This is a genomic window from Streptomyces sp. NPDC001156, assembly GCF_053598275.1.
Genome location: NZ_JBSFJX010000005.1, coordinates 64,113 through 121,783, shown reverse-complemented (window position 1 = coordinate 121,783; position 57,671 = coordinate 64,113). Strand labels below are relative to the sequence as shown.

The following is a 57,671-nucleotide window of genomic DNA, read 5'->3' as shown; positions in this document are numbered from 1 at the left end:
GGCGGCTACCCGGTCGTCGTCCGTCCCTCCTTCACCATGGGCGGCGCCGGCTCCGGCTTCGCGCACGACGAGGAGGAGCTGCGCCGCATCGCCGGCCAGGGCCTGACCCTCTCGCCGACCACCGAGGTGCTCCTGGAGGAGTCCATCCTCGGCTGGAAGGAGTACGAGCTGGAGCTGATGCGAGACAAGCGGGACAACGTCGTGGTCGTCTGCTCCATCGAGAACTTCGATCCGATGGGCGTGCACACCGGCGACTCGATCACGGTCGCCCCGTCGATGACCCTGACGGACCGCGAGTACCAGGTCCTGCGCGACATCGGCATCGCCGTCATCCGCGAGGTCGGCGTCGACACCGGCGGCTGCAACATCCAGTTCGCGGTGAACCCCGAGGACGGTCGCGTGATCGTCATCGAGATGAACCCGCGCGTCTCGCGCTCCTCGGCCCTCGCCTCCAAGGCGACCGGCTTCCCGATCGCCAAGATCGCGGCCAAGCTCGCCGTCGGCTACACCCTCGACGAGATCCCGAACGACATCACCCAGGAGACCCCGGCCTCCTTCGAGCCGACCCTGGACTACGTCGTCGTCAAGGCACCGCGGTTCGCCTTCGAGAAGTTCCCGAGCGCGGACAGCACGCTGACCACGACGATGAAGTCGGTGGGCGAGGCCATGGCGATCGGCCGCAACTTCACCGAGGCCTTCCAGAAGGCGCTGCGCTCGCTGGAGAGGAAGGGCAGCCAGTTCACGTTCGTGGGCGATGTAGGGGACAAGGCCGAGCTCCTCCAGGTGGCGGGGCGTCCCACCGACGGCCGGATCAACGTGGTCATGCAGGCCATCCGCGCCGGCGCCACGCAGGAAGAGGTCTTCGAGGCGACGAGGATCGACCCCTGGTTCGTCGACCAGCTGTTCCTGATCAAGGAGATCGCGGACGAGCTCGCCGCCGCCGACAAGCTCGGCCCCGAGCTGCTCGCCGAGGCCAAGCGGCACGGCTTCTCCGACCAGCAGATCGGTGAGATCCGCGGGCTGCGCGAGGACGTCGTGCGTGAGGTGCGGCACGCGCTGGGCATCCGCCCGGTGTACAAGACGGTCGACACCTGCGCCGCCGAGTTCGCGGCGAGGACGCCGTACTTCTACTCGTCCTACGACGAGGAGACCGAGGTCGCCCGGCGCGACAAGCCCGCGGTGATCATCCTCGGCTCCGGCCCCAACCGCATCGGCCAGGGCATCGAGTTCGACTACTCCTGCGTCCACGCCTCCTTCGCGCTGAGCGACGCCGGGTACGAGACCGTGATGGTCAACTGCAACCCGGAGACCGTCTCCACGGACTACGACACCTCCGACCGCCTCTACTTCGAGCCGCTGACGCTCGAGGACGTGCTGGAGATCGTCCACGCCGAGCAGCAGGCCGGCCCCGTCGCGGGTGTCGTGGTCCAGCTGGGCGGCCAGACCCCGCTGGGCCTGTCCCAGGCGCTCAAGGACAACGGCGTGCCGATCGTGGGCACCTCTCCGGAGGCGATCCACGCCGCCGAGGACCGCGGGGTGTTCGGGCGCGTGCTCGCGGAGGCCGGCCTCCCGGCGCCCAAGCACGGCACGGCCACCACGTTCGACGAGGCCAAGGCGATCGCGGACGAGATCGGCTACCCGGTCCTCGTCCGGCCCTCGTACGTCCTCGGCGGACGCGGCATGGAGATCGTCTACGACGAGACCCGGCTCGCCTCGTACATCGCCGAGTCGACCGAGATCAGCCCCTCCCGGCCGGTGCTGGTCGACCGCTTCCTCGACGACGCGATCGAGATCGACGTCGACGCCCTCTACGACGGCGAGGAGCTCTACCTCGGCGGCGTCATGGAGCACATCGAGGAGGCCGGCATCCACTCCGGCGACTCGGCGTGCGCGCTGCCCCCGATCACGCTGGGCGGCTTCGACATCAAGCGGCTGCGCGCCTCGACGGAGGCCATCGCCCGCGGCGTCGGGGTCCGAGGACTGATCAACATCCAGTTCGCGATGGCCGGGGACATCCTCTACGTCCTGGAGGCCAACCCCCGCGCGTCCCGCACCGTGCCCTTCACCTCGAAGGCGACGGCGGTGCCGCTCGCGAAGGCCGCGGCCCGGATCTCGCTGGGCGCGACGATCGCCGGGCTGCGGTCCGAAGGGCTGCTGCCCGCGCACGGCGACGGCGGCGAACTGCCGCTCGACGCGCCGATCTCCGTGAAGGAGGCCGTCATGCCGTGGTCGCGGTTCCGCGACATCCACGGACGGGGCGTCGACACCATCCTCGGCCCGGAGATGCGCTCCACCGGCGAGGTCATGGGCATCGACTCCGTCTTCGGCACGGCCTACGCCAAGTCGCAGGCGGGGGCGTACGGCCCGCTGCCCACCAAGGGCCGCGCCTTCATCTCGGTCGCCAACCGGGACAAGCGGTCGATGATCTTCCCGGCGCGTGAGCTGGTCGCCCACGGCTTCGAGCTGCTCGCCACGTCCGGGACGGCCGAGGTCCTCAAGCGCAACGGCATCAACGCCACCGTCGTGCGCAAGCAGTCCGAGGGCACGGGCCCGGACGGCGAGAAGACCATCGTCCAGCTGATCCACGACGGCGAGGTCGACCTCATCGTCAACACCCCGTACGGCACCGGCGGCCGCCTCGACGGCTACGACATCCGTACCGCGGCGGTGGCCCGCTCCGTGCCGTGCCTGACGACGGTCCAGGCGCTCGCCGCCGCGGTCCAGGGCATCGACGCCCTCAACCACGGAGACGTGGGCGTCCGCTCACTCCAGGAGCACGCGGAACACCTGATCGCGGCCCGCGACTAGCAGCCGAGGAGGGGGGCACCGGGCGGGAAACGGTGTCCCCCTCCTCATGAGGACCCCGGACCCTGAGGACTCCCGAGACATGTACAAGCTGTTCTTCCGTCTGGTCTTCACACGGATGGACCCCGAGCAGGCCCACCACCTGGCCTTCCGCTGGATCCGCCTGGCCGTGCGCATCCCTGTGCTTCGCACCTTCGTCGCGGCGGCCCTCGCGCCCCGCCACCAGGAACTGCGCACCGAGGCGTTCGGTCTGCGGATGCACGGCCCCTTTGGGCTCGCCGCCGGTTTCGACAAGAACGCCGTCGCGATCGACGGGATGTCGATGCTCGGCTTCGACCACGTCGAGATCGGCACGGTGACGGGGGAGCCCCAGCCGGGCAACCCCAAGAAGCGGCTGTTCCGCCTGGTCGCGGACCGGGCGCTGATCAACCGGATGGGCTTCAACAACGAGGGCTCGCTGACCGTCGCCGCGCGTCTGGCGTCGCGCACCCCCGTCTTCCGGACGGTCGTCGGCGTCAACATCGGCAAGACCAAGGTCGTCCCCGAGACCGAGGCCGTCCAGGACTACGTGAAGTCGACCGAGCGGCTCGCGCCGTACGCCGACTACCTGGTGGTCAACGTCTCCTCGCCGAACACCCCCGGGCTGCGCGATCTGCAGGCGACCGAGGCACTGCGTCCGCTGCTGACCGCCGTCCGCGAGGCCGCCGACCGCACGGTCACCAGCCGGCGGGTGCCGCTCCTGGTCAAGATCGCCCCGGACCTCGCGGACGAGGACGTCGACGCCGTGGCCGATCTCGCCGTGGAACTCGGGCTGGACGGCATCATCGCCACGAACACCACCATCGCGCGCGAGGGCCTCGGCCTGAGCTCCGAACCCTCCCTGGTCAAGGAGACGGGCGGACTGTCGGGCGCGCCGCTCAAAACGCGCTCTCTGGACGTGCTGCGCCGCCTCTACGCGCGCGTGGGCGACCGCATCACCCTGGTGGGCGTGGGCGGCATCGAGAGCGCCGAGGACGCCTGGCAGCGCATTCTGGCCGGTGCCACGCTGGTGCAGGGCTACAGCGCGTTCATCTACGAAGGGCCCTTCTGGAGCCGCGCCATCCACAAGGGGCTCCTCGCCCGACTCCGTACGAGCCCCTACGCCACCCTCGCCGACGCGGTCGGCGCCGACGTGAGGAAGACCGCATGACCGCCCACCCGACACCGGGCCACCACTCTCCGGCGGAGGCCGCCGGGCCGCAGCGGCTTTCCGGGGAACCCTTCGGCGCGCGCCTGCGCCGTGCCATGGACGAGCGCGGTCCGCTGTGCGTCGGCATCGACCCGCACGCCTCGCTGCTCGCCGAGTGGGGCCTGAACGACGACGTCGCGGGCCTGGAGTGGTTCAGCCGCACGGTAGTGGAGGCGACGGCCGGGCGGGTCGCCGTCCTCAAGCCGCAGAGCGCCTTCTTCGAGCGCTTCGGCTCGCGTGGCGTGGCGGTCCTGGAGAAGACGGTCGAGGAGGCGCGGGCCGCCGGGGCACTGGTGGTCATGGACGCCAAGCGCGGCGACATCGGCTCGACGATGGCCGCCTACGCGGAGTCCTTCCTGAGGAAGGACTCCCCGCTGTTCTCCGACGCGCTCACGGTCTCGCCGTACCTCGGCTACGGGTCGCTCAAGCCGGCCGTGGACCTGGCGAGGGAGAGCGGGGCGGGTCTCTTCGTGCTGGCCCTGACCTCCAATCCCGAGGGCGGCGAGGTGCAGCACGCCGCGCGACCCGACGGCCGGAACGTGGGGGCGACGATGCTCGCGCACCTCGCCGCCGAGAACGCCGGGGAGAAGCCCCTCGGCTCGTTCGGCGCCGTCGTGGGTGCCACGCTCGGCGACCTGTCGTCGTACGACCTGGACATCAACGGACCCCTGCTCGCCCCGGGCATCGGGGCCCAGGGGGCCACCGCGGCCGATCTGCCGCGCGCCTTCGGGGCGGCGGTGCACAACGTGGTGCCGAACGTGAGCCGGGGGGTGCTGCGCCACGGCCCCGACGTCGTCGCTCTGCGTGACGCTGCGGAACGTTTCGCGGACGAGATCAGGGCCGCTGTGGCGGCCCGCTAATCGCCTTCTGGCTTCACGAGCGGCCCTCCGACGAGTGTCTCCGGGAGGGCTTGAGTCTGAATACATCCTCAAATTCGGGGCAATATGTCCGAAAAGTCCGGCTCGATGGAGGCTGACCAGGACTTTTCCGCTGTTCTCGCTGACTCCGGCGCGCTCGCCCGCTAGTCTCCGACGAGAGGACGGGCAAGCGTGTTGCTCGTGGCTCCCCAGGTGTGGGCCGACTAGGTTCCTCACCGGTCCGTATCCGACAGTTCGACATCCGAGGTGACGTAGGCGTGGCTCTTCCGCCCCTTACCCCTGAACAGCGCGCAGCCGCGCTCGAAAAGGCCGCCGCGGCTCGCCGGGAGCGGGCCGAGGTGAAGAATCGACTCAAGCACTCCGGCGCCTCTCTGCACGAGGTCATCAAGCAGGGTCAGGAGAACGACGTCATCGGCAAGATGAAGGTCTCCGCCCTGCTCGAGTCCCTGCCCGGCGTGGGCAAGGTCCGCGCCAAGCAGATCATGGAGCGACTGGGCATCTCCGAGAGCCGCCGCGTGCGCGGTCTCGGGTCCAACCAGATCGCCTCGCTGGAGCGTGAGTTCGGCGGCGCCACCAGCTGAGTCCGGTGCACTCCGGGATTGCTGGAATAATCGCTGCATGAGTGAACGTCCGCGGCTGACCGTGCTCTCCGGCCCCTCCGGGGTCGGCAAGAGCACGGTCGTCGCCCATATGCGCAAGGAATACCCCGAGGTGTGGCTCTCGGTGTCGGCGACGACCCGCAAACCACGCCCCGGCGAGCGGCACGGAGTCCACTACTTCTTCGTCACCGACGACGAGATGGACAAGCTGATCGCCAATGGGGAGCTGCTGGAGTGGGCCGAGTTCGCCGGCAACCGCTACGGCACGCCCCGGGCCGCCGTGCTCCAGCACCTGGAGGCCGGAGTGCCGGTCCTGCTGGAGATCGACCTCCAGGGCGCCCGGCAGGTCCGCGAGTCCATGTCCGAGGCCCAGCTGGTGTTCCTGGCTCCTCCCACCTGGGAGGAGCTCGTGCGCAGACTCACCGGACGGGGCACCGAGCCGCCGGAGGTGATCGAGCGCCGTCTGGAGGCGGCCAAGATCGAGCTGGCGGCCGAGCCCGAGTTCCATGTCACCCTGGTCAACACCTCGGTCGAGGGCGTGGCGCGCGAGCTGCTAGCCTTGATGAACGTTGTGTGATCAGGGTTGTGTGATCAGGTCTGATCTTTCCCATCTTCGGAAGGTAGAGCGTGTCCTCTTCCATCACCGCGCCCGAGGGCATCATCAACCCGCCGATCGACGAGCTCCTCGAGGCCACCGACTCGAAGTACAGCCTCGTGATCTACGCGGCCAAGCGGGCCCGTCAGATCAACGCGTACTACTCGCAGCTCGGTGAGGGCCTCCTCGAGTACGTCGGTCCCCTCGTCGACACCCACGTCCACGAGAAGCCGCTGTCGATCGCCCTGCGCGAGATCAACGCGGGTCTGCTGACCTCCGAGGCCATCGAAGGCCCGGCGCAGTAGCAGCAGCACGCATCAGGACCGCGTTCGCAGGTAGTCGAATCTGCGGATCGCGATAGGTTTTTCCACAGGCCCGGCAGCTCGGCTGTCGGGCCTGTGGTGTGTCATAGACCCGTACGCCGGTGAACCTCGGCGTACGGGTGTCGAGTGCGGGAGGCCCGGTGGGCAAGCCGAATGTCGTTCTGGGGGTCAGCGGTGGCATCGCCGCGTACAAGGCGTGTGAGCTGCTGCGCAGACTGACCGAGTCCGGCCATGACGTCCGTGTCGTGCCGACCGAGTCCGCGCTGCACTTCGTGGGTGCCGCGACCTGGTCCGCCCTCTCCGGTCACCCTGTCTCCACGGAGGTCTGGGACGGCGTCCACGAGGTCCCGCACGTCCGCATCGGCCAGCACGCCGACCTGGTGGTCGTGGCCCCGGCGACGGCCGACATGCTCGCCAAGGCCGCCCACGGCCTGGCCGATGACCTGCTGACCAACACGCTCCTGACCGCACGCTGCCCCGTCGTCTTCGCCCCGGCCATGCACACCGAGATGTGGGAGCACCCGGCCACCCAGGAGAACGTGGCGACGCTGCGGCGCCGCGGTGCCGTGGTGATCGAGCCCGCCGTGGGCCGGCTGACCGGTGTGGACACGGGCAAGGGCCGGCTGCCCGACCCCGCCGAGATCTTCGAGGTCTGCCGTCGGGTGCTGGCCCGGGGCGTGACCGAGCCGGATCTCGCAGGCCGCCATGTGGTGGTCAGCGCGGGCGGCACCCGGGAGCCTCTCGACCCCGTCCGCTTCCTCGGCAACCGCTCCTCCGGCAAGCAGGGCTACGCCCTGGCCCGTACGGCCGCGGCACGAGGCGCCCGCGTCACCCTGATCGCCGCGAACACGGACCTGCCCGACCCGGCCGGAGTGGATGTCGTCCGGGTGGGCACCGCGGTCCAGCTGCGCGAGGCGGTGATGAAGGCGGCCGCGGAGGCGGACGCCGTGGTGATGGCGGCGGCGGTGGCGGACTTCCGCCCGGCGACCTATGCGGCGGGGAAGATCAAGAAGCAGGACGGCCGGGACCCGGAGCCCGTCGTCCTGGTCAGGAACCCGGACGTCCTCGCGGAGATCTCCGCCGAGCGCGCCCGTCCCGGCCAGGTGGTCGTGGGCTTCGCCGCGGAGACGGACGATGTGCTGGCCAACGGCCGCGCGAAGCTGGAGCGCAAGGGCTGCGACCTGCTCGTGGTGAACGAGGTGGGGGAGCGCAAGACCTTCGGTTCGGAGGAGAACGAGGCCGTCGTGCTGGGCGCCGACGGCAGTGAGACCCCGGTGCCGTACGGCCCGAAGGAAGCACTGGCCGACACGGTGTGGGACCTGGTCGCCCGCCGTCTGACCTGAGGATCTCACCCGTCCTCGGACACCGGCCGGCTCGGAACATTCAGGCGTGGCGACCCTGGAAAAGATCCTGCGGCATAGGCAGAATGCCCGTGCCGCAGGTCACAGCGTTCCCGAGAGACGAGACACATGGGCGGGTGGCCGAGCGCGACCGATAAACTGTTCTCGGACGACGCCGGGCGCAGCCCCCGTCCCGTCCACCAATGATCAGCCAGCAGCCGCTGCAACCCCAGGGAGCGTTGTGTCCCGTCGCCTGTTCACCTCGGAGTCCGTGACCGAGGGCCACCCCGACAAGATCGCTGACCAGATCAGCGACACCATTCTCGACGCGCTTCTGCGTGAGGACCCGACTTCCCGGGTCGCCGTGGAGACGCTGATCACCACCGGCCTGGTGCACGTGGCCGGTGAGGTCACCACCAAGGCCTACGCGGACATCGCGACGCTGGTGCGCAGCAAGATCCTCGAGATCGGCTACGACTCGTCGAAGAAGGGCTTCGACGGCGCCTCCTGCGGCGTCTCGGTGTCGATCGGCGCGCAGTCCCCGGACATCGCGCAGGGTGTGGACGCGGCCTACGAGGCCCGTGTCGAGGGTGACGAGGACGAGCTGGACCGCCAGGGCGCAGGCGACCAGGGGCTGATGTTCGGCTACGCGTCGGACGAGACGCCCACGCTGATGCCGCTGCCGATCTTCCTGGCCCACCGCCTGTCCAAGCGGCTGTCCGACGTCCGCAAGAACGGCACGATCCCCTACCTGCGCCCGGACGGTAAGACCCAGGTCACCATCGAGTACGAGGGCGACAAGGCGGTCCGGCTGGACACGGTGGTCATCTCCTCGCAGCACGCCAGCGACATCGACCTGGAGTCCCTGCTGTCGCCCGACATCCGCGAGTTCGTGGTGGAGCCGGAGCTGAAGGCTCTGCTGGAGGAGGGCATCAAGCTGGACACGGACGGCTACCGTCTGCTGGTCAACCCCACCGGCCGGTTCGAGATCGGTGGCCCGATGGGTGACGCGGGCCTGACGGGCCGCAAGATCATCATCGACACGTACGGCGGCATGGCCCGCCACGGCGGTGGCGCGTTCTCGGGCAAGGACCCGTCGAAGGTGGACCGCTCGGCGGCGTACGCGATGCGCTGGGTCGCCAAGAACGTGGTCGCGGCGGGTCTCGCCTCGCGCTGCGAGGTCCAGGTCGCGTACGCGATCGGCAAGGCCGAGCCGGTCGGTCTGTTCGTGGAGACCTTCGGGACGGCCAAGGTCGACGCCGAGAAGATCGAGCACGCGATCACCGAGGTCTTCGACCTTCGTCCGGCCGCGATCATCCGTGATCTCGACCTGCTCCGCCCGATCTACTCCCAGACGGCGGCGTACGGTCACTTCGGCCGTGAGCTGCCCGACTTCACCTGGGAGCGCACGGACCGCATCGAGGCCCTGCGGACGGCCGCGGGGCTGTAACCCCCCCCCGACGCGTAGCACAAGGCCCGGCGCCCGTCTTTCGGACGTCGGGCCTTGTCGTGCCGGAAACGGCCGTGTGAGGCCCTTCGCGGTACGGAGCCTGCGGTGTGCCCCGGGGGAGTGCGAGTGTCGCGTGTGTGCTGCTGTGAGGCCCGGGATCGCCGTCGCCGCAAAGGGTCGGGACAGTCGCCGACGCATGCCCGGCGCGCGTGCGGGCACTGGTGGCCACTGTCCTCCCAGGCTCGAATCCTGCTCCGGGCTCGGCGCCCGTATCGGCCGAGCGGACCATGCCCGAAGGGCCCTCGGAGTGTGCGTGAGCTGTGGCGGAGTGAGCTCGGGCCGGCGCCGGTGTCAGTGACGTTTGGTAAGAATGCAAGCGTGAGCAGCGCGAACGGGGAGCAGCGGGCGGGCGGGGAAGAAGCCGCGCCGCCCGAGCAGCTTGCGCTGATGCGTGAGGCCGTGCGGAAGGCCCAGGAGCCCAGGGCCAAGCCGCGGACCTGGCGGGGAGCCGCGCTGGCCAAGGAGCGCCCCGTGGCGCGCGTGCTCGTCGACAAGGGCGTGCTGCATCTGGACCGGTACTTCGACTACGCGGTCCCCGAGGAGCTCGACGCGGTGGCCCAGCCAGGGGTCAGGGTCAGGGTGCGCTTCGGAGCCGGTGGGCGCACCGTGCGGGAAGGGCGCCGCGAGGGCGGTGGGCTCATCGACGGGTTTTTGGTCGAGCGGGCGGCCGAGTCCGACTACTCCGGGCCGCTCGCCGCGCTGGCGCAGGTCGTGTCTCCCGAGCCGGTTCTCTCGCCCGAGCTGCTCGGACTCACCCGGGCCGTCGCCGACCGGTACGCGGGAAGTCTCGCCGATGTGCTCCAGCTCGCCGTGCCACCCCGGCACGCCCGGGCCGAGGCCACCGAGATGGGGGCGCCGCCCTCGCCGCCTCCCGCACCCGACCCCGGGTCCTGGCGGCGCTACGGGCGGGGGACGCAGTTCCTGGAGTCGCTGGCCGGCGGCGGGGCACCCCGGGCCGTGTGGACCGCGCTGCCCGGGCCTGAGTGGGCGCAGGAGATCGCCCGGGCCGTGCAGGCCACGCTGGCCTCGGGCCGAGGAGCGCTGGTTGTCGTGCCCGCCGGACGTGCCGCCGCGCGGGTCGATGCCGCCCTCAAGGGGCTGATGGGAGAAGGACAGCACGCGGTCCTGACCGCCGATGCCGGTCAGGAGCGCCGCTACCGGGAGTGGCTGGCCGTACGGCGCGGGGCCGTGCGGGCGGTCGTCGGGACGCGGGCCGCCATGTTCGCGCCAGTACGGGATCTCGGGCTCGTGGTGGTCTGGGACGACGGGGACGCCAGTCACAGCGACGACAACGCTCCCTTCCCTCATGTCCGCGAAGTGCTGGAGCTGCGCGCCTCACGGGACAAGTGCGCCTTTCTGCTGGGGAGTTGGAGCTGCACCGTCGAGGCCGCCCAGCTTGTCGAGAGCGGTTGGGCCGTACCGCTCGTCGCCGACCGCGAGCGGGTGCGGGCAGCCGCGCCGCTCGTGCGGACCGTGGGGGACGGCGACCTCGCGCGGGACGAGGCCGCGAGGGTGGCACGCCTTCCCACGCTCGCCTGGGAGGTCGTACGGGACGGGCTGAGGACGGGCCCCGTGCTGGTGCAGGTGCCACGGCGCGGTTATGTGCCCCGTATGGCCTGTGCCCAGTGCCGCGCGCCCGCCCGGTGCCGGCACTGCGCCGGACCGCTGGCCGCCCAGGACGCGGGGGAGCTGCGCTGCGGCTGGTGCGGACGGGAGGAGACGTCCTGGCACTGTCCGGAGTGCGGCGGTTTCCGGCTGCGGGCCCAGGTCGTCGGGGCCCGGCGGACCGCCGAGGAACTGGGGCGCGCGTTCCCGGCCGTCCCGGTGCGGACCTCGGGGCGTGAGCAGGTGCTCGACACGGTGCCGGGGACGCCCGCGCTGGTCGTGAGCACACCCGGGGCCGAGCCGGTCGCCGACGGCGGATACGCGGCGGCGCTGCTGCTCGACGGATGGGCCATGCTCGGGCGACCGGATCTGCGGGCCGGCGAGGACGCGCTGCGGAGGTGGATCGGCGCGGGCGCGCTCGTCAGACCGCAGCCGGCCGGCGGGACCGTCGTGGTGGTCGCCGAGCCGACGCTGCGGCCGGTGCAGGCGCTCGTGCGGTGGGATCCCGTCGGGCACGCGGTGCGGGAGCTCGCCGAGCGGGCCGAGCTGGGCTTTCCGCCGGTCTCGCGGATGGCGGCCGTCTCGGGTCCGGCCGAGACGGTGACCGGGTTCCTCGGCGAGGTACGACTTCCCGCGGACGCGGAGGTGCTGGGACCGGTGCCTATGCCGGTGACCGAGGCCGGGCGGCCGCGGCGGACCGGTGCACCGCCGCCGGGGCAGCGGTGGGAACGGGCGCTCGTCCGGGTACCTCCGGGGAGTGGGGCCGCGCTGGCGGCGGCGCTGAAGACCGCGCTGGCGGCCCGGACGGTACGTGGGGGGAGCGGCGGCGCCGAGCCGGTCCGGATCCGGATCGACCCACCGGACATCGGGTGACCGAGCGGATCGCGCGAGCGGGTCAAGGTCGCACGGTGCGGTGCCGATTCGGCCGTGCCGGGCGTCCGGTGACGGCACGTCAGGAGATGCCTCGGTATCCGCGAGGCCCGGAGGCGGCGGCCGGTGTGCCGTCCGCCGGGCATCCCGCGGTCCGCAGGCCCGCCCTGCGACCGTGCGGCTGCCTCCCGGAGGTTCCGGGAGGCAGGCGGGGAGCGGTTCAGCCGTTGCGCGGGCCGGGGAAGGCCGTCGGCCTGACCTCGTCGCGCAGGGTGGGGGCGCTCGCCGTCGGCTGCGTCGGCATCGAGCGGGCCGCGGGGACCGCGGGGATACCGGCGCCCATATTGATCGTGCGGCTGCCGGACGAGTCCGCGGAGAGCTCGGTGTCGCCGGTCGGCTGGGTGCCCGCCGCGCGGCGGGCACCGTAACGGCGGTGCACCGCCTGCTTGGTGACGCCCAGCGCGGAGCCCACGGCGTCCCACGAGAAGCCGAGCGAACGGTCGAAGTCCACGGCCGCCGTCACCAGGGTCTCCACACTGTCCCGCAACTCCTGGGCGAGCCGGACGGTAGGAGCGGGGGCGCGTCCGTAGACGACGAAGCCCGTGGAGGGGCCGGAGCGGCGCGGACGGTACACATTGCCCAACTGGGCGGTGAGGGTGCGCAGTGCGTCCACCTGCCGGCGGACCCGCTCGATGTCCCGCACCAGCAAGTGCAGGCTGGCCCGGGCCTGGGCGTCGTGGGTTGCGTGGTCGGCCATGAACAAGCCTCTCGAACCGGCGTTGAAAAGGGCCGGGCCGCGATCGCGGCCCGTTGCGGTCAACTCTTACTTGACCAACGCGCCTTCAGGCCTGTGGTCACGGTGCGGGGGCGCGAGGACATATGCGTACGCCCCCATGAGTGGTGTGCGCTGCCATGGGGCGTTCGTCGTGGCATGAGGCCGCCGCAGCGCCTCGTACGCCCCCGGCCCCATAGACTGGTGCGCTGCCCGTCCCCCTCGGCGCAGCCGGGGGCGCACGGGCCCGTCAGTACTCCCGCCCGAGAGGCCGTCACCCACCCATGAGGCTTGTCTTCGCAGGTACCCCCGAGGTCGCCGTTCCCGCGCTGGACGCCCTGATCGCGTCCGAGCGGCACGAGGTGGCCGCCGTCGTCACACGGCCCGACGCACCGGCGGGGCGCGGGCGCAGACTCGTCGCCAGCCCCGTCGCCGAGCGGGCGGAAGAGGCGGGGATCGAAATCCTCAAGCCGAACAGGCCCCGGGACGAGGACTTCCTCGCCCGGCTGCGGGAGATCGCACCCGACTGCGCTCCGGTCGTCGCCTACGGCGCGCTCCTGCCGCGCGTCGCCCTCGACATCCCCGCCCACGGCTGGGTGAACCTCCACTTCTCCCTGCTCCCCGCCTGGCGCGGCGCCGCCCCCGTGCAGCACAGCGTGCTGGCGGGCGACGAGATCACCGGGGCCTCCACCTTCCTGATCGAGGAAGGGCTCGACTCCGGGCCCGTCTACGGCACCATCACGGAGCAGGTCCGTTCCACCGACACCAGCGGCGACCTCCTCACCCGTCTCGCCTTCGCCGGTGCCGGACTGCTCGCGGCCACCATGGACGGCATCGAGGACGGCAGCCTGAAGGCTGTCCCGCAGCCCGCCGAGGGCGTGACGCTCGCGCCCAAGATCACCGTGGAGGACGCGCACGTCGACTGGTCCGCGCCCGCCCTTAGGGTGGACCGCATGGTGCGCGCCTGCACCCCCGCGCCGGGCGCCTGGACCGCCTTCCGTGGCGAACGGCTGAAGCTCATCCAGGTCACGCCGGTGCCCGAGCGCACGGACCTCGCCCCGGGACACCTGGCTGTCGGCAAGAACAACGTGCAGGTCGGCACCGGTTCGTACGCCGTGGAGCTGGTGTGGGTGCAGGCCCAGGGCAAGAAGCCCATGCGGGCCGCGGACTGGGCGCGCGGGGTGCGGATCGGCACCGCGGAGACCCTCGGGAGCTGACCGGGGGCCGCCCTCCGCGATCGGCCCGGCACGCGTGGACGTAGGCTGGGAAGCGCACGTCATCCCACATCCGGAGCACCTTTTTCGTGAGCGACCAGTCACGTCGTCCCCGCAAGCCGGGCAAGCCGTACCGCCGTCCCCAGAAGGACCCCGTCCGCATACTCGCCTTCGACGCGCTGCGAGCCGTCGACGAGCGGGACGCGTACGCGAACCTCGTGCTGCCGCCGCTGCTGCGCAAGGCACGGGACACGGACGACTTCGACGGGCGGGACGCGGCGCTCGCCACCGAGCTGGTGTACGGGACGCTGCGCAGGCAGGGGACGTACGACGCGATCCTCTCGGCCTGCGTCGACCGGCCGCTGCGCGAGGTCGATCCGCCCGTGCTCGACGTACTGAGCCTCGGCGTCCATCAGCTGCTCGGGACGCGGATCCCGAGCCACGCGGCCGTGTCCGCCACCGTCGAGCTCGCCCGGGTCGTGCTCGGCGACGGGCGGGCCAAGTTCGTCAACGCCGTGCTACGCAAGGTCGCCCAGGACGATCTCGACGGCTGGCTGGAGCGGGTGGCCCCGCCGTACGACGAGGACCCGGAGGACCACCTCGCCGTGGTCCACTCGCACCCGCGCTGGGTCGTCTACGCCCTGTGGGACTCTCTCGGCGGCCCTCGCGCCGGGATCGAGGACCTGCTGGAGGCCGACAACGAGCGTCCCGAGGTCACGCTCGTCGCCCGCCCCGGCCGCGCCACCACGGAGGAGCTGCTGCGCGAGGAGGCCGCGGTGCCCGGCCGCTGGTCGCCGTACGCCGTCCGGCTCACCGAGGGCGGCGAGCCCGGTGCCGTGAAGGCCGTGGCGGAAGGCCGCGCGGGCGTTCAGGACGAGGGCAGTCAGCTCGTCGCCCTCGCCCTGGCGAACGCGCCCCTGGAGGGTCCCGACGAGAAGTGGCTCGACGGGTGCGCGGGTCCCGGTGGCAAGGCGGCGCTGCTCGCGGCGCTCGCCGCCGAGCGCGGAGCCGTACTGCTGGCATCCGAGAAGCAGCCCCACCGGGCCGGCCTGGTGGCCAAGGCGCTCGCCGGAAACCCCGGCCCCTACCAGGTCATCGCCGCCGACGGCACCCGGCCTCCGTGGGGCCCCGGCAGTTTCGACCGGGTGCTGATGGACGTTCCCTGCACCGGGCTCGGGGCGCTGCGCCGCCGTCCCGAGGCCAGGTGGCGGCGCCGTCCCGAGGACCTGGACGGCTTCGCCCCGCTCCAGCGCGCCCTGCTGCGCACGGCACTCGAGTCCGTACGCGTCGGCGGCGTGGTCGGCTACGCCACCTGCTCGCCCCACCTCGCCGAGACCCGCGCGGTGGTCGCCGACGTGCTCAAGCAGTTCCCCGGGGCCGAGCTCATCGACGCGCGCCCACTGCTCCCGGACGTCCCGGCCCTCGGAGAGGGTCCGGACGTACAACTGTGGCCGCATCTGCACGGCACGGACGCTATGTACCTGGCGCTGATTCGCCGGACCGGCTGAACCGGCGTGCCGGCGGTGTAGGTTCTCGGGACACCTGAAGGCGCAACTGGCACCGGAACCCGGCGACTTCACCGGCCAACACAGGGACCGGTCACAGCACTTCCAGATGCCCTTCCACGCACCGGAGCCGAACCCGGCCGAGGGTTCCGGTCGTTCCTCGAGCCGCACCGAGGAGTCCGGCCGCTTTCCGAGCGGCACCGGGCCGACTTCGCCGTCGCCGAACCACCCACCTCACCCGTGCGATTGAGCGGAACCTGAGAAAGTTTCAGGACTGGCCCCAGACTGCCTGCCCAACCGCCCGCCCGACCACGACGACGGCGTCATCAGCGCACCGGACTCCTTGAGCTCAGCCTGAGCAGTGCACCGCATTGCGGGCCGCAGGCCGTCCAGGCGTTGTCCAAACCCGGCTCGAAGCCGGTCACTTGTCCACACAACTTGCCAGGCCTTGACGATGCGTTCCATGAGCGTTCAACCGGGCGCCCATGCCAGACGTTGTGTGCCGCACCTAATGTCCATGGTGCTTTCGAAGGAAGGGACTCATGGACACACTCCTCGCAGTCCGGGCCCGCGGGATCACCAAGGCCTTTGGTGATGTCGTCGCCCTCGACGGTGTCGACTTGGATGTGACACAGGGACAGATCCACGGTCTGGTCGGTCCGAACGGGGCCGGTAAGACGACGTTGCTGGGTCTGTTGCTCGGTCTGGCGGTCGCGGACAGTGGCCGGCTGGAGATCCTGGGCACGCCGGTGGGGCGGGCGCTTTCCGCTCCGGATGGTGTGGCGGGCTTTGTGGACGGGCCCGGCCTGTACCCGTCGTTGACGGCCCGTCAGAACCTGGCCGCGCTGGCCGCGCTGCAGGGCCGGGACGCACGCACCGCCGGGATCGACGATGTGCTGGCCGAGGTCGGGTTGAGCGATGTCGCCGACGACCGTGCCCGTGGCTTCTCGCTCGGGATGCGCCAGCGGCTGGGGCTCGCCGCCGCCCTGCTGACCAAGCCCCGATTGCTGGTGTTGGACGAGCCGTCCAACGGCCTGGACCCGGCCGGGAAGAAGCATGTGCACGGTGTGCTGACGCGGCTGGCGAAGGAGGGCACCAGCGTCGTGCTCTCCAGCCACCGAATGGACGATGTCGAGGCGCTGTGTTCGGAGGTGACCCTGGTCGCCACCGGGCGGGTGGTCTTCTCCGGGCCGTTGGGCAAGCTGGCCGCCGAGAACCGTGAACTGGACTACCGGCTGGTGACCTCCGATGCGCAGGCCGCCCGCGGCCTGGCCGAGCAGACGGCCGGCATCCATGTCGTGGCGGACGCCGACGCCGGGGCCCGGCGTGACAGCGAGGCCCTCGTCGTACGGGCCCTGGTGCCGGCTCTGGATGAGTTGGTGGTGGCGCTGGTGCAGGGGGGCGTGGCGGTGCGTGAGTTGGCCCCGGTGGTCTCGCCGCTGGAGGCGGCGTTCCTTGCCCTGGCCGAGCCGCAGGAGGCCGACCGATGACCGCGACCCTTGTGGCCGACAACGTTGCCGGTGCCCGGCGGGTGTCGGTGCCGCGTGGCTACCGTTTCGAGCTGGTCAAGCTGGTCTCGCAGTGGCGGATCCGGTTCCTGGTGCTGGCGTGCTGGATCGCTCCGGCGTTGTTCGTGGCCGCGGTGAGCCAGCAGAGCACCCTCCCGGTCGACACCCTGTTCGGTCGCTGGATGCATGCGACGGGGTGGGCGGGGCCGTTGGTGATGCTGGGGTTCGCGGGGACGTGGGCGTTGCCGCTGCTGACCTCGGTGGTCGCTGGTGACGTCTTCGCCTCCGAGGACCGGCTGGGCACCTGGCGGCACTTGCTGGTCGCCGTCCGCTCACCGCGGCGGATCTTCCTGGCCAAGGCCCTGGCCAGCCTGACCGTCATTGTGCTGCTGGTGGCGGGGCTGGCCTGCTCCAGCGCGGTCGGCGGCCTGGCGGCCGTCGGCAACCAGCCGCTGGTCGGCCTGGACGGCCACCTGCTCACCCCCGGGGACACCGCGGCCAGGGTCTTCCTCGCCTGGGCGTGCGTCCTCGCCCCGACGCTGGCCCTGGTCGGGATCGGACTCCTGGGCTCGGTGGCGTTGGGGCGGTCCCCGATGGGGCTGCTGCTGCCCGCGGTCGTCGCGTTGGCGATGCAGCTGGCCCAGATGATGCCGCTGCCCGTGTCCGTGCGCCTGGCCCTGCCCAGCTACGCCTTCATCTCCTGGAATGGTCTGTTCACCAGTCCGGAGCAGTTGGGCGCGCTGTGGATCGGCATCGTGGTCAGTCTGGTGTGGGCCGTGGTGGCGAGCGTGCTGGCGTATGTGCTGTTCGTGCGGCGTGACTTCACCAACCTGACGTATGACGGTTCGGGCCGCCGCGCCCTCGTCGCCGGCGTGTTGCCACTGGTCGGGGTGGTGGCCTGCTCGGTGGCCGTGCTCGCTTCGACGACGGGGGCGTCGGGCTCGGGGATCGAGCAGGACAAGGTGCAGCGCTCGGTGGCGACGGCGTTCGCGCACCTGTACCGCCTTCAGACCGACCAGTTGAACCGGCCCGCTGTGACAGAGGCGCAGTTGCGGGCCACGGCGGCGTGTGACAAGGGGAGCACCAGGGTCGTGCCTGAGGGGCCGGGCAATGACTGGCGGTGCGTTGTGTCCTGGCATCTTCCTGGCGTCGAGGCCGCGGGACAGGCCATCTACCAGCTCGACGTCACCCCAGACGGGCGTTTCATGGCCGATGGTGACGGACCGAAGGAAGTGAACGGCTACTTCCTCGTCCGGACCTCGACCGGTGACGCTCCGAACCCGTTGTGGCAGTTCGACGGCAACGTCGAACTGCTGCACACCACCCTGAAGGGATAATTCCATGCAGGTAACACGGCAGCGTCGGATCAACGAGAAGGCACAGATCAGCCTTTTCGGTAGACGCGTCGGCCGCCGTACCACTCTGGTATCGGTGGGCACCGCTGTCGTACTCGCCGTCACGGGCACCGCTGTTGCGCAGACGCAGCAGTTCGGAACCGAGCAGGTCGGCCAGACCACCGCCGATGGCCAGGTCATCTCCAGCGACCAGTACATCGCGCCGTACGGCAACCGCACCGTCATCAACGACGGCAAGATCATGTCGTCTTCGGTCAGCCCGGACGGCGCCCACCTCGCGGCCGCGGTCACCGACGGTGACGCGGCACTGGTCATCATGGACCTCAAGACCGGCGAGGTGAAGCAGAAGGTCGGCACCAACGCCGCCGACAACCTGCGCATCAGCAGCAGCGCGGTCGGCCAGGAAGGCCCGACGTACTCGCCCGACGGCAATCAGCTGTGGCTGGGTCAGAGCGACGGCTACACCAAGTTCACCGTGAACGCGGACGGCACCCTCGCCAACCCGACGGCGGTCTCGATCCCGGCCGACGGCTCCAAGCACGCGCTGGTGGGTGCGGCGGTGTTCTCGGCGGACGGCTCCACCGTGTACTCCGCGGTCAACGGCCAGAACCGCGTGGTCGCCATCGACGCGGCGACCGGGGCCATCAAGCAGAGCTGGGCCGTCGGCAACGCCCCCCGCGGCATGGCCATGGTCGGCAACAAGCTCTACGTCAGCAACGAGGGCGGCCGTCCGGCGAAGGCCGGCGACACCACGATCAACTCCTACGGCACCCAGGTGCCGGCCAACCCGGACACCGGTGCCACCACCACCGGCACCGTCAGCGTCATCGACCTGGCGAACCCGACCGCGGCCGCCTCGAGCATCGACGTCGGTCTGCACCCGACCGCAGTGTACGCCAAGAACGGCGTTGTGTTCGTCACCAACACCGCCACCAACGGTGTGTCGGTCATCGACAGCCGCAAGGACAAGGTCGTCCAGACCATCTCCACCCAGCCGTGGCCGGAGGCCTCGGTGGGCTACGAGCCCGACGCGGTGACGCTCACCGACGACGGTCACCTGCTGGTGACGCTCGGCCGAGCCAACGCGGTCGCGGTCTACCGCTACAAGTCCGCGCAGGAGCCGGTCAGCTACGTCGGCCTGCTTCCGACGGACTACTTCCCCGCGGAGATCACCACCGTGGGCAAGAACGTGGTCGTCTCCAACACCCGTGGCGTAGACGCCCGTCGCCCCACCAGCAGCGCCGGGCACGGCACCCACGACACCACGTCGAGCCTGACGCAGTTCACGCTGCCGGACGACAGCGTCATCAGGTCCGAGACGGCCAAGGTCTTCAAGCAGAACGGCTGGACCGACGGCTCGGTCAAGGTGGCCAAGGGCAGCAAGGCGAAGGCGGTGCCGGTCCCGAAGCGGCTCGGCGACCCCTCGACGATCAAGCACGTCTTCCTGATCGTCAAGGAGAACCGGACCTACGACCAAGTCTTCGGTGACATGCCGCAGGGTAACGGCGACTCGGCGCTGACGCAGTTCGGCGAGAACGTGACGCCGAACCAGCACGCGCTGGCCGAGCAGTTCGGCCTGTACGACAACACGTACGACATCGGCACGAACTCCGCCGAGGGCCACAACTGGCTGATGCAGGCCGACGACCCGGAGTACACCGAGTCCTCGGCCGGCGAGTACACGCGCAGCTACGACACCGAGGACGATGCCCTCGGCCACCAGAAGTCCGGCTTCATCTGGTCCGGGGCGCAGGCGGCCGGCAAGTCCGTCAAGGACTACGGCGAGTTCCAGTCGATCGAGAGCAAGCCGGCCGGCGCGAGCTGGCAGAACCTGTACTGCGACACCAAGAACATGCAGGCGACCGGCCAGAAGACCGCCTACCCCATCAAGACGGGCTCGGCGATCCCCTCGCTCAACAAGGTGTCGGTGCCCGGCTTCCCGCTGTTCGACACCAGCGTCCCGGACATCTACAAGGAGCAGATCTGGGAGCAGGACTTCGCGCAGAACGGTCCTGCGAACCTGAACATGTTCTGGCTGTCCAACGACCACACCGGTGGTCCGGCGAACTCGGCCGCGCAGGTCGCGGACAACGACCTCGCGGTCGGTCGGATGGTCGACAAGATCTCGCACAGCAAGTACTGGAAGGACTCGGCGATCTTCGTCGTCGAGGACGACTCCCAGGCCGGCCTCGACCACGTCGACGGCCACCGTGCCCCGATCCAGATCATCAGCCCCTGGGCGCAGCACGGCGCTGTCGACAACCGCTACTACTCGCAGATCACGATGATCCGCACCATCGAGCAGATCCTCGGGATCCACCCGATGAACCAGAAGGACAGCGCGGCCACCCCCATGGCCACGGCGTTCACCAAGACGCCGAACAACGCGCCGTTCACCGCGCTGCCCAACCGGACCTCGCTGACCCTCGGCCTGAGCACCCCGCCCTCCTGCGGCCTGGACACCCCCGCGCCGCAGGACGCGAGTGCGGCCCCCGCACCGACGTCGGCGAAGGTGCCGGCGAAGGAGCAGGCGCTCGCGGCGCAGTGGAACGCGTGGAAGTCGCACCAGCGGCTGACCGGTCCCCACGCCGTGCCGGACTACGCGAACCCCGCGCAGATGAACCACTTCACGTGGTACGAGACGCACAACTGGACCAAGCCGTACCCCGGTGAGAGCAAGATGTACGCGCCGAACGACGTACCGGGCGCCTACATCCCGTCGTCGGAGTCCGACGGCTGAGCTAGGCACATCGCGTAAAAAGGGGCCCCTGGCCGGCGTCACCGCCGGCCAGGGGCCCCTTCCGCAGGGAGCCAGGGGCCTCTGCCGTAGGTGGGACAATGACCAGCCGCAGAACGCGAGCCTCGGCGGCACGGTGACGGGCGCGGACCCAGCCCCCCGCGCGCACAGAGCGAGCGCCCTGCCAGCGGGGATAGGACGGCTTGGGCCAGGAACTGCTCCACGCCGCGCACCAGCCTCTCGCGGCCGTCCTCCCGCAGCCGCGCCCCGCCAGAACGGGCCCCCGGGGCCCCGGGGCGGACCGACGTCAACACGCATGGCCTGGGCATGGCAGTCTTGGGTCATGGCCGTGCAGATCAACCCCAGCATCCTGTCCGCCGACTTCGCCCGCCTCGCCGAGGAGGCGCGGGCGGTGGAGGGGGCCGACTGGCTCCACGTCGACGTCATGGACAACCACTTCGTCCCGAACCTCACGCTCGGAGCGCCGATCGTGGAGGCCCTGGCGCGTGCGACGGACACCCCGCTGGACTGCCACCTGATGATCGAGGACGCCGACCGGTGGGCGCCGCAGTACGTCGAGGCGGGTGCCGGCTCGGTCACCTTCCACGTCGAGGCGGCCGCCGCGCCCGTGCGGCTCGCCCGCGAGATCCGGGCCAAGGGCGCACGGGCCTCCATGGCCCTCAAGCCCGCGACCCCCATCGAGCCGTACGAGGACCTGCTGCCCGAGCTGGACATGCTGTTGATCATGACGGTCGAGCCCGGCTTCGGCGGTCAGGCCTTCCTGGACATCATGCTGCCGAAGATCCGCCGTACCCGGGAGCTGATCAGCAAGCACGGTCTCGAGCTGTGGCTGCAGGTCGACGGCGGTGTCTCGGCCTCCACCATCGAACAGTGCGCGGAGGCGGGGGCGGACGTCTTCGTGGCCGGTTCGGCGGTCTACGGGGCGGCCGACCCGGCTGCCGCGGTACGTGCATTGCGCACCCAGGCGGAGCGGGCGACCGCCCGTGCGTCCTGGGCGTGCGACGAGTGAGACAACGGAACCTGAACGCCGTCCGTCTGGGCTGATCAAGCACGCCGGATCTGCAAGGATGAACGGCGAATGCAGAGTGTGAACAGCAGTGAGGAGATGGCCGTGTCGGGTATGTCGGCGGGCCGGTCAGCCACGCGGATGGGACCCGCTGAGCTGGTGCAGGCGGCGGCCATGGCCCGTCGCTTCTATCTCGAGGGCAAATCCAAGATCCAGATCGCGGAGGAGTTCGGCGTCAGCCGCTTCAAAGTGGCCCGGGTCCTGGAGACCGCTCTCGAACGTGATCTCGTGCGGATCGAGATCCGGATGCCGGCCGAGCTGGATGCGGAGCGCTCCGACGCGCTGCGCGCCCGGTACGGCCTCAGGCACGCCGTGGTGGTGGAGTCCCCGGCCGACGCCGAGGAGTCTCCCGACCCCGAGAACCTCGGTGAGGTGGCCGCCGACCTGCTCGGCGAACTGGTGACCGAGGGCGATGTGCTCGGTCTGGCCTGGGGCCGCTCCACCATCCACATGGCGGCGGCCCTCGACCGCCTGCCGCCCTGCACGGTGGTGCAGTTGACGGGCGTGTACGACGCCGGGACCGCCGAGCGCGGCTCGGTGGAGGCCGTCCGTCGGGCCGCGCAGGTCTCCGGTGGTGACGCCCACCCGATCTATGCGCCGATGCTGCTGCCCGATGCGGCGACCGCGGCGGCGCTGCGCAACCAGACGGGGATCGCCCGCGCCTTCGAGTACTTCGACAAGGTCACGGTCGCCTGCGTCTCCATCGGCTCCTGGGAGCCGGGCATCTCGACGGTCCACGACATGCTCACCGAGGAGGAGCGCGCGCACTACGCATCCCTGGGTGTCGCCGCCGAGATGTCCGCGCACCTCTTCGACGCCGAGGGCCGCCGGGTCGGACGGGATCTCGGGGAACGCTGCATCACCGTCAAGGCGGACCAGTTGCGCCGTATCCCCGAGGTCGTCGCGATAGCGGGCGGGCAGCGCAAGGCGACGGCGATCGACGCGGTCCTGCGGTCCGGGCTCGTCACCAGCCTGGTGACGGACACGTCGGCGGCGGATGTTCTCATGACGGCGGGGCCGACGCCCAGGCCCGCCCTGAACCGGATGGACCCCGACGGGGCCTGACCACCGGGCATACGAGGGCGGTCGTGGCGGCATCCGGGCCGTGTGGACGCAGTGCGTCCCGCGTCCCTGGTGTGCCACCAGGGCCGCCCGTCTGTCTGTCCGTCCTGCTGATCACTGCAACTCGTTCCGGGCGGTGCCGAGATGACCGAGGACCTGACGGGCCCGCTCGTCGTGACGCTGGACCTCCAAGGGGTCGCCGACAAGGCCGCGTTCATGGAGCAGGTCGTGCGCGCGCTGGAGCTGCCGGGCTGGTTCGGGCGCAACTGGGACGCGCTCTCCGACTCACTCACCGATCTGTCGGTCTGGCCGGAGGCCGCCGCCGACAGGGGCCTGCTGATCCTCGTCACCGATTGGAGAGGTTACGCGACGGCTCGGCCGGGGGACTGGGAGATCGCCGAGCAGGTGTTCACCTCGGCGGTGGACCGCGAGCCGGGACTGCGTATCGCGCTCGCCCTTGGAGGATCCCACGAAGACGGCGCTGACCTGCCTGGATGATCTGTCCGGGGACCGCATTCCACCCGGCATGGGACAATGAAGTACGTGCTCTTCCCCTTGGCTGTCCTGCCCGGGGGCCGCCTTTGATCGACTGGGATGTGCAGCACGTGCGTTTCCTCAATGACATCCAGCCTGCGTACGACCTGACCTACGACGACGTCTTCATGGTGCCGAGCCGCTCCGCGGTCGGTTCCCGCCAGGGTGTGGACCTCGCCTCACCCGACGGCACCGGCACCACCATCCCGCTCGTCGTGGCCAACATGACCGCCATCGCCGGCCGCCGCATGGCGGAGACGGTGGCCCGTCGCGGAGGTCTGGTGGTCGTACCGCAGGACATCCCGATCGACGTGGTCACCGAGGTCATCTCCTGGGTCAAGAGCCGCCACCTGGTGCTGGACACCCCGATCGTGCTGGCCCCCCACCAGACCGTCGCCGACGCCCTCGCGCTGCTGCCGAAGCGCGCCCACAACGCCGGTGTGGTCGTCGACGAGGACCACCGGCCCATCGGCGTGGTCACCGACGCCGACCTGTCCGGTGTGGACCGCTTCACCCAGCTCGAAGTGGTCATGTCGAAGGACCTGCTGATCCTCGACGCGAGCATCGACCCGCGCGAGGCCTTCATCACCCTCGACACCGCCAACCGCCGCTACGCCCCGGCCGTCGACGAGGAGGGCAGGCTTGTCGGCATCCTCACCCGCAAGGGCGCCCTGCGGGCCACGCTGTACACCCCGGCCACGGACGCCGCGGGCAAGCTGCGCATCGCCGCCGCCGTGGGCATCAACGGCGACGTCGCGGGCAAGGCCAAGCAGCTGCTCGACGCGGGCGTGGACACGCTCGTCATCGACACCGCGCACGGCCACCAGGAGTCCATGATCAGTGCCATCAGGACGGTCCGGGGGCTGGACCCGCAGGTGCCGATCGTCGCGGGCAACGTCGTCGCCGCCGAGGGCGTGCGCGACCTGATCGAGGCGGGCGCGGACATCGTCAAGGTCGGTGTGGGCCCCGGCGCCATGTGCACCACGCGCATGATGACGGGCGTCGGCCGCCCGCAGTTCTCGGCGGTCCTGGAGTGCGCGGCCGAGGCGAGGAAGTACGGCAAGCACGTGTGGGCCGACGGCGGTGTCCGGCACCCGCGCGACGTCGCCATGGCGCTGGCCGCCGGGGCGTCCAACGTGATGATCGGCTCGTGGTTCGCGGGCACCTACGAGTCACCCGGCGACCTGCAGCAGGACGCGGAGGGCCGCCTCTACAAGGAGTCGTTCGGCATGGCCTCGGCGCGCGCGGTGCGCAACCGTACGTCGGAGGAGTCGGCCTACGACCGAGCCCGCAAGGCCCTGTTCGAGGAGGGCATCTCCACCTCCCGGATGTTCCTCGACCCGGTCCGTCCGGGTGTCGAGGACCTGATCGACTCGATCATCGCGGGCGTCCGCTCGTCCTGCACGTACGCGGGCGCGAACTCCCTGGAGGAGTTCGCCGAGCGCGCGGTGGTGGGCATCCAGAGCGCGGCGGGCTACGCGGAGGGCAAGCCGCTGCACGCCAGCTGGAACTGACAACCCGTCAGGCGCTGGACGGCCCTGTTGTCCCAGGCCGGGATGACGGGGCCGCCGCCGTAAGAGCCCGGTCCGTTGGGCACGCGCGGCCGGCGCCGCCGAGCAGACGGCACCCGCTCGATCGACGACCGGGCGACGGCCCGCGCAAGGTCCGCACGGACGGGCTGCGACGCGGTGCACGAAACCGAGGCGCGAGCGGTAGCCGGAGCGTGCAAGGAGGGCTGAGCGGCGGGCTCTCGTGGCCAGGCGAAAACAGCAAAGGGCTTGCGCAACAAATTTCCGCGACGCTCCGATGAACGCAATGATCTTGCGACGGTGCACAAGGTTGCTGCATTACGCCCGGCGGCGCCAAGGAGTCCGCCCGGGCCGACACGATCATGGTCGTTGTGAAGATCGCCGCGCTGCTGCTGTTCTGCCTGATCGGCATCCAGGGCTTCCGCTCGGGCAACTACGCGAACTTCATGCCGCTCGGCATGGCCGGCGTCAGCGCCGCCGCGGCCACGCCCTTCTTCTCGTACATCGGCTTCGACGCCGCCTCCACGGTCGGCGAGGAGGCGAAGAACGCGCAGCGCGACTCGCCGCGGGCGATCATGCTGTCCCTCGTCATCGTCACGGGGCTGTACGTCCTCGTCGCGGCCGTCGCCGTGGGCGCGAAGCCCTGGCGGCAGTTCAACGACTCGGAGGCCGCCCTTGCCCAGATCATGAAGGGCGTCACGGGCCAGACCTTCTGGGGCACGCTCCTCGCGGCCTGCGCGGCCTGCGCGGCCTGCGCGGCCTGCGCGGCCTGCGCGGCCTGCGCGGCCTGCGCGGCCTGCGCGGTCATCGCCATCGCGAGCGTCGTGCTGACCGTGCTGTACGGCCAGACACGCATCCTCTTCGCGATGTCCCGGGACGGTCTGGTGCCCAAGGTCTTCTCGCGCGTCCACCCGCGGACCGGCACGCCCCGCGCCAACACCGTGATCGTGTCGGTCGTCCTGGCCGCCGCCATCCCGCTCGGGCAGCTCGCCGACGCCACCAGCATCGGCACGCTGTTCGCCTTCGCGCTGGTCAACATCGCGGTGGTGGTGCTGCGCCAGACGCGTCCGCAGATGCCGCGCACCTTCCGGGTCCCGCTGTCCCCGATCCTGCCCGCGCTCGGCTTCGCCTTGTGCGTCTGGATGATGGGCAGCCTCTCGACCGTCACCTGGGTGGTCTTCGGTGTCTGGATGGCCGTCGGGCTCGTGTTCTACTTCGTGTACGGCCACCGGCGCTCCCGGCTGGCAGTCGTGGAGCCCGCACCGGCCGCAGTCACCGCAGAGAAGTGAACCACCCGCCTTGCTGAACGATCTCGACGAACGCATCGTCCACGCCCTCGCCGAGGACGCCCGCCGCTCCTACGCGGACATCGGGCAACTGGTCGGCCTGTCCGCACCCGCCGTCAAGCGGCGCGTGGACCGGCTGCGCGCGACCGGTGCCATCACCGGGTTCACCGTCCGGGTCGACCCGGGGGCGCTCGGCTGGGAGACCGAGGGGTTCGTCGAGATCTACTGCCGTCGCAACACCTCGCCCGAGACCATCCAGCGGGGTCTTGAGCGCTACCAGGAGGTCGTGGCCGCCTCCACCGTCACCGGGGAGGCGGACGCGATCGCCCAGGTCTTCGCTTCCGACATGCGCCACTTCGAGCGCGTGCTGGAGCGGATCGCCGGGGAGCCGTTCGTGGAGCGCACCAAGTCGGTACTCGTGCTGTCCCCGCTGCTGCGACGGTTCTCGTCGGGGTCGCCGACCTGAGGCGGCCCGGCTGCCGGCCGGTGACGGAACCACGGCCACCGCGAATCCGGCCGTGACTGCCGATGTCAGTGGCGCGGAGTACGGTCACGGCCATGGCAGCCAGAATCACTCTGACCCTCGACTGCGCGGACGCGCAGCTCCTCGCCGCGTTCTGGAAGACGGCACTCGGCTACATCGACGAGCCGCCGCCCGCCCCCTTCGCGACGCGTGAGGAGTGGCACGCGCAGTTCGACCGGCCGGTGGACGACTCCGTGGACGACGGCGCGTGGCTGTGCGATCCCGACGGTGTCGGCCCCCTGCTGTCGATCCTCAAGGTGCCCGAGCCCAAGACCGCCAAGAACCGCCTGCACATCGACGTCCGCGTCCCGGGGCACGGCACTCCCGAGGAGCGGTGGGCGCGGATCAGGGCGGAAGCCGGGCGCCTGGTGGAGGCGGGCGGAAGGATCCTCGGGGAGTTCGACGGACACCACGTGATGATGGCCGACCCGGAGGGCAACGAGTTCTGCGTGGCCGCGACCTCCGGCTGAGCGTCCACCGCCCGGCCGGTCACTCGGCGGTCTTGCGCGCCAGCGCGTTGTTGCCGATCGAGTTGTGCACGCTGAAGCTCACGGCGTCCGAGCGGTAGCGGTCGTCCGACCACTCCACCGGGCGCCCCTCGCGTGTGGTCGTGACGCGGCGGACCCGCAGCAGCGGACTGGTGCGGCGGACGCCGAGCAGTTCCGCGTCCTGGGCGCCGGCCGCGACCGCGTCGATGATGTGCTCGCCATAGGCGAAGACCAGGCCTGTCTCCTCGAACAGCCGCTGGGTCACGGAGGGGCACTCGGGCTCGATGGACTCGACCGCCGGGGAGATCCAGTCCGCGTACACGGTCCGCTCCAGCAGGACCGGCTCGCCGTCCAGACCGCGGACGCGCAGGACGTGCAACACCGGGGTCCCTTCCGGCAGATGGAGGCGTACCGCGTCCTCCTTGGAGGCCGGCCGGTACTCCTGTGCCACCACCCGCCCGGTCGCCTCGCGGCCCATCGCCCGCGCCCACTGCGCGAAGCTGCGCAGTTCCGCGAAGCTCTGGCTGCGCCTGCTGGCCAGCACCACCCGGCGGGCGCCCTGCCGGGACCCGATGAGCCCCTCCGACGTCAGGGCCGCTATCGCCTGGCGGACCGTGCCGCGCGATACGCCGTAGTGGGCCGCGAGGTCCGTCTCCGGGGGCAGCAGACTGCCCACCGTGTACTCCTCGCGGTCGATCGCCCGCCGCAGTTCGTCGGCGATCTCCTCGTGTCGCGCCGCCATGCTTCCCCTCTGGGTCGTCTGCTGTGCACAGCCTGACCAGCCTAATCGAGACCTGCACGTGATCAGTACCGGCGGTGAATGTGCAGGCAAGTACGGTTCAGGGTTTCGCCGCTGTTCATGAACAGGACACCGGTGCCGGGCGTACTGGGGTCGACTTGTTCAGACAAGTTCTCCTTCCGACCCGAGTCTTCGTGCGTACTCCTGGAGAGACCCGTGACCGTGTTCCTGCCGAGGACCGCCGTCCTCACCGGTGGCCTTGCCGTCGCCGCACTCGCTCTCAGCGCCTGTGGCGCCGCCCCTGACAACGCGTCGACCTCCGCGGACGGCAAGAGCGCGGCCACCGCGACCTCGGCCGCGGACCTGGGCGGCCTCGACGCCCTGGTCAAGGCGGCCAAGAAGGAGGGCACGCTGCACGCGATCGCCCTGCCCCGCGACTGGGCCAACTACGGCGCCCTGATCGACGGCTTCCAGAAGAAGTACGGCATCAAGATCGACGTCGAGAACCCCGACGGCTCCAGCCAGGACGAGATCAACGCCGTGACCTCCCGCAAGGGCCAGGACCGTGCGCCCGACGTCCTCGACCTGGGCAGCTCCTTCGCGCTCAGCGCCGCAAAGCAGGGGCTGCTCGCCTCGTACAAGGTGGCCTCCTTCGGTGACATCCCCACCGCTCAGAAGGACCCGCAGGCCCGCTGGTACAACGACTACGGCGGCTACGTCTCCATCGGCTGCGACGCCAAGCGCGTCAAGGTGTGCCCGACGACCTTCAAGGACCTCCTCAAGCCCCAGTACAAGGGGCAGGTCGCGCTCAACGGCAACCCGACCAAGTCCGGTTCGGCCTTCGGCGGTGTCTACGCGGCCGCCCTCGCGAACGGCGGGTCCTTCGACGACATCCAGCCCGGTCTCGACTTCTTCGCCAAGCTGAAGAAGAACGGCAACTACACGCCCGTCGAGTCGACCCCGGCCACCGTCGAGAAGGGCGAGACCCCGATCAGCATCGACTGGGACTACCTGAACGCCGGCTACGCCGACGAGTTCAAGTCCAAGGGCCTGGACTGGAAGGTGGCCATCCCCACCGACGGCCAGTACGCCCAGTACTACTCGCAGGCCATCAACAAGGACGCCCCGCACCCGGCGGCCGCCCGCCTGTGGCAGGAGTACCTGTACAGCGCCGAGGGCCAGAACGTGTGGCTCAAGGGTTACGCTCGCCCTGTCCTGATGACGGCCATGGACACGGCCGGCACGCTCGACAAGACCGCCGCCGCCAAGCTTCCTGCGGTCTCCGGCACGCCGTCGTTCCCCACCGAGGCCCAGCAGGACAAGGCCAAGACGGTCCTCGCGCAGGGCTGGGGGAAGGCCGTCTCCGGATGACCGCCGTCCTCACCGAGGCCGAGGTGGCGCCCGCCGCTGCTCCGCAGCAGCGGCGGCGCCGCCCCTTGGGCGCACTCGCCGTCCTCCCGCTGCTCGCCTTCACGGCGATCGCCTTCGGCATCCCCGCCCTCGCCATGCTGAACGGCGCCTTCACGGTCAAGGACCCGGCCACGGGCGCCACGTCCTACAGCGCGGCCAACCTGACCACCTCTCTGCACGGCGCCTACCTCACGGCCCTGATCGGCAGTGTGAAGCTGTCGGCGGTCTCGGCCGCCGCCGGCACCGTGTTCGGACTGCTGTTCGCGCAGGTGGTGGCGACCTCCCGGTTTCGCGCGCTGCGCGAGGCCGTGCTCACCGCGTCCGGTGTGCTCGCGAACTTCGGCGGCGTCCCGCTGGCGTTCGCCTTCGTCGCCACGCTCGGCAACTCCGGTGTGCTCACCCGCCACCTGCGTCTCGCCGACCAGGGCTGGAACCTCTACAGTTTCTGGGGTCTGGTGATCGTCTACCTCTACTTCCTGATCCCGCTGATGGTCCTCACCATCACCCCCGCCCTGGACGGACTGCGCACCCAGTGGCGCGAGGCCGCCCAGAACAACGGAGCGACGGCCTTCCAGTACTGGCGGCATGTGGCCCTGCCTGTGCTGCTGCCCTCGCTGCTCGGTGGATTCGTCCTGCTCTTCGGCAGCGCCTTCGCCGCGTACGCGACGGCCGCGGCCATGGTGGGCAGTGCCGTCCCGCTGGTCACCCTGCAGATCGCCGACGCCATTTCCGGCAACGTCCTCGTCGGGCAGGAGAATGTGGCGTTGGCCCTCAGCCTCGACATGGTCCTCGTCGCGGGCCTGGTCATGGCCGTGTACCTGCCCCTGCAACGACGGAGCACGCGATGGCTCGCCTGAACCTCTGGCGCTGGGCCGTCCTGGCCTGCGCCGGCCTGTACTTCCTGGTTCCGCTCGCCGCCTCCGTGATCTTCACGGTGGACGTGCCCGGCCAGGGCGTCACCTTCGACGCCTACAGCCAGATCGTCTCCACCGCCGGATTCGGCTCCAGTCTGGTGCTCTCGCTGGAGCTGGCCGCCGCCACGATCGTTCTGGTCCTGCTGCTGATGGTGCCCGCGCTGGTCGCGCTGCGGCTCGGGGCGCCCCGGCTGCGGCCGGCCGTCGAGGTGATCTGCTCACTGCCGCTGGTCGTGCCGCCGATCGCGTTCGTCGCCGGGATCTCCACGGTCCTCAAATGGGGACCCGAGTACCTCTCCCGCACGCCGCTGTTCCAGACGTTCGTGGCCATCCAGAACCCGGACTTCCCGTTCGTGCTGGTCCTGGCGTACGTCGTGATGGCGCTGCCCTTCGTGTACCGGGCCCTGGACGCGGGGCTGCGCGCCATCGACGTGCGCACCCTCGTCGAGGCCGCACGCAGCTGCGGGGCGAACTGGGCGCAGGCCCTGCTTCAGGCCGTACTGCCCAATCTGCGCGGCGCACTGCTGAACGCCTCCTTCCTCACCCTGGCCTTGGTCCTCGGTGAGTTCACCGTCGCCCAGCTGCTGGGCTTCACCCCGTTCGCCGTGTGGATCTACAGCGTCGGCGGCTCCCAGGCCCAGCTGTCCGTCGCCGTCTCCGTGCTCAGCCTGCTCGTGACCTGGGCCCTGCTCCTCTCGCTCGCCGTCCTCGGCGGGCGCTCCCGTACCGCCGCCAAGGGATGAACCACATGACGACCGACAAGGCTGCGACGCGCGACAACGCAGCAACAGTCGAATTCCACGGTCTGCGCCGCGAGTTCGGCCCGACCGTCGCCCTGGACGGGCTCGACCTGACCGTGCGGCCCGGGGAACTCCTCGCCCTGCTCGGTCCGTCCGGCTGCGGCAAGACCACCGCGCTGCGCATGCTCGCCGGGTTCGAGCACCCGGACTCGGGCGAGGTGCGCGTCGACGGCGAGGACGTCACCCGTGTTCCGGCCCACCGCCGCGACGCGGGAATGGTCTTCCAGTCCTACAGCCTCTTCCCGCACCTCAGCGCGCTCGACAACGTGGCCTTCGGGCTGCGGATGCGCAAGGTGCGCACCTCCGAACGGCGGGCCCGCGCGGCCGAGTTGCTCGACCTGGTGGGTCTGGGTGACAAGGGCGGCCGCTTCCCCCACCAGCTCTCCGGCGGCCAGCAGCAGCGCGTCGCACTGGCCCGGGCGCTCGCCCTGCGCCCGCGCGTCCTGCTGCTCGACGAGCCGCTGTCGGCCCTGGACGCCAAGGTGCGCCTCACGCTGCGCGAGGAGATCCGCCGGCTTCAGCAGGAACTCGGCATCACCACGCTGTTCGTCACCCACGACCAGGAAGAGGCGCTCTCCATGGCCGACCGGGTGGCGGTGATGCGTGCCGGGAAGCTCGAACAGTGCGCGGCGCCCGCCGAGTTGTACGGCCGCCCGGCCACCGCTTTCGTCGCCGAGTTCGTCGGCACGATGAGCCGGATCCCGGGCCGGCTGACCTCGGGCGAGGTGGACGTGCTCGGGCAGCGGCTGCCCGTCGACGGGGACGCTCCCGCCGCGGGAGAGGTGGACGTGCTGGTGCGGCCCGAGGCGGTCCGGGTGGTCCCGGACGACGAGGGCGGCGCGCGCGTGGTCGCCACCGCCTTCCTCGGCGCCACGATCCGGCTGACGGTACGCCTGTCCGACGCCACGGAGGTGAAGGCCGACCTGCCGGCACACGAGGCCGCCGCCCTGACCGCGGGTGCCGCGGTGACGGTGACGCTCCCTCAGCGCCCGGTTCTGGTCGCCGAACGCACCCGCTGACCGGCGCCCTGCACCCTGCCCCCGATGTGATCCCTGCTACCGATCCCCCCACACATGAAAGAGAACACCGTGACGCAACTGCCTCTCCAAGCCGTCCTCTTCGACATGGACGGCACGCTCGTCGACACCGAGCGGCTGTGGTGGGAGGCGGTGGAGAGAGTCGCGGGCGGACTCGGCCGGCCGCTGGGCGAGGAGGACCAGCCGCAGGTGCTCGGCCGTCCCGTCGAGCACACGGCCGACTGGCTGGCCGGACTCACCGGCGCCACCGCCGCCGACCTCGCCACCGAGCTGCACCGTGAGTTCGCGGACCGCGTCCGGGGCGGCATCGTGCCCCGCCCCGGCGCGCTCGACCTGCTCGATGCCCTCGCTCGCGAGGGCGTCCCCACCGCACTGGTGACCGCCTCCTCCCGCGCCGTCGCCGACACCGTGCTCGAAGCGCTCGGCGCCGGGCGTTTCGCGGTCTCCGTCACCGCGGACGACACCGAACGCACCAAGCCGGCGCCCGACCCGTACCTCGTTGCCTGCCGTGCGCTCGGCGTCGACCCCATCGGCTGCGTGGCCGTCGAGGACACCCAGACCGGCGTCGCCTCCGCCGAGGCCGCAGGCTGCTCCGTGCTCGCCGTACCGTCGCTCGCGCCGATCGGCGCGGCGCCGGGGCGGACCGTGCTGGCCAGCCTGGAGGAGGTCACGCCCGAGCGGCTGCGCTCGCTGCTGCCGTACGAACTGCGGGTGATGACCTGGAACCTCTGGCTCGGCGGCAGCCGGGTCGACGACCACCGGGCCAAGCAGCTGAAGGCCGTCCTGGAGACCGGGGCCGATGTGGTGGGCTTGCAGGAGACGGGCGGTACCGCGGCCGGGGAACTGGCCGAGGCGCTCGGCTGGTACCACCACCGGGCGGGCGAGAACCTGGGCGTCATCAGCCGGTACCCCATCACCGCGCACTTCGGCGATCCGGACGTGGGCTTCTACGGAGCGGCGGGCGTCCGTCTGCGCATCGGCCGGGGGAGCGAGGTGGACGTCTGGACGGCCCATCTGGACTACACCCCGTACGGGCCCTATGAATCCGTCTACGGCGGGCTGCCCGCGGCCGAGCTGATCGCGCACGAGGAGGTGCGCCTGGCCCAGATGCGGGACGCCCTGCAGCGGATCGGCGAGTCGGCTGGGAACGGTGTCCCGGTCGTGCTCACGGGCGACTTCAACTGCCCCTCGCACCTCGACTGGCCGGACGTGGCGTGGCCGGTGACGAAGGCTGCCGAGGAGGCGGGCCTGTGCGACTCCTATCGCGAGGCCAACCCCGACCCGGCTGTCGAACCCGGCCACACGTGGTCGCCGATCCACCCGGTGAACGAGGACGGCAGCGGACGTCCCGAACCGCAGGACCGGATCGACTACGTGCTGCACCGGGGTCTCGCGGTGCTCGACTCCCGGACATACGTCTGCGGCACCCCCCGCCCCTGGCCCGATGTCTTCGGCAACGACTGGCCGTCGGACCACGCGGCGGTGATCACCAGATTCGCCGTGCACCGCGCGGACTGAGCGCGCCGGTGGGGACGGCTGAGGCGGGTGTTACCGGAGGCAACCATTGCGGGTGATACATGGCATCCCATAGGTTGTGCGCGCTTGCTACCGGCGGGTAAATCTCGCCGGTCAGCGGTTTTTGCCCCGGCCACCCGATCGTCCTGTCGTTCTGGGGAAATCATGCGCTGGTCCTTCGGCCGTCCCACCACGGTCCGCGGCAGGATCGTGGCGCTGGCGTTCGCGCCGGCTCTCGCCCTGATGACTCTGTGGAGCTTCGCCATGGTGTCGGTCACCGGCGAACTCCGTGCGCTGGTACGGGTCCAGGGCGTGTACGTGGACTTCGGCACGCCCGTCGACACGGCGATCGGACAGATCCAGATCGAACGACGGCTCGCGGCCGCGTACCTGGGCGGGGGCCACCGCAACGGAGCGGCCCTCGACCTGCTCCAGCAGCAGCGCCGCACCGACCGCGCCGTCGGCGCGATGCGCGAGGCGATCCGCAACGGGGACCGCGGCCGGCTCTCCGACCGGCAGCGGCAGGTGCTCGACTCCATGCTCGCCGCCGCCGACAAGCTGGAGGGACTGCGCGAGCGCGTGCTCGCGGGCCGTATCTCCTGGGACGACGCGGTCGCCGAGTACAGCGTGCTGGTGGAGCCGGGCTTCGACAACCAGTCCGCCCTCACCGCACTGCAGGCCGGGCAGATGGCGCGGGAGGCGCAGGTCGTCAGCGAGCTCGTACGGGTACGTGAGTTCGTCTCGCGCGAGGACGCCCTGGTCGCCGGGGCGCGCGCCGCAGGCAAGCTGACCGACCGCCAGTACGACACCCTCACGGCGACCATCGAGGACCGCCGGGTGTTCCAGCGGACGTACGTGCCCGATCTGCCCTCCGACTCGCGAACCCTGTTCGAGACGTTCCAACGCGGGGACGTGTACCGCGCGTTGACCACGGGCGAGGACGCCCTGCTGCGGGCCGGCGCCGACGGTGCCGGCAAGGCCGTAGCGGCGGACTCCTGGCGCACTACCACCGACCGTGCCGTCAAGCGCTACATGCTGCTGTGCACCCAGTCGGCCAAGAACGCGGCCGCACGCGCCCGGGCGTTCGCCTACCGGGAGCTTACGAAGGCCATCGTCGTCGGCGCGCTGGGACTGGCCGCCGCGGGTCTGTCGCTGTGGTTCGCGGTGCGCGGCGCCCGCCGTATCTCCCGTCGCCTGGAGACCCTGCGGGACGCGGCCGACCTGCTGGCCACCCGTCAGCTCCCGGACGTGATGGAGCGGTTGAGCGCGGGTGAGGAGGTGGACGCCCAGGCCGCGGCGCCGCCCCTGGCCGGCGGGGACTCCGGCTCCGACGAGATCGAGCAGGTGGGCCGGTCCTTCAACACCGCCCGTCTCGCGGCCGTCGAGGCCGCCGTCAAGCAGGCCACCCTGCGGCGCGGGCTGTTCGCCGTCCTGCTCAACATCGCCCGGCGCAACCAGGCACTCGTGCACCGTCAGCTGAAGCTCGTCGACACACTGGAGCGGCGCACGGAGGACCCGGACGTCCTGGACGAGCTCTTCCGCATCGATCATCTGACCACCCGGATGCGGCGGCACGCGGAGAGCCTGATCATCCTCTCCGGCGCGGCGCCCGGCCGCAGATGGCGGCGGCCCGTGCCCGTCGCCGACGTCGTCGCCTCCGCGGTGAGCGAGATCGAGGACTATGCGCGGGTCGTGATCCCGCCGATGGCGGAGGTGGGCATCGCCGCGGACGCCGTCGCCGACGTCGTCCATCTGATCGCCGAACTCGTCGAGAACGCCGCCGTGTTCTCCCCGCCCAACGCCCAGGTCACGCTGCGCACCAGCCGTGCCCGCGGCGGATTCGTCCTGGAGATCGACGACCGCGGCCTCGGACTCGACCCCGAGCAGATCGACGAGGCCCACCGCACCCTCACCCGCCCGGACGACTTCGACCCGACGCGGCACGACCGGCTCGGCCTGTACGTCGTGGGCCGGCTCGCCGCCCGGCACGGCATCGACGTCACGTTGTGCCGGTCGCCCTACGGCGGTACGACGGCGGTCGTGCTGCTGCCCGAGGCGCTGCTGGCGGACGTCGCGGCCGGGGCCGTGGCGCCCGCGGCCGAGGCTCCCGCACGGGCGCTGCCTTCGCGGCGCGGGACGGCGGTGCTCGCCCCCGAGCGGGCCCCGGAGCTGACCCGGGGGGAGGAGAACAGGATCCCGATGCTCCCGGCGGACATCGAGGCCCCGTCCCGTGCGGCGGAATGGCCGGGCGGTGGGCTGATGGCTGGTGCGGCGGATGCCCCCGCCCTCCCCACCCGCGTGCGCCAAACCTCGCTCGCTCCCGGCCTGCGCACCGAATCCCCCTCTTGCGATGCCTCAGCGGAGCGCGAGGTGAGTGCCGACGAGCTGCGGTCGATCCTCGGCGCCTTCCAGCGCGGCCTGGACCGCGGCCGCAAGGGCATCCCCACGAGCACCGCACCCACGGAGCGGGCCGAGCCCCCCACGGAGCCAACCGAAACCGAGGAAGGGACGGACTCCCACGATGCGCCGTGACCAGAGCCCCGAGTCCACCGACGAGGCCGGTCAGCCGCCAGGCTCAGACCTCGGCTGGCTGCTCGACGACCTGGTGGCCAGAACCGACCATGTGCGCCAGGCCGTGCTCCTGACCGCGGACGGCCTCCCGCTGAGCTCCTCGGACGGCATGCGCAGAAGGGACATCGAGCACCTCGCCGCCGTCTGTTCCGGCTTCCACAGCCTCGCCCGCTCCGCCGGGGAGCGGTTCGAGGCCGGTGAGGTGCGGCAGACCATGGTCATGCTCGATGACGCCTACCTCTTCATCACCCCGGCCGGCGACGGCAGCCGGCTGGCCGTGCTCAGTGAGGTCCAGACCGACGTGGGGCAGCTGGCCCACGAGATGGCGCTGCTCGTCCGCCGTGTCGGCCGCCACATGGACGCCGCCGTCCGCTCGGCCGCCGACCCGGGGGCTTCCTGATCCGGCTGTGACCGACGACCAGTGGTACGAGGACGAGACCGGGTCGATGGTGCGTCCGTACACCGTCACCCGAGGCCGCACCCGGCCCTCGGACAGGCACACCATCGACCTGATGTCCTACGTCACCGTCCTGGAGCCGGAGGATGGCCGACCAGGGGTGGATCACGCCGGTGCCCGGCTACTCGACCTCGTGCGGCGCGGCCCGCGGCCCGTGGTCGAGCTCGCCGCGGACGCCGACCTGCCGCTGACGGTCGTACGCGTGCTGCTCGGCGATCTGGCCGAGGCCGGCCTGGTGCGCATCGATCCGCCACGGCGCTCACCGCGAGGCGGAGCGGCGGCCGACCCCGAGCTGCTGCAGGAGATCGTGCAGCGGTTGCGGGAGCTGTAGCGGCCACTGGCCCGCCGCCACCTTCCCGGGCGGCAGGGGCTGCACGGGTCGTCCGCAGGGACACCGCTGTGACCTGCGCCTCAGGGGTACATGGGGTGCGCAACGAATCGCCGCTCCACCCTCGCCGGACGCAACGATCCGCTCACCGGCGCGCAACGGCTTCTCCTTGTTCCGGCCGGGGGCGCGACCGTACCGTCTAACTGGCCCCCCAACCCCCCTTCGGTACCGGTGGAGAACACGTATGCGCACCGCCCTGCTCCAGAGCTCCGGACAGCCCGGCTCGGTCGTCGAGAACCTCAAGGTCCTCGACGAGGCCGCGGGCCGTGCCGCCGCCGCGGGCGCCGGGCTGCTGATCGCGACGGAGTTGTTCCTCACCGGATACGCGATCGGCGACGGCATCGCCCGGCTCGCCGAGCCGGCCGACGGAGACTCCGCGGACGCCGTGGCCGAGATCACCACCAAGCACGGACTGGCGATCGCCTACGGGTACCCGGAGCGGGACGGCGAGAGCGTCTTCAACTCCGCGCAGCTCGTCTCCGCCGACGGCACCCGCCTCGCGAACTACCGCAAGACCCACCTCTTCGGCGGCTTCGAGCGCGACCACTTCACCCCGGGCGAGAGGCCCGTCGTGCAGGCCGAGCTGAACGGCCTGCGGATCGGGCTGATGATCTGCTACGACGTCGAGTTCCCGGAGAACGTCCGCGCCCACGCCCTGGCCGGCACCGACCTCCTCGTGGTCCCGACGGCGCAGATGCACCCCTTCCAGTTCGTCGCCGAGTCCCTCGTCCCGGTGCGGGCCTTCGAGAACCAGATGTACGTCGCGTACGTCAACCGGGTCGGCCAGGAAGGCGAGTTCGAGTTCGTCGGGCTCTCCACCCTCGCCGGGCCCGACGGGATCGCCCGGGCCCGGGCGGGCCGCGTGGAGGAGCTGGTCTTCGCCGACGTGGACCCCGTCCACCTCGCCGCGTCCCGCGAGGCGAACCCCTACCTCAAGGACCGCCGTCCCGGCCTCTACGGGTCCCTCGTCTGACCCTCGGCCTTCCCCAGAGTTCTTTCCGCGCAAGGAGTCCGTACCCCATGACGTCCACGGTGCCCAACGCCGTCCAGCACGCAGACGAGCAGCAGCCCCCGATCACGATGTTCGGGCCGGACTTCCCCTACGCGTACGACGACTTCCTCGCCCACCCGGCGGGCCTCGGCCAGATACCCGCGACCGAGCACGGCGCCGAGGTCGCGGTCATCGGAGGCGGGCTGTCCGGCATCGTGGCCGCGTACGAGTTGATGAAGATGGGCCTCAAGCCCGTCGTCTACGAGGCCGACCAGATCGGCGGCCGGCTGCGCACCGTCGGCTTCGAGGGCTGCGAGCCGTCCCTGACGGCCGAGATGGGCGCCATGCGCTTCCCGCCGTCCTCCACGGCACTGCAGCACTACATCGACCTGGTGGACCTCGAGACCCGGCCCTTCCCCAACCCGTTGGCCGAGGCGACCCCCTCCACCGTCGTCGACCTCAAGGGCGAGAGCCACTACGCCGAGACGCTCGACGATCTGCCGCAGGTCTACCGCGACGTGGCGGCCGCGTGGAACGCCTGCCTGGAGGAGGGCGCCGACTTCTCCGACATGAACCGCGCCATGCGCGAGCGCGATGTGCCGCGCATCCGCGAGATCTGGTCCCAGCTGGTCGAGAAGCTCGACAACCAGACGTTCTACGGCTTCCTCTGCGACTCCGAGGCCTTCAGGTCCTTCCGGCACCGCGAGATCTTCGGCCAGGTCGGCTTCGGCACCGGCGGCTGGGACACCGACTTCCCGAACTCCATCCTGGAGATCCTGCGCGTCGTCTACTCCGAGGCCGACGACCACCACCGCGGCATTGTCGGCGGCTCCCAGCAGCTGCCCCTGCGCCTGTGGGAGCGCGAGCCGCAGAAGATCGTGCACTGGCCGTACGGGACGTCCCTCAGCTCCCTGCACGAGGGCGGCGCGCCCCGCCCCGCGGTGACCCGGCTGTACCGAACGGCGGGCAACGCGATCACCGTGACCGACGCGAACGGCGACATCCGCACCTACCGGGCGGCGATCTTCACCGCCCAGTCCTGGATGTTGCTCTCCAAGATCGACTGCGATGACGAGCTGTTCCCGATCGACCACTGGACGGCGATCGAGCGTACCCACTACATGGAGTCCAGCAAGCTGTTCGTGCCGGTGGACCGGCCGTTCTGGCTGGACAAGGACGAGCAGACCGGCCGTGACGTCATGTCGATGACGCTCACCGACCGGATGACCCGCGGCACCTACCTGCTGGACGACGGCCCGGACAAGCCCGCGGTCATCTGCCTGTCCTACACCTGGTGCGACGACAGCCTGAAGTGGCTGCCGCTGTCCGCGAGCGAGCGGATGGAGGTCATGCTGAAGTCGCTCGGCGAGATCTACCCCAAGGTCGACATCAGGAAGCACATCATCGGCAACCCGGTGACGGTCTCCTGGGAGAACGAGCCCTACTTCATGGGCGCGTTCAAGGCGAACCTGCCCGGCCACTACCGCTACCAGCGGCGCCTGTTCACGCACTTCATGCAGGACCGGCTGCCCGCCGGCAAGCGGGGCATCTTCCTCGCCGGCGACGACATCTCCTGGACCGCCGGCTGGGCCGAGGGCGCCGTGCAGACCGCGCTCAACGCCGTGTGGGGCGTCATGCACCACTTCGGCGGCGCGACCGACCCGGCCAACCCCGGCCCCGGTGACGTCTACGACGAGATCGCGCCGGTGGAACTGCCGGAGGACTGACCCGGACCTGAGCGGAACAGCGGCGGGGTGCGCCCGCCTGTGCCGGCGCACCCCCCGTGCTGCGACGCGCCGCCGTGGATCGAGCGCGTGTGCGTCGCCGCGGCCGGCGGGGCTCCTGATGCCGGTGCCGGTCGGGCCCCAGCGCCGGTGACGGTGGGCGTCGGCCGGGATTCCGTCGGTCAGACGCCGGCCGCCCGCGCCGTCGTCATCAGCTTCGCGGCCACGTCCTTGAGCTCCTCCGCGTCCCGCGTCGAGCTCTGCACGTCGACCAGGATCTCGTCCAGGCCGATCTCCGTGTAGGCGGCCAGGTCCTCCACGATCTGGTCGACGTTCCCCTGGAAGGGAGGGCGCTCCGGACCGTCGTACGCCTTCGCCGAGTACGTCGCATTGACGCGCAGCACGGCCTGGAGCGGTGTCACCCGCCCTCGCTCGGCCGCCAGGTCCTGCAGTTCGCGCCACTGCGCGGCCACCTGGTCGGCGCCCACGGCCAGCGGCAGCCAGCCGTCGGCCTTGTCGACGAGCCGCCGCCGGGCCGTCCTGTTGCTCGCTGCCAGCAGGATCGGGATCGGCCGGGCCGGCTTGGGGGCGACCACCGACGAGGAGATCCTGGTGAGCGTGCCCTCGTAAGAGACGGGGTCCGGGCCCCAGACCGCGCGGCACACGTCGATCACCTCGTCCAGGGCCTTGCCGCGCTCCTCGAAGGGGCGGACCGCGGACGCCGCGTACTCGTCGAGGGACCAGCCGGTGCCCAGACCTGCCACGACCCGGCCGCCGGCGGCCGCGTCCAGTGAGGCGAGCGCCCTGGCGAGCTGGAAGGGCATGTGCAGGGGCGCCACCAGCACACTGGTGCCGAGCCGGGCGCGATGAGTGGTGGCGGCGGCGAGCGTGAGCGTCACCAGGGGCTCGGCGACCCCGCGGTAGCTGTCCGGCCAGGGCAGCCCCTCGATGTCGTACAGACCCTGAGAGGTCGCCGTGGGGAACAGGGCCCGCTCGTACACCCACAGGCTTTCGTAGCCCATCTTTTCCGCCGCCCGTGCCACGTCGGGCACGTCCCGCCCGATCTCGTAGTGCTTGTTCTGGGGGAGGCCGAGTCCGAGCCGGGTCGCCATACCTGCTGCTCCTTCGCCGTGGATGTGCCCCCGGCTCAACGTACAACGACGTCACGGCAGTTCTTCGCCGCGACAGGCAGGGGCATTCGATCAGTCCGGCAGCGGGGTGAGCAGGATCCGGTTGGCGAATCCCACGACCGCGTCCAGCCGCCGGGCGAACTCCTCGCCCACCTCGGAAAGGTCCCGCAGGGCCCACAGGGCCCGGGCCGCCGCCCAGGCGGCCTCGCGCGCCCGCTCAAGGCTCCAGGCGCCGAGCAGGTGGGTGAGGGGGTCGGCGACCTGGAGCAGATCGGGACCGGGCATCAGATCCTCGCGGATGCGCTCCTCCAGCGACCCGAGCAGGTCGCCCACGCGATCGAACTCGTCTTCGAGGTCGGCCGGTTCACAGCCGAGCGTGCGGCAGGTGTCCACCACGGCGAGCGCGAGATCATGCCCGATATGGGCATTGATCCCGGCGAGCGCGAACTGCAGCGGGCGAACGCCGGGATGGCGCCGGAACTGGAACAGCGGCCGCCAGCACGCGGGTACCGGCCCGTCCTCGGCGACGGACAGATACCGCTCGGCGAACCGGACGCCGAGCGCCGCCGCGGCACGCCGGTCCGGGAATTCACCGGCGTCCACGCGGCGGTCGACCTCCTCGGTGACCGCGAGGTAGACACGGTTGAAGACCGCGACGCCATCGTGCTCCGGCCATACCGCGTCGAGCGCGCGCATACGTGAGACGACCGTGTCCACCTCGGTCGTGAACTGCTCCAACCGCACCATGGGGGAAGGCTCGCAGGCCGCGGCCCACCGGAGCGCCTCCGGCCCGTGGGCTTCCCCGGAACGAGGGATCTCACGGGTGGTCCGAGTGGGGGACGGGCTCCCAGCCGGAGGCCGGCCGCCGGGCGCCGCTACCGGTCGGTGCGCCTGGTCGCGTCGCGGTCCGTCGTGCCCTCGCCCTCCGCGGCGCCTTCCTCGTCGTACGACGATGTGCCCGAGTCCAGCAGCGGTTCCTGTGTCTTGAGGTGCGCGGGGGCCATCGCGCGCAGGGCGTGGTAGCCGGTGATGACGACGAGCGTGCCCAGGGCGATACCGCTCAGCGAGAAGGTGCTGGAGAACTTCAGACTGACGTTGCCGACGCCGATGATGATGCCCGCCGCGGCGGGCACCAGGTTCAGCGGATTGCGCAGATCCACCTTCGAGTTGATCCAGATCTGCGCGCCGAGCAGGCCGATCATGCCGTACAGGATGACGGTGATGCCGCCGAGCACGCCGCCGGGGATCGCAGCCACGATCGCGCCGAACTTGGGGCAGACGCCGAACAGCAGCGCGAAGCCGGCCGCGGCCCAGTAGGCGGCGGTCGAGTAGACGCGGGTGGCCGCCATCACGCCGATGTTCTCCGAGTACGTCGTGTTGGGCGGGCCGCCGACGGCGGTGGAGAGCATGGAGGCCACGCCGTCCGCCGAGATGGCGGTGCCCAGCTTGTCGTCCAGCGGATCGCCGGTCATCTCGCCGACCGCCTTGACGTGCCCCGCGTTCTCCGCGACCAGCGCGATCACCACTGGCAGCGCGACCAGGACCGCCGACCACTGGAAGGACGGCCCGTGGAAGTGGGGCAGACCGATCCAGTCGGCCTTGCCGACGTCCGAGAGGTCCAGCCTCCAGTGGTCGGTGAGCCTGCCGCTCGCGTCCACCGAGTGGATCTTGCCGAAGATCCGGTCGGAGGCCCAGGAGATCCCGTATCCGAAGACCAGTCCGAGGAAGATCGCGATCCGTGACCAGAAGCCGCGCAGGCACACCACGGCCAGCCCTGTGAACAGCATCACCAGCAGCGCGGTCCACTGGTCCTGCGGCCAGTACGTCGATGCCGTCACCGGCGCGAGGTTGAACCCGATCAGCATGACGACCGCACCGGTCACGATCGGCGGCATCGCCGCGTGGATGATCCGCGCCCCGAACCGCTGGACCGCGAGCCCCACGAGGAACAGGACGACGCCCACGACGAATACCGCGCCGGTCACGGTCGCACTGGTGCCGCCCTGCGCCCGGATCACCGCGGCGACCCCCACGAAGGAGAGCGAGCAGCCGAGGTAGCTCGGCACCCGGCCGCGGGTGGCCAGCAGGAAGATCGCTGTCGCGACGCCCGACATCATGATCGCGAGATTGGGGTCGAGCCCCATCAGCACGGGCGCCACAAAGCTCGCGCCGAACATGGCCACGACATGCTGGGCGCCCAGCCCGACCGTTCGGGGCCAGGAGAGCCGTTCGTCGGGGCGGACAACCGCTCCGGGCGCGGGCGTACGCCCGTCACCGTGCAGCTTCCAGCGCACGCCGAGGTCCATGGTGAAGCTTCTCTTTCCCTGTACGTGAAGAACTGTCCGGACCATTGTCAGGGGCACCTGGCAGTCCTACGCTCACACGGTCCCACTCATGAACTGCGTTCATATCGATGATCGGAGCCTTGATGGGTGCACGCCCCCGACTGGCCACCGTCCTGGCGGCCGTGACCGCCTTCGCGGCCGTCGCCGTCGCCGGAGTACCCACCGCCTCCGCCCATGTGGCACCGAAGGTCCCCAGAACCGCCGTCCTCGACGGCGCCCGGCTGCAGCAGACCAGAATCCGGCTCGACCACGGGGATCCCCGGCTGCGGAGGGCGCTCAAGAATCTGACCGCGCGTGCCGACGCCTGGCTGGACCAGGGCCCATGGACGGTCGTCGACAAGCCGCAGCCCGCGCCCGGCGGGGACATCCACGACTACCTCAGCCAGGCGCCGTACTGGTGGCCCAGCCGGCCGAAGACCGCCGACAACCCCTGGGGCTGCCCCTACGTCCAGCGGGACGGCCAGCGCAACCCCGAGGTGGACACCGGCACCGACCGCCAGGACGTGGAGAAGGTCTTCGACTCGACGTACGACCTCTCTCTCGCCTGGTACTACACGGGGAAGAAGCAGTACGCCGAGAAGGCCGCCCAGGTCCTGCGCACCTGGTTCCTCGACCCGGCGAACGAAGATGAACCCCGACCTGGACCACGGGCAGTTCATCCCGTGCAAGTGCGACGGCCGCGCCATCGGCATCATCGACTTCTCGCAGTCGTACACCAGCGTGCTGGACGCGATCGCGATCCTGGACACCGGAGCCCCCGGCTGGTCCAGGTCCGACCGGACCGCGATGCGGGACTGGAACACCGCCTTCCGTACCTGGCTGACGGACAGCGCCTTCGGCAAGGAGGAGGGCGCCGCGGCGAACAATCACGGCACCTTCTACGACATGCAGCTCGCCGCCCTCGCCTATGCGACCGGCGACGAGCGGCTCGCCCGGCAGACGGTCCTGGACGCGCGCGCCAAGCGCATCGACCCTCAGATCGCCGGTGACGGCAGCCAGCCGCAGGAGCTCGCCAGGACCCGCAGCTGGCACTACTCGACCTTCGACCTGGTGGCGTACACCAGGCTCGCGGCCGTCGGCCGCCATGTCGGCGTGAACCTGTGGTCGTATCGCGGTCCGGACGGCCAGAGCCTGTTCAAGGCGGTCGACTATCTGCTGCCCGCCGCGACCGGCGTCGTTCCCTGGGCGTATCCGGAGCTCGAGTTCCACCGGTACGCGGCGGCCGACGTCGTGCACGCCGCCGCGGACGCGGGAGACGCGCGGGCCAAGGAGGCGGCGCCGCTGCTGGAGGCGCCCCCCGGCGGGGCCCTGTGGGCCCTCAGGCCCGCCGCCGAGCAGCTGGACTCGATCGCCGGCTGACCCCTGGACGGGCCGGGCTGAGCGACCGCTTACCATGGGTGAGTCCAGCGCCGCAGCGTCGCGAGCGCCTCACCAGGCCATATCGAGGAGCCCCGTCGTGACCGCCGAAGCCCAGGCCGCGCCCGTCCTGTCGTACGGCCGGCTGATGCCCGTCGCCGTCCACTTCGACGATCTGGACGCGCTCGGCCTCCTCCACAACGCCCGCTATCCGGTCATGGTCGAGCGCGCCTGGACCGCCTTCTGGCACGAGCAGGGCTTCGGCTTCGAGGGCGACTGGGAGGCGGCGGGCGACTTCTGTAACGCCGTCAAGGAACTGCGGATCACCTACGGGGCGCCGGTGAAGAAGCCGGGCGCGTACGCCGTGCACCTGTGGCTGGAGCGGCTCGGGAACACCGGCCTGACGTACGGCTTCCGGTTCTGCTCGGCCGACGGAGCGGTGACGTACGCGCACGGCACCCGGGTCCTGGTCCGGCTCGACGCGGCGACGCTGCGCCCGACGTCGTGGAGCGAGCGGTTCAGGGCCGTGGGTCGGGAACTGCTGCACTCGGCCGACTGATCTTCGGATGGTCGCGCTCTCCTGCGCGCAGCACCCCGGCGAACCCGGCGAGCCCGCAGGCCAGCACCGTCACCAAACCGAAGGACACGACCAGACTGGTCGCCTGTGCCAGGCCGCCGAGGACGCTCGGCGCGATCAGGCCCGAGGTGTAGGTGATCGTCGCCACACCCGCGATGGCCTGGCTGGGATTGGGGCCGCTGTGGCCCGCCGCAGCGAAGCACAGCGGTACGACGACCGCGATGCCGAGGCCCATCAGTGCGAAGCCGCCCATCGCCACCGCCGCGTTGCCCGCGACGACGATGAGCAGTCCGCCGAGGACGGCGAGGATGCCGCCGGCGCGGACGGTGCGGACCGCGCCGAAGCGGTTCACCACCGAGTCGCCGGCGATCCGGGCGAAGGCCATGGTCAGCATGAATCCGGTCGTCGACGCCGCCGCGAGACCCGCCGACGCTTCGAGTTCGTCACGCAGGTAGATGGCCGACCAGTCGAGGCTCGCGCCCTCCGCGAACACCGCGCAGAAGCCGACCGTGCCGATCAGCAGCGCCGACTTCGGCGGCAGCGCGAACCGCGGCGGAGGCTCCTCGTCCTCCGCGGGCTGCACATCCAGCACCCAGCGACAGGCCAGTACACCGAGGAGGGTGAGACAAGCCGCCGCGAGTGCGTGGTGCAGGCGCGCGTCGGAGCCGAGATGAGCGGCGAGCGTGCCCGCCGCCGAGCCGACCAGCGCGCCGGCGCTCCACATGCCGTGCAGTCCTGACATGATCGACTTGCCGAGCAGCCGTTCGACCTCCACGCCCAGCGCGTTCATCGCCACATCGGCCATACCCGCACTCGCCCCGTAGGTGAACATCGCCAGGCACAGCGTGTAGAGATTGGGCGCGAGGGACGGCAGGACCAGGGAGATCGTCCACAGCGCGATCAGTCCGCGCAGGGCCGTGCGGCTGCCGAAGCGGTGGCTGATCCGGCCGGCCAGCGGCATCGAGCAGGAGGCGCCGAAGGCGGTGAAGGCCAGGGCGAAGCCGAGCTGGCCGGCGCTCACCGAGGCGTGGTCCTGGATCCACGGCACGCGGGTCGCGAACGAGCCGGTGACGGCGCCGTGCACGGCGAACACCGCCGCCACCGCGTACCGGGCGCGCTTCACCTCGCGCGGCTGACGGATCCCTTCGACCATTCCGCTCATTCTCCGCCCCTCCCCGGGTGGTCGCCCCACTGTCGGCGTAAACTATCAGGAACCCTGCCTGATAGATAGGGCAGCTCCGGCCGCGGTGAGCGGTTCCGCCGATCTGGGAGGATCCCGGCATGCCCGCATCCCCGAGCACCGCCAGGGCCCTGAACGACCGGGCTGCCCTGCGCCTCATGCAGCAGGAAGGCCCGTTGACGGCAGGGCAGTTGAAACAGCTCACCGGGCTGTCCCGGCCCACCGTGGCCGATCTGGTGGAACGGCTCACCGCGGCCGGTCTGATCTCGGTGGTGGGGGAGTCGGGCGAGCAGCGGCGCGGCCCCAACGCACGGCTGTACGGGATCGTCGCCGACCGCGCCCATCTGGCGGCCCTGGACGTGCGCACCGAGGGAGTCTCCGTACTCGTCTCCGATCTGCTCGGCGGGGTGCTCGCCGAGGCCTCGGTGCCCATCGCGGGCGACACCGGAACGGGGACCGCCGTCGAACAGGTGGTGGCGCTGGTGGAGCGCGCCGCGAAGGAGGCCGGCGCCGGGTCGCTGCACACGGTCGGCATCGGCGCGCCCGGACTCATCGACCCCGCGACCGGCGAACTCCGCGACTCCACCGGGCTCCCGGAGTGGCACCGCCGACTGGCCGCGGCGCTGCAGGGGCGGTTGCCCGCGCGCGTGATCGTGGAGAACGAGACCAATCTCGCCGCCCTGGCGGAGCAGCGCGAGGGCGCCGCCCGCGACCGGGACACCTTCGTACTGCTGTGGCTCGGGCACGGGACGGGCGCGGCCGTGGTCCTGGACGGAGCGCTGCGCCGCGGCGCCTCGGGCGGCACCGGAGAGATCGGCTTCCTGCCGGTCCCCGGCACCCGGTCCCTGCCGTCGGCGACGGACTGCGAGGGCGGCTTCCACTCCCTCGCGGCCGCGGCGGCCATCGCCGAACTCGCCCTCGAGCACGGGCTGTCCACCGAGGACACGGGACCCGAGCCGCCCGCGGCGGGCCTGGTGCGGCGGGCGGTGGCGGCGGTCAGCCGTGGGCGCACCGGCTCCGCCACGGGCGACGGGGCGGTGGCGACCGCCGTGCGCGACGCGGGCGGCGGCTCCTCCGGTGCCGGGCCCGCGTCCTGCTTTCTCGACGCCCTCGCCGACCGGCTCGCCATCGGCGCGGCCTCCGTCACCGCTGTCCTCGACCCCGGTTGTGTGGTGCTCGGCGGTGAGATCGGGCAGGCCGGCGGGGAGGTGCTCGCCGCGCGCGTCGCCGAGCGGCTGGCCCGTATGTCACCGCTGCCGACCGAGGTACGGGCGAGCGTGCTGGGCGGCGGGGCCGTGCTGCGCGGCGCACTGCTGACCGCGCGGGACGGGGCTCAGGACGAGTTGTTCGCGCCGCCCTCCCGATGAGCCCCCGCCGCGCTCCCGGTGGCCGGGCCGCTCAGCGCGCGGACGACCGGTTCCCGTAGCGCGCCGCCAGATACTCCTCGAACGTGCCCTTGCCCACCGCGTTCTCGGGCGTCAGCAGCCCGCCGGCCCTCACCGCGCGGAACGCCCGGCCCGGGATCGGCACGCTCACGACCGGCCGCCTGCGCCCCGTGGCCCGCAGCCAGGCGCGGGCGAGGTCGGCGAACGTCCGGACCTGCGGGCCGCCCATGTCCTCGACCCGCCCGGCCGGCTCGCCCGTCGCCAGCTCGACCAGCCGGTCCGCCACCTCGGCGACCTCGACCGGCTGGTCGCTCACGCCCGCCGGGAGCGGCAGCACCGGCAGCCTGCCCACGGTCTCAAACACCTGAACGACCAGGTCATGGAACTGGGTCGCCCGCAGCACCGTCCAGCCCACGCCCGACTTCTGGATCTGCTTCTCCACCGCGTACTTCGCCCGGTAGTAACCGATCGGCACCACGTCCACGCCGACGATCGAGATGTAGACGAGATGGGTCACACCCGCCCGGCGGGCCGCCGCGATGAGGTTGGCTGAGGCCTTCTCGTCGCCTCCGCGCGGTGTGCTGGCGCAGTGAACGATCGTGTGGACCCCCGCGACGGCCGCGTCCAGGCCGTCGCCCCGGATCAGATCGACGGCGTACGGCTGTGCGTGCCGGGACAGGACGCGCACCTCGTGCCCGTCCGTCCGGAGCCGCTCGGCGACGAGCCGGCCGAGGGTTCCGGTGCCGCCGGTCACCAGGATCGTGGTCATGCTGTTCAGCCCCTGTCGGATACCGGGCGCCCCCTTGTGGAACGCCCCTCGTCCGCTACGACTGGCCGGGCCCCGCGAAATGTGACAGGGCTCAGGAGTGCTCGAGCTGCCGTGCCACGAACGCCAGCTTGTCCGGGTTCACCACCGCCCGAATGCGGGAAACGAGCCCGTCGCCGACTTCGAAGGCCACGACCGCGACGACGCGCCCGCCGTCCCGGGCCACGAGCCCCGCGGCACCGTTGATCTGCGCGATCGAGAGGTCCGCATCGGCCGCGAAGCCCCTCGACGCGCCGGCCAGGAACCTGAGCACCTTGTCCCGGCCCTCGATCGGCCGCCGTGCCGCGGTGACCTTGCCGCCGCCGTCGCCCCACCAGGTCACGTCCGCCGCGAGCACTTTCTCCAGGGCGGCCAGATCTCCCTCCCGGGCGGCGACGAGGAACGACTCGACGAGCTGGGCCTGACGCCGGGGCGCCGCCTCGAACCGCGTCCCGGGCGCGGCCACCTGCCGCACCGCCCGACGGTAGAGCTGACGGCAGTTGGCCTCGCTCAGCCCCAGCACCTCCGCGATCTCCCGGTGACCGTAGGCGAACGCCTCCCGAAGGACGTACACCGCGCGCTCGGCCGGGGAGAGCCGCTCCAGCAGGACGAGCAGGGCGAGCGAGACGGCGTCACGCTGCTCGGCCGACTCCAGGGGGCCGAGCGTGCCGTCCGCGGTGGCCACGGGCTCCGGCAGCCAGGGGCCGGGGTACTGCTCGCGCCGGGCACGGGCCGAGGTCAGCCGGGTGAGGCAGAGGTTGGTCACCACTTTCGCGAGCCAGGCCCCCGGACGTTCCACGGCTCGCGTGTCCGTTCGGCTCCAGCGCAGATACGCGTCCTGCACGGTGTCCTCCGCCTCCTCGGCGGAGCCCAGCATCCGGTAGGCGAGGCCGAACAGACGCGGACGGTGGCTCTCGAACTCGTCGGCGGGTGTCACACCGTCAGCTTGGCAGACGCCGTGGTGGAGGCCCGGCGGCGGGGCAAGGGCCTCCGTCACCGCCGCCGGGCCGCTCGTGGGCGGTGTGCCGTCCCGGGACCGCTGACCCTAAAAGGACTAGACCATGCCGGTCAATAGGTATGGACCAATTGTCAAGTGCCGCAGGCGGGAAGGCTGTTGCCCCTCTGCGGCGGGGGTCTGCGCCGGACGAGCGAGCCTGAGAAGTCCAGTATGTGAGCCTGTGAGCCACCACACAGCGGTTCACCCGCATGGCCGCCGATCGGGCGTGGCACACTGATGCTGTACCAGAAGCAGCGCACTCCGGGGTCGGTGAAAGTCCGAACCGGCGGTTATAGTCCGCGACCCGGTCGCTTCCAGCGGCCGGTTGACCAGGTGGAATTCCTGGACCGACGGTTAAAGTCCGGATGGGAGGCAGTGCGCGGCGGGCGGGCATGTGTGCACGCCGCCGTTTCGGTTCGTCCAGAGGGACGGACCGCGTCAGGCGTCGTCCCGGTGCCCTCGCCCGTAGTCTGCTGTCGTCTTCGACAGTCCCCGGAGTCCGTGCCCGAATGAGGCAGGAGGACCCGGGAAGTGTTCACCGGAATCGTCGAAGAGCTGGGTGAGGTCACCGCCGTCGAGAACCTCGGCGACTCGTCCCGTTTCCGCCTCCGTGGACCCGTCGTGACCGAAGGCGCCCGGCACGGTGACTCGATCGCCGTCAACGGTGTCTGTCTCACGGTCGTGGAGCACGAGGGCGACGAATTCACCGCCGACGTCATGGCGGAGACCCTCAGCCGTTCCAGCCTCGGCGCCCTCGCGGTCGGCTCCCGCGTCAACCTCGAACGTCCCACCGCCGTCGGCGCGCGCCTCGGCGGACACATCGTGCAGGGACACGTCGACGGCACGGGCACGGTCCTCGAGCGCCGGCCCTCCGACAACTGGGAGCTCGTCACCGTCTCCCTCCCAGACCACCTCGCCCGCTACGTGGTGGAGAAGGGCTCCATCACCGTCGACGGCATCAGCCTCACCGTCGTGGAGGTAGGCGCCGACCGCTTCACGGTCAGCCTCATCCCGACGACCCTCGCGCTGACCACGCTCGGCCTCAAGCAGCCCGGCGACCCGGTCAACCTCGAGGTCGACATCATCGCCAAGTACGTCGAGCGCCTGCTGGCCCCCGGTCAGGGGGCCACCCGGTGAACTGGCTCAACTCCGAGGCGTTCACCCTCTTCGGCCAGCACATCAAGTGGTCGGACATGATCGGCAACGTGATCGGTCTGATCGCCCTCGCCTTCGGCTGGCGGCGCTCCATATGGAGCTGGCCGGTTCAGTTCCTGTCCGGCCTCGTCCTGTTCGCGGCCTTCGCCACGGCCCATCTCTCCGGCAGCGCCGGCAAGCAGATCGTCGTGATGGTCGTCGCCGTGTACGGCTGGGTGCAGTGGAGTCGCGGCAAGGGCCAGGCGGCGGACGGTCACATCACCGTGCGCTTCGCCACCTGGCGCGAGCGGGCGATCCTGGTCGGCGCCGCGGCCGTGGGCACGCTCGCGGTGGCGACCCTGTTCACCGCCTACCCGTCGCTGTCCTGGGACCCCTGGCCGGACGCGTACATCTTCGTCGGCACGATCGTCGCCATGTACGCCCAGGCGCGCGGCATGGTCGAGTTCTGGTTCGCCTGGCTGCTGGTGGACGCCGTCGGCGTCCCGCTCAACTTCGCCAACGGCTTCGCCTTCTCCGGTTTCGTCTACGTCATCTACGGCGCGCTCGTCCTGTGGGGCATGCGCGACTGGTGGCTGCGCTCCCGCAGGGCAGCACAGCCCGTCCTGGAAGGAGCCCACGCATGACGTCTGCGCCGGTCCTGTACAGCATGGACAACATCGAGGACTTCGCGCTCGATCCGGTCGAGCAGGCCATCGCCGACATAGCGGCGGGCAAGCCCGTCGTGGTCGTCGACGACGAGGACCGGGAGAACGAGGGCGACCTCGTCATCGCCGCCGAGAAGGCGACCCCCGAGATCGTCGCCTTCATGATGAGCGAGTGCCGCGGTCTGATCTGCGCCCCCATGGAGGGCGACGAACTCGACCGCCTCGAACTCCCGCAGATGGTGGAGCACAACACCGAGTCGATGCGCACCGCGTTCACCGTGTCCGTCGACGCCGGTGGCGCCCATGGTGTGACCACCGGCATCTCCGCCTCCGACCGCGCCACCACACTGCGGCTGCTCGCCGGAGGAGAAGCGGGTCCTGGGGACTTCGTCCGCCCCGGCCACATCTTCCCGCTGCGCGCCAGGCCCGGCGGTGTGCTCGTCCGCAACGGGCACACCGAGGCCGCCGTGGACCTCGCCCGGCTCGCCGGGCTCCGCCCGGCCGGGGCCATCGTCGAGATCGCCGGCGAGGACGGCCATATGCTGCGGCTGCCGGAACTGATCCCGTTCGCCCGCAAGCACGGTCTGACGATCATCTCCATTGAGGACCTGATCGCCTACCGGCGCTCCTCCGAGCCCACCGTCCGCCGCGAGGCCGAGGTCCAGCTGCCCACCGCCTTCGGCGAGTTCACGGCGTACGGCTACCGCTCCACCGTCGACGGCGTCGAGCACGTGGCCCTCGTCCACGGCGAGATCGGCGACGGCGAGGACGTCCTCGTCCGCGTCCACTCCGAGTGCCTCACCGGCGACGTCTTCCACTCGCTGCGCTGCGACTGCGGTCCCCAGCTGAACGCGTCCCTGGAGCGCATCCAGGCGGAGGGCAGGGGAGTGGTGGTGTACCTGCGCGGCCACGAGGGACGCGGCATCGGCCTGATGTCCAAGCTGCGCGCGTACGAACTCCAGGAGCGCGGCCGCGACACCCTGGACGCCAATCTGGAGCTCGGGCTGCCGGCCGACGCCCGCGACTACGCCGCCGGGGCCCGGATCCTGCAGGACCTCGGGGTCCACAGCGTGCGCCTGCTGACCAACAACCCCGACAAGACCCAGGCGATGCTGAAGTACGGCCTGACGGTCACCGCCCGGGAGCCCATGCCCGTACAGGCAGGGGAGCACAATCTCCGTTACCTGCGCACCAAGCGGGACCGGATGGGGCACGACCTGCCCTGGCTGGACACGAACGCCGTGTCCGCCTGCGGCAACCAGTAACAGAGCACGAAGGAGAGACGTGAGCGGCAAGGGTGCACCGGAACTGTCCGTACGCAATGCGAGTGACCTGCGGGTCGCCGTCATCGCGGCACAGTGGCACGACAAGGTGATGGACGGTCTGGTGGAGGGCGCCCTGCGCGCCCTGCGGGAGCTGGGAATCGACGAGCCGACCCTGCTGCGGGTCCCCGGCAGCTTCGAACTCCCGGTCGCCGCAAAGGTACTCGCAGGCCGGGGATACGACGCGATCGTCGCCCTCGGCGTGGTCATCCGCGGCGGTACCCCCCACTTCGACTATGTGTGCCAGGGCGTCACCCAGGGCCTGACCCAGGTGTCCGTGGAGACGGGCGTCCCCGTCGGCTTCGGTGTGCTCACCTGTGACACCGAGGAGCAGGCGCTGGACCGTGCCGGCCTCGAGGGCTCCCACGAGGACAAGGGACACGAGGCCGTGACCGCGGCGGTGGCGACCGCAGCCACGCTGCGCTCGGTATCCGAGCCCTGGCACTGAGAGACGGTCCAAAGCGCGTAGGGTAAGGACCACCATGTCCAAGAAGACGTTCGAGGAGCTCTTCACCGAGCTCCAGCAGAAGGCCGCCCACGGCGATCCCACCACTTCCCGCACCGCAGAACTGGTCGGCAAGGGCGTGCACGCCATCGGCAAGAAGGTCGTCGAAGAGGCCGCCGAGGTCTGGATGGCCGCCGAGCACGAGGGCAAGGAGGCGGCCGCCGAGGAGATCTCCCAGTTGCTGTACCACGTCCAGGTGATGATGGTGGCGCGCGGGATCTCCCTGGACGACGTCTACGCCTACCTCTGAGCTGCCGACCGAACATCCGCACACCCGACGCACGAACGAAGGAAGCCGACCTCATGCTGCGCATCGCCGTCCCCAACAAGGGTTCACTGTCCGGCCCTGCGGCGGAGATGCTGCATGAGGCCGGCTACCAGCAGCGCAGGGAGTCCAAGGAGCTGAGGATCGTCGACCCGGAGAACGAGGTCGAGTTCTTCTACCTCCGCCCCCGCGACATCGCGATCTATGTCTCCTCCGGGCGCCTCGACATCGGCATCACCGGCCGCGACCTGCTCATCGACTCCGGCGCCAACGCGGAGGAGATCCTTCCGCTCGGCTTCGCCCGCTCCACCTTCCGCTTCGCCACCAAGCCGGGCACGGCGAACGGCGTGGCCGACCTCGACGGCATGACGGTCGCCACCTCCTACGAGGGCATCGTCGCCAAGCACCTCGCCGACCGCGGCATCGACGCCTCCGTCGTCCACCTGGACGGCGCCGTCGAGACCGCCATCGAACTCGGTGTCGCCGAGGTCATCGCCGACGTCGTGGAGACCGGCACCTCGCTGCGCAACGCGGGCCTGGAGGTCATCGGCGAGCCGATCATGAAGTCCGAGGCGATCGTCGTACGCCGTACCGGCGCCGACATCGAGGAACCCAAGGTCCAGCAGTTCCTGCGCCGCCTCCAGGGCGTCCTGGTGGCCCGGACCTACGTGATGATGGACTACGACTGCCGGGTCGAGCAGCTGGAGAAGGCCGTCGCGCTGACTCCGGGCCTGGAGTCCCCGACCGTCTCCCCGCTGCACAACGAGGGCTGGGTCGCGGTCCGCGCCATGGTCCCGGCCAAGGAGGCCCAGCGGATCATGGACGATCTGTACGCCATCGGCGCCCGGGCCATCCTGACCACGGCCATCCACGCCTGCCGGCTGTGAGGAACCGCACACCGATGCCCGATCTGCCCACTCTCCCGGTCACTTTCCGACCGGGCCGCACCCGCGCCGTGCTGCTGAGCGCCGGAGCCGCGATATTCGTGGTCATCACCACAGTCGCCCTGCTGCTGGACCAGCTCAGCACAGGGGAGCGGCTCAGCTTCGTCCTCACGGCGGCCCTTCTCTGCGGAGTGCTGCTCCTGCTGGCCCGGCCCAAGGTGGTGGCCGACGAGACCGGGGTCACCGTCGTCAACATCGCCGGCAGCCGCCATCTGGCCTGGGCGGAAATCCTGCGGGTCAACCTGCGTCCGGGTGACCCCTGGGTCTTCCTCGACCTCAGCGACGGCACCAGCCTGCCCGCCCTCGGTATCCAGCCGGGCATCGCAAAACACCGGGCCATCGAGGATGCGAGCACGCTCCGGGCCCTCGCCGAGGCGCGTTCCACGGCCGGCCCCGAGCGACATCACAGCTGACTCGGGCCCGTCCACCCTGCCGCACACACCGAAGTCTTGATTAATCTGGATGCAGAGGCGCTTGCGTGGCGCCTCCGCCTCTGGTGCTCCGCCCGGTGCTCAGAGGCTCCTGCTATCCGAGGAGTGACTCCCTCCGGCGATGGACGGATCGTCCTGTAGTACCTGCGCCGCCCCCTGCCGACATAGCGCGGACCGTGTCCGCGTGAACGCGGAGGCGGCGGCATCATGACCATCCCCCTGCTGCTCCTCGGGGCGGCGTTCCTGCTCATCCTGGCCAATGGCTTCTTCGTCGCGGCCGAATTCGGACTCGTGACGGTCGAGCGGCCCGACGCCGAGAAGGCGGCCGCGGAGGGCGACCGACGGGCCCGCACCGTCGTTGTGTCGCTCAGGGAGCTGTCCTTCCAGCTCTCCGGCACCCAGCTCGGCATCACCATCACCTCCCTCGTCGTCGGCATGCTCGCCGAACCGGCACTGGCCGAGCTGCTGCGCGGCCCGCTCGCCGCGACAGGCATCCCCGAGGGCGCGCTCTCCGGAGTCGCCGTGGTCGTCGGCATGCTGCTGGCCTCGGCCGTGCAGATGGTGATCGGCGAGCTCGTACCCAAGAACTGGGCCGTGTCCCGGCCGCTCCAGGTCGCACGCTTCGTGGCGGGTCCGCAGCACTTCTTCTCGCGGCTGTTCCGGCCGGTGATCGCGGCCCTCAACACGGTCGCCAACCGGCTGGTGCGCGCCCTCGGCGTCGAGCCCACCGAGGAGCTGGCCTCCGCCCGTACCCCCGGGGAACTGGTCTCCCTCGCCCGCCACTCGGCGCGGGCAGGCGCGCTGGAACAGGACACGGCCGACCTGTTCGTCCGGACGCTGTCGCTGGGCGAGCTGACCGCGCAGCACGTGATGACCCCGCGTGTGAAGGTGAGCGCGCTGCAGTCGTCGGCCACCGCGCAGGACGTGGTCAATCTGACCCGGGCCACGGGTCTGTCCCGCTTCCCCGTCTACCGGGAGAAGATCGACGAGATCGTCGGCATGGCGCACCTCAAGGACGCCCTCGCGGTGCCCTCGCACGAACGGCTGCGCACGCCGGTCACCCGGATCGCCCAGACGCCGCTGCTCGTCCCGGAGACGCTGCCCGTGCAGCCTCTGCTGGAGCGGCTGCGCAGCGAGCAGCCCATCGCCGTCGTCGTCGACGAGTACGGCGGGACCGCGGGCGTCGTCACCCTCGAGGACATCGTGGAGGAACTGGTCGGCGAGGTGAGAGACGAGCACGACCGGCAGGACCTGCCCGAACTCGCCGTCGCGCCCGCCGAGGACGGACGGCCCGCGTGGGACGCCGACGGCAGCTGCCGTGTCGACATCCTGCAGCGCATAGGCCTCGACGTGCCGGAGGGGCCGTACGAGACCGTGGCCGGTCTTGTGGCCGACCTCCTCGGCCGGATCCCCGCTCCCGGTGACCGGGCCGAGCTGCCCGGCTGGCGGCTCACGGTGCGCCAGGTGGGGCACTACCGTGCCGAGCGGGTCAGGCTCGTGAAGCTCGCGGACGTCTCCGCCCCGGCCGCGGAGGCGCTGCGATGAGCGTGCTCCAACTGGCGTTCGCCTGCCTGCTGGTGCTGGTGAACGGCTTCTTCGTCGGCGCCGAGTTCGCGCTCGTGTCCGTGCGGCGCAGCCAGATCGAGCCCCTCGGGACCGCACAGGCCCGTCAGGTGCTGTACGGACTCGAACGGCTGCCGCAGATGATGGCCGCCGCCCAGTTCGGCATCACCGTGTGCTCGCTGACGCTGGGCGCCGTGGCCGAACCGACGGTGGCCCATCTGCTCGAGCCGGTGTTCGAGGTGGTGCACATTCCCGACGGGGTGATCCATCCGCTCGGCTATGTGATCGCGCTCGCCGCCGTCGTGTTCTTCCACCTGGTGATCGGCGAGATGGTGCCGAAGAACCTGGCGATGGCGGCGCCGGAGCGGGCCGCGCTGTGGCTGAGCCCGGGCCTTGTGGCCTTCGCCCGGCTGTGCCGGCCGGTGACGGTCGCGCTGAGCGCCTGCGCCAAGGTGATCCTCCGGCTCTTCCGGGTGGAGCCGAAGGACGAGGTCGAGGCGGTCTTCACCAGCGAACAGCTCAACCAGCTGGTGGAGGACTCCGGTCAGGCGGGGCTGCTCGACCCTGAGGAGCAGGAGCGGCTGGAGGACGCGCTGGAGCTGGGCTCGCGCCCGGTGACCGACGTGCTTCTCGACTCGGCTCTGCTGGTGACGGTGGAGCCCACGGTGACTCCGGGCGAGGTGGTGGCGCTCACGGCGCGCACCGGGTACTCGCGTTTCCCCGTGGTCGCGGCGAACGGCGCCTTCATGGGCTACCTGCATGTGAAGGACGTCCTCGACCTGGAGGACTCCGAGCGGGCGGTGCCGCAGCAGCTGTGGCGGCCGATGACGACGCTCGCCGCGGAGCTGCCGCTGGACGACGCGCTGACGGTGATGCGCAGGGCCGCCACGCACCTCGCCCAGGTCGCCGGTGCCTCCGGCCGGGTGCTCGGCCTGGTCGCCCTGGAGGACGTCCTGGAACTCCTGGTCGGCGAGGTCAGGGACCCGGCCCACCGCGAAGCCCCGCCCCAGCCGCGCACGGCGGAGCCGGAGCGGCCAGAGCGCGTCGCGGAACCGGAGCAGACGGGACGCATGGCGGAACCGGAGCAGACGGGACGCATGGCGGAACCGGAGCAGACGGGACGCATGGCGGAACCGGAGCAGACGGGACGCATGGCGGAACCGGAGCA

At 71.0% G+C, this 57,671-nt stretch carries 49 protein-coding genes, 2 pseudogenes and 1 riboswitch (1 of these 52 only partly in view); of the genes and pseudogenes, 43 read left to right on the top strand and 8 right to left on the bottom strand.

Going from position 1 to position 57,671, the window contains the following annotated elements:
* From carB to ACWDA7_RS04560, 9 genes are all read left to right on the top strand, one after another.
* Nucleotides 1-2,808, top strand: partial view of a carbamoyl-phosphate synthase large subunit gene (carB, locus tag ACWDA7_RS04600; RefSeq protein WP_450602733.1) — the 3' portion only. It extends 501 nt beyond the left edge of the window; 2,808 of the gene's 3,309 nt are visible here — the last part of the coding sequence; its start codon lies beyond the left edge, outside the window; its stop codon occupies nt 2,806-2,808.
* 79 nt (nt 2,809-2,887) lie between these two features.
* Nucleotides 2,888-3,994, top strand: coding sequence for a quinone-dependent dihydroorotate dehydrogenase (locus ACWDA7_RS04595; RefSeq protein ID WP_450602732.1), 1,107 nt, complete (start codon nt 2,888-2,890; stop codon nt 3,992-3,994).
* Nucleotides 3,991-4,893 (top strand): orotidine-5'-phosphate decarboxylase, encoded by a 903-nt coding sequence (gene pyrF, locus ACWDA7_RS04590; RefSeq protein WP_450602731.1) that lies wholly within the window; start codon nt 3,991-3,993, stop codon nt 4,891-4,893. The genes ACWDA7_RS04595 and pyrF overlap by 4 nt, the downstream gene beginning before the upstream one ends.
* Nucleotides 4,894-5,168: 275 nt before the next feature.
* Nucleotides 5,169-5,492 carry an integration host factor gene (locus ACWDA7_RS04585; RefSeq protein WP_059125536.1) on the top strand — a complete coding sequence of 108 codons (324 nt, stop codon included), beginning with the start codon at nt 5,169-5,171 and terminating at the stop codon, nt 5,490-5,492.
* 37 nt (nt 5,493-5,529) lie between these two features.
* Nucleotides 5,530-6,087 carry a guanylate kinase gene (gmk, locus tag ACWDA7_RS04580; protein WP_450602730.1) on the top strand — a complete coding sequence of 186 codons (558 nt, stop codon included), beginning with the start codon at nt 5,530-5,532 and terminating at the stop codon, nt 6,085-6,087.
* A gap of 50 nt (nt 6,088-6,137) precedes the next feature.
* The gene (rpoZ, locus tag ACWDA7_RS04575; RefSeq protein ID WP_005319902.1) at nt 6,138-6,410 is read left to right on the top strand and encodes a DNA-directed RNA polymerase subunit omega; all 273 of its coding nucleotides are present in this window, start codon (nt 6,138-6,140) and stop codon (nt 6,408-6,410) included.
* Nucleotides 6,411-6,568: 158 nt separating this feature from the next.
* Nucleotides 6,569-7,771: a bifunctional phosphopantothenoylcysteine decarboxylase/phosphopantothenate--cysteine ligase CoaBC gene (gene coaBC, locus ACWDA7_RS04570; RefSeq protein ID WP_450602729.1), complete on the top strand. Its 1,203-nt coding sequence runs from the start codon at nt 6,569-6,571 to the stop codon at nt 7,769-7,771.
* A gap of 238 nt (nt 7,772-8,009) precedes the next feature.
* A complete protein-coding gene (metK, locus tag ACWDA7_RS04565) occupies nt 8,010-9,218 on the top strand; it encodes a methionine adenosyltransferase (RefSeq protein ID WP_450602728.1) in 1,209 nt (402 codons plus the stop codon).
* A gap of 378 nt (nt 9,219-9,596) precedes the next feature.
* Entirely contained in the window at nt 9,597-11,756 is a 2,160-nt protein-coding gene (locus tag ACWDA7_RS04560) for a primosomal protein N' (RefSeq protein WP_450602727.1), read from the top strand.
* A 217-nt stretch (nt 11,757-11,973) separates the two neighbouring features.
* Here ACWDA7_RS04560 and ACWDA7_RS04555 read toward each other — a convergent pair whose 3' ends face one another.
* Nucleotides 11,974-12,510 carry a hypothetical protein gene (locus tag ACWDA7_RS04555; RefSeq protein ID WP_450602726.1) on the bottom strand — a complete coding sequence of 179 codons (537 nt, stop codon included), beginning with the start codon at nt 12,508-12,510 and terminating at the stop codon, nt 11,974-11,976.
* A 299-nt stretch (nt 12,511-12,809) separates the two neighbouring features.
* Between ACWDA7_RS04555 and fmt the strand changes: the two genes are divergently transcribed.
* The 12 genes and pseudogenes from fmt (at nt 12,810) to ACWDA7_RS04495 (ending at nt 27,335) form a co-directional block, all read left to right on the top strand.
* Nucleotides 12,810-13,742 (top strand): methionyl-tRNA formyltransferase, encoded by a 933-nt coding sequence (gene fmt / locus ACWDA7_RS04550; RefSeq protein ID WP_450602724.1) that lies wholly within the window; start codon nt 12,810-12,812, stop codon nt 13,740-13,742.
* An 86-nt stretch (nt 13,743-13,828) separates the two neighbouring features.
* Nucleotides 13,829-15,247 carry an RsmB/NOP family class I SAM-dependent RNA methyltransferase gene (locus ACWDA7_RS04545; protein WP_450602723.1) on the top strand — a complete coding sequence of 473 codons (1,419 nt, stop codon included), beginning with the start codon at nt 13,829-13,831 and terminating at the stop codon, nt 15,245-15,247.
* 539 nt (nt 15,248-15,786) lie between these two features.
* The gene (locus tag ACWDA7_RS04540) at nt 15,787-16,734 is read left to right on the top strand and encodes an ABC transporter ATP-binding protein (RefSeq protein WP_450602722.1); all 948 of its coding nucleotides are present in this window, start codon (nt 15,787-15,789) and stop codon (nt 16,732-16,734) included.
* Nucleotides 16,731-18,089, top strand: a complete 1,359-nt coding sequence (locus tag ACWDA7_RS04535) for an ABC transporter permease (RefSeq protein ID WP_450602721.1) — start codon at nt 16,731-16,733, stop codon at nt 18,087-18,089. Before ACWDA7_RS04540 ends, ACWDA7_RS04535 begins: the two co-directional genes overlap by 4 nt.
* Before the next feature lie 4 nt (nt 18,090-18,093).
* A complete protein-coding gene (locus tag ACWDA7_RS04530) occupies nt 18,094-20,847 on the top strand; it encodes an alkaline phosphatase family protein (RefSeq protein ID WP_450602720.1) in 2,754 nt (917 codons plus the stop codon).
* Nucleotides 20,848-21,187: 340 nt separating this feature from the next.
* Nucleotides 21,188-21,874: a ribulose-phosphate 3-epimerase gene (gene rpe, locus ACWDA7_RS04525; RefSeq protein ID WP_450602719.1), complete on the top strand. Its 687-nt coding sequence runs from the start codon at nt 21,188-21,190 to the stop codon at nt 21,872-21,874.
* A 78-nt stretch (nt 21,875-21,952) separates the two neighbouring features.
* Nucleotides 21,953-22,996, top strand: a complete 1,044-nt coding sequence (locus ACWDA7_RS04520) for a sugar-binding transcriptional regulator (protein WP_450602791.1) — start codon at nt 21,953-21,955, stop codon at nt 22,994-22,996.
* Nucleotides 22,997-23,137: 141 nt separating this feature from the next.
* Nucleotides 23,138-23,491 carry a barstar family protein gene (locus ACWDA7_RS04515; RefSeq protein ID WP_450602718.1) on the top strand — a complete coding sequence of 118 codons (354 nt, stop codon included), beginning with the start codon at nt 23,138-23,140 and terminating at the stop codon, nt 23,489-23,491.
* Between the two features lie 107 nt (nt 23,492-23,598).
* Entirely contained in the window at nt 23,599-25,041 is a 1,443-nt protein-coding gene (locus tag ACWDA7_RS04510; RefSeq protein WP_450602717.1) for a GuaB1 family IMP dehydrogenase-related protein, read from the top strand.
* A gap of 341 nt (nt 25,042-25,382) precedes the next feature.
* Nucleotides 25,383-26,345: pseudogene (locus ACWDA7_RS04505) on the top strand (amino acid permease); the annotation flags it as partial.
* Between the two features lie 10 nt (nt 26,346-26,355).
* Nucleotides 26,356-26,808, top strand: coding sequence for an Lrp/AsnC family transcriptional regulator (locus tag ACWDA7_RS04500; RefSeq protein ID WP_263228900.1), 453 nt, complete (start codon nt 26,356-26,358; stop codon nt 26,806-26,808).
* A 92-nt stretch (nt 26,809-26,900) separates the two neighbouring features.
* On the top strand, nt 26,901-27,335 hold the full coding sequence (locus tag ACWDA7_RS04495) for a VOC family protein (protein ID WP_450602716.1): 435 nt from the start codon (nt 26,901-26,903) through the stop codon (nt 27,333-27,335).
* Between the two features lie 19 nt (nt 27,336-27,354).
* On the opposite strand, the gene ACWDA7_RS04490 is transcribed toward ACWDA7_RS04495, so the two are convergent.
* Entirely contained in the window at nt 27,355-28,095 is a 741-nt protein-coding gene (locus ACWDA7_RS04490; RefSeq protein ID WP_450602715.1) for a GntR family transcriptional regulator, read from the bottom strand.
* Nucleotides 28,096-28,308: 213 nt separating this feature from the next.
* Between ACWDA7_RS04490 and ACWDA7_RS04485 the strand changes: the two genes are divergently transcribed.
* The 10 genes from ACWDA7_RS04485 (at nt 28,309) to ACWDA7_RS04440 (ending at nt 39,902) form a co-directional block, all read left to right on the top strand.
* The gene (locus ACWDA7_RS04485; protein ID WP_450602714.1) at nt 28,309-29,463 is read left to right on the top strand and encodes an ABC transporter substrate-binding protein; all 1,155 of its coding nucleotides are present in this window, start codon (nt 28,309-28,311) and stop codon (nt 29,461-29,463) included.
* The gene (locus ACWDA7_RS04480; protein WP_359390159.1) at nt 29,460-30,359 is read left to right on the top strand and encodes an ABC transporter permease; all 900 of its coding nucleotides are present in this window, start codon (nt 29,460-29,462) and stop codon (nt 30,357-30,359) included. Before ACWDA7_RS04485 ends, ACWDA7_RS04480 begins: the two co-directional genes overlap by 4 nt.
* Nucleotides 30,347-31,159 (top strand): ABC transporter permease, encoded by an 813-nt coding sequence (locus ACWDA7_RS04475; protein ID WP_450602713.1) that lies wholly within the window; start codon nt 30,347-30,349, stop codon nt 31,157-31,159. The genes ACWDA7_RS04480 and ACWDA7_RS04475 overlap by 13 nt, the downstream gene beginning before the upstream one ends.
* Nucleotides 31,160-31,164: 5 nt before the next feature.
* Complete coding sequence (locus tag ACWDA7_RS04470; protein WP_450602712.1) at nt 31,165-32,235, top strand: ABC transporter ATP-binding protein; 1,071 nt, start codon at nt 31,165-31,167, stop codon at nt 32,233-32,235.
* 54 nt (nt 32,236-32,289) lie between these two features.
* Entirely contained in the window at nt 32,290-33,771 is a 1,482-nt protein-coding gene (locus ACWDA7_RS04465; RefSeq protein WP_450602711.1) for an HAD-IA family hydrolase, read from the top strand.
* A 162-nt stretch (nt 33,772-33,933) separates the two neighbouring features.
* On the top strand, nt 33,934-36,300 hold the full coding sequence (locus ACWDA7_RS04460) for a sensor histidine kinase (RefSeq protein WP_450602710.1): 2,367 nt from the start codon (nt 33,934-33,936) through the stop codon (nt 36,298-36,300).
* Nucleotides 36,290-36,739, top strand: coding sequence for a roadblock/LC7 domain-containing protein (locus tag ACWDA7_RS04455; protein WP_359390174.1), 450 nt, complete (start codon nt 36,290-36,292; stop codon nt 36,737-36,739). Before ACWDA7_RS04460 ends, ACWDA7_RS04455 begins: the two co-directional genes overlap by 11 nt.
* Before the next feature lie 7 nt (nt 36,740-36,746).
* Nucleotides 36,747-37,127 (top strand): DUF742 domain-containing protein, encoded by a 381-nt coding sequence (locus tag ACWDA7_RS04450; protein ID WP_450602708.1) that lies wholly within the window; start codon nt 36,747-36,749, stop codon nt 37,125-37,127.
* A gap of 241 nt (nt 37,128-37,368) precedes the next feature.
* Nucleotides 37,369-38,157, top strand: a complete 789-nt coding sequence (locus tag ACWDA7_RS04445; RefSeq protein ID WP_450602707.1) for a carbon-nitrogen hydrolase family protein — start codon at nt 37,369-37,371, stop codon at nt 38,155-38,157.
* 47 nt (nt 38,158-38,204) lie between these two features.
* Complete coding sequence (locus ACWDA7_RS04440; RefSeq protein WP_450602706.1) at nt 38,205-39,902, top strand: flavin monoamine oxidase family protein; 1,698 nt, start codon at nt 38,205-38,207, stop codon at nt 39,900-39,902.
* Nucleotides 39,903-40,081: 179 nt separating this feature from the next.
* Here ACWDA7_RS04440 and ACWDA7_RS04435 read toward each other — a convergent pair whose 3' ends face one another.
* The 3 genes from ACWDA7_RS04435 to ACWDA7_RS04425 form a co-directional block, all read right to left on the bottom strand.
* The gene (locus ACWDA7_RS04435) at nt 40,082-41,011 is read right to left on the bottom strand and encodes an LLM class F420-dependent oxidoreductase (RefSeq protein WP_450602705.1); all 930 of its coding nucleotides are present in this window, start codon (nt 41,009-41,011) and stop codon (nt 40,082-40,084) included.
* Nucleotides 41,012-41,101: 90 nt separating this feature from the next.
* Nucleotides 41,102-41,776, bottom strand: a complete 675-nt coding sequence (locus ACWDA7_RS04430; RefSeq protein ID WP_450602704.1) for a DUF5995 family protein — start codon at nt 41,774-41,776, stop codon at nt 41,102-41,104.
* 128 nt (nt 41,777-41,904) lie between these two features.
* Nucleotides 41,905-43,335, bottom strand: a complete 1,431-nt coding sequence (locus ACWDA7_RS04425; protein ID WP_450602703.1) for a uracil-xanthine permease family protein — start codon at nt 43,333-43,335, stop codon at nt 41,905-41,907.
* Nucleotides 43,336-43,457: 122 nt separating this feature from the next.
* Between ACWDA7_RS04425 and ACWDA7_RS04420 the strand changes: the two are divergent.
* Nucleotides 43,458-44,733, top strand: a pseudogene (locus tag ACWDA7_RS04420) (alginate lyase family protein).
* 97 nt (nt 44,734-44,830) lie between these two features.
* Nucleotides 44,831-45,289 (top strand): acyl-CoA thioesterase, encoded by a 459-nt coding sequence (locus ACWDA7_RS04415; protein ID WP_450602702.1) that lies wholly within the window; start codon nt 44,831-44,833, stop codon nt 45,287-45,289.
* Here ACWDA7_RS04415 and ACWDA7_RS04410 read toward each other — a convergent pair.
* A complete protein-coding gene (locus tag ACWDA7_RS04410) occupies nt 45,249-46,460 on the bottom strand; it encodes an MFS transporter (protein ID WP_450602790.1) in 1,212 nt (403 codons plus the stop codon). The genes ACWDA7_RS04415 and ACWDA7_RS04410 overlap by 41 nt on opposite strands.
* Nucleotides 46,461-46,588: 128 nt before the next feature.
* On the opposite strand from ACWDA7_RS04410, the gene ACWDA7_RS04405 reads away from it, so the two are divergent.
* Nucleotides 46,589-47,854 (top strand): ROK family transcriptional regulator, encoded by a 1,266-nt coding sequence (locus ACWDA7_RS04405; RefSeq protein ID WP_450602701.1) that lies wholly within the window; start codon nt 46,589-46,591, stop codon nt 47,852-47,854.
* A gap of 31 nt (nt 47,855-47,885) precedes the next feature.
* On the opposite strand, the gene ACWDA7_RS04400 is transcribed toward ACWDA7_RS04405, so the two are convergent.
* Nucleotides 47,886-48,641, bottom strand: coding sequence for an SDR family oxidoreductase (locus tag ACWDA7_RS04400; protein WP_450602700.1), 756 nt, complete (start codon nt 48,639-48,641; stop codon nt 47,886-47,888).
* A gap of 91 nt (nt 48,642-48,732) precedes the next feature.
* Nucleotides 48,733-49,614: an RNA polymerase sigma-70 factor gene (locus tag ACWDA7_RS04395; protein WP_450602699.1), complete on the bottom strand. Its 882-nt coding sequence runs from the start codon at nt 49,612-49,614 to the stop codon at nt 48,733-48,735.
* A 312-nt stretch (nt 49,615-49,926) separates the two neighbouring features.
* A riboswitch (FMN riboswitch) is annotated at nt 49,927-50,057 on the top strand.
* Between the two features lie 148 nt (nt 50,058-50,205).
* On the opposite strand from ACWDA7_RS04395, the gene ACWDA7_RS04390 reads away from it, so the two are divergent.
* The 9 genes from ACWDA7_RS04390 to ACWDA7_RS04350 all read left to right on the top strand — a co-directional run.
* A complete protein-coding gene (locus ACWDA7_RS04390) occupies nt 50,206-50,811 on the top strand; it encodes a riboflavin synthase (RefSeq protein ID WP_450602698.1) in 606 nt (201 codons plus the stop codon).
* The gene (locus ACWDA7_RS04385; RefSeq protein ID WP_450602697.1) at nt 50,808-51,452 is read left to right on the top strand and encodes a nicotinamide mononucleotide transporter family protein; all 645 of its coding nucleotides are present in this window, start codon (nt 50,808-50,810) and stop codon (nt 51,450-51,452) included. The genes ACWDA7_RS04390 and ACWDA7_RS04385 overlap by 4 nt, the downstream gene beginning before the upstream one ends.
* Nucleotides 51,449-52,738 (top strand): bifunctional 3,4-dihydroxy-2-butanone-4-phosphate synthase/GTP cyclohydrolase II, encoded by a 1,290-nt coding sequence (locus ACWDA7_RS04380; protein ID WP_450602696.1) that lies wholly within the window; start codon nt 51,449-51,451, stop codon nt 52,736-52,738. Before ACWDA7_RS04385 ends, ACWDA7_RS04380 begins: the two co-directional genes overlap by 4 nt.
* Nucleotides 52,739-52,757: 19 nt before the next feature.
* Nucleotides 52,758-53,243, top strand: a complete 486-nt coding sequence (gene ribH, locus ACWDA7_RS04375) for a 6,7-dimethyl-8-ribityllumazine synthase (RefSeq protein ID WP_432925552.1) — start codon at nt 52,758-52,760, stop codon at nt 53,241-53,243.
* Nucleotides 53,244-53,277: 34 nt separating this feature from the next.
* Entirely contained in the window at nt 53,278-53,550 is a 273-nt protein-coding gene (locus ACWDA7_RS04370; RefSeq protein ID WP_450602695.1) for a phosphoribosyl-ATP diphosphatase, read from the top strand.
* Nucleotides 53,551-53,603: 53 nt separating this feature from the next.
* A complete protein-coding gene (hisG, locus tag ACWDA7_RS04365) occupies nt 53,604-54,452 on the top strand; it encodes an ATP phosphoribosyltransferase (RefSeq protein WP_359397844.1) in 849 nt (282 codons plus the stop codon).
* A gap of 14 nt (nt 54,453-54,466) precedes the next feature.
* Nucleotides 54,467-54,922 carry a PH domain-containing protein gene (locus ACWDA7_RS04360; protein ID WP_450602694.1) on the top strand — a complete coding sequence of 152 codons (456 nt, stop codon included), beginning with the start codon at nt 54,467-54,469 and terminating at the stop codon, nt 54,920-54,922.
* Nucleotides 54,923-55,147: 225 nt separating this feature from the next.
* Nucleotides 55,148-56,485: a hemolysin family protein gene (locus tag ACWDA7_RS04355; RefSeq protein ID WP_450602693.1), complete on the top strand. Its 1,338-nt coding sequence runs from the start codon at nt 55,148-55,150 to the stop codon at nt 56,483-56,485.
* A partial coding sequence (locus tag ACWDA7_RS04350) for a CNNM domain-containing protein (protein ID WP_450602692.1) occupies nt 56,482-57,671 on the top strand: 1,190 nt, incomplete at its 3' end. The genes ACWDA7_RS04355 and ACWDA7_RS04350, both read left to right, overlap by 4 nt.

What these genes read in the sequence shown, in the direction of transcription:
- ACWDA7_RS04595 (WP_450602732.1), top strand. Translation starts at nt 2,888, where the DNA reads ATGTACAAGCTGTTCTTCCGTCTGGTCTTCACACGGATGGACCCCGAG.
- pyrF (WP_450602731.1), top strand. Translation starts at nt 3,991, where the DNA reads ATGACCGCCCACCCGACACCGGGCCACCACTCTCCGGCGGAGGCCGCC.
- gmk (WP_450602730.1), top strand. Translation starts at nt 5,530, where the DNA reads ATGAGTGAACGTCCGCGGCTGACCGTGCTCTCCGGCCCCTCCGGGGTC.
- ACWDA7_RS04555 (WP_450602726.1), bottom strand. Translation starts at nt 12,510, where the DNA reads ATGGCCGACCACGCAACCCACGACGCCCAGGCCCGGGCCAGCCTGCAC.
- fmt (WP_450602724.1), top strand. Translation starts at nt 12,810, where the DNA reads ATGAGGCTTGTCTTCGCAGGTACCCCCGAGGTCGCCGTTCCCGCGCTG.
- ACWDA7_RS04540 (WP_450602722.1), top strand. Translation starts at nt 15,787, where the DNA reads ATGGACACACTCCTCGCAGTCCGGGCCCGCGGGATCACCAAGGCCTTT.
- ACWDA7_RS04535 (WP_450602721.1), top strand. Translation starts at nt 16,731, where the DNA reads ATGACCGCGACCCTTGTGGCCGACAACGTTGCCGGTGCCCGGCGGGTG.
- ACWDA7_RS04530 (WP_450602720.1), top strand. Translation starts at nt 18,094, where the DNA reads ATGCAGGTAACACGGCAGCGTCGGATCAACGAGAAGGCACAGATCAGC.
- rpe (WP_450602719.1), top strand. Translation starts at nt 21,188, where the DNA reads ATGGCCGTGCAGATCAACCCCAGCATCCTGTCCGCCGACTTCGCCCGC.
- ACWDA7_RS04515 (WP_450602718.1), top strand. Translation starts at nt 23,138, where the DNA reads ATGACCGAGGACCTGACGGGCCCGCTCGTCGTGACGCTGGACCTCCAA.
- ACWDA7_RS04495 (WP_450602716.1), top strand. Translation starts at nt 26,901, where the DNA reads ATGGCAGCCAGAATCACTCTGACCCTCGACTGCGCGGACGCGCAGCTC.
- ACWDA7_RS04490 (WP_450602715.1), bottom strand. Translation starts at nt 28,095, where the DNA reads ATGGCGGCGCGACACGAGGAGATCGCCGACGAACTGCGGCGGGCGATC.
- ACWDA7_RS04480 (WP_359390159.1), top strand. Translation starts at nt 29,460, where the DNA reads ATGACCGCCGTCCTCACCGAGGCCGAGGTGGCGCCCGCCGCTGCTCCG.
- ACWDA7_RS04475 (WP_450602713.1), top strand. Translation starts at nt 30,347, where the DNA reads ATGGCTCGCCTGAACCTCTGGCGCTGGGCCGTCCTGGCCTGCGCCGGC.
- ACWDA7_RS04470 (WP_450602712.1), top strand. Translation starts at nt 31,165, where the DNA reads ATGACGACCGACAAGGCTGCGACGCGCGACAACGCAGCAACAGTCGAA.
- ACWDA7_RS04465 (WP_450602711.1), top strand. Translation starts at nt 32,290, where the DNA reads ATGAAAGAGAACACCGTGACGCAACTGCCTCTCCAAGCCGTCCTCTTC.
- ACWDA7_RS04460 (WP_450602710.1), top strand. Translation starts at nt 33,934, where the DNA reads ATGCGCTGGTCCTTCGGCCGTCCCACCACGGTCCGCGGCAGGATCGTG.
- ACWDA7_RS04455 (WP_359390174.1), top strand. Translation starts at nt 36,290, where the DNA reads ATGCGCCGTGACCAGAGCCCCGAGTCCACCGACGAGGCCGGTCAGCCG.
- ACWDA7_RS04445 (WP_450602707.1), top strand. Translation starts at nt 37,369, where the DNA reads ATGCGCACCGCCCTGCTCCAGAGCTCCGGACAGCCCGGCTCGGTCGTC.
- ACWDA7_RS04440 (WP_450602706.1), top strand. Translation starts at nt 38,205, where the DNA reads ATGACGTCCACGGTGCCCAACGCCGTCCAGCACGCAGACGAGCAGCAG.
- ACWDA7_RS04435 (WP_450602705.1), bottom strand. Translation starts at nt 41,011, where the DNA reads ATGGCGACCCGGCTCGGACTCGGCCTCCCCCAGAACAAGCACTACGAG.
- ACWDA7_RS04430 (WP_450602704.1), bottom strand. Translation starts at nt 41,776, where the DNA reads ATGGTGCGGTTGGAGCAGTTCACGACCGAGGTGGACACGGTCGTCTCA.
- ACWDA7_RS04425 (WP_450602703.1), bottom strand. Translation starts at nt 43,335, where the DNA reads ATGGACCTCGGCGTGCGCTGGAAGCTGCACGGTGACGGGCGTACGCCC.
- ACWDA7_RS04410 (WP_450602790.1), bottom strand. Translation starts at nt 46,460, where the DNA reads ATGGTCGAAGGGATCCGTCAGCCGCGCGAGGTGAAGCGCGCCCGGTAC.
- ACWDA7_RS04405 (WP_450602701.1), top strand. Translation starts at nt 46,589, where the DNA reads ATGCCCGCATCCCCGAGCACCGCCAGGGCCCTGAACGACCGGGCTGCC.
- ACWDA7_RS04400 (WP_450602700.1), bottom strand. Translation starts at nt 48,641, where the DNA reads ATGACCACGATCCTGGTGACCGGCGGCACCGGAACCCTCGGCCGGCTC.
- ACWDA7_RS04380 (WP_450602696.1), top strand. Translation starts at nt 51,449, where the DNA reads ATGACGTCTGCGCCGGTCCTGTACAGCATGGACAACATCGAGGACTTC.
- ACWDA7_RS04370 (WP_450602695.1), top strand. Translation starts at nt 53,278, where the DNA reads ATGTCCAAGAAGACGTTCGAGGAGCTCTTCACCGAGCTCCAGCAGAAG.
- hisG (WP_359397844.1), top strand. Translation starts at nt 53,604, where the DNA reads ATGCTGCGCATCGCCGTCCCCAACAAGGGTTCACTGTCCGGCCCTGCG.
- ACWDA7_RS04360 (WP_450602694.1), top strand. Translation starts at nt 54,467, where the DNA reads ATGCCCGATCTGCCCACTCTCCCGGTCACTTTCCGACCGGGCCGCACC.
- ACWDA7_RS04355 (WP_450602693.1), top strand. Translation starts at nt 55,148, where the DNA reads ATGACCATCCCCCTGCTGCTCCTCGGGGCGGCGTTCCTGCTCATCCTG.